This is a genomic window from Sporocytophaga sp. (assembly GCF_017745095.1).
GTDB lineage: Bacteria > Bacteroidota > Bacteroidia > Cytophagales > Cytophagaceae > Sporocytophaga.
The window spans coordinates 1-55,272 of record NZ_JAGHZZ010000012.1 but is presented as its reverse complement, the minus strand read 5'-3'; the positions used below and the strand labels follow the sequence as shown (position 1 = coordinate 55,272).

General features: G+C 37.3%; 29 protein-coding genes. 21 read left to right on the top strand and 8 right to left on the bottom strand.

The window, feature by feature from the left end:
* Positions 1-1,020 (top strand): fatty acid desaturase (locus tag J7604_RS17775; protein ID WP_293898469.1); only part of this gene is annotated, 1,020 nt, incomplete at its 5' end.
* A 17-nt stretch (positions 1,021-1,037) separates the two neighbouring features.
* Here J7604_RS17775 and J7604_RS17770 read toward each other — a convergent pair.
* From J7604_RS17770 to J7604_RS17760, 3 genes are all read right to left on the bottom strand, one after another.
* A complete protein-coding gene (locus J7604_RS17770; RefSeq protein ID WP_293898466.1) occupies positions 1,038-1,781 on the bottom strand; it encodes a hypothetical protein in 744 nt (247 codons plus the stop codon).
* A 182-nt stretch (positions 1,782-1,963) separates the two neighbouring features.
* Positions 1,964-3,562, bottom strand: coding sequence for a T9SS type A sorting domain-containing protein (locus tag J7604_RS17765; protein ID WP_293898463.1), 1,599 nt, complete (start codon positions 3,560-3,562; stop codon positions 1,964-1,966).
* A 137-nt stretch (positions 3,563-3,699) separates the two neighbouring features.
* Complete coding sequence (locus J7604_RS17760) at positions 3,700-3,888, bottom strand: hypothetical protein (protein ID WP_293898460.1); 189 nt, start codon at positions 3,886-3,888, stop codon at positions 3,700-3,702.
* A 151-nt stretch (positions 3,889-4,039) separates the two neighbouring features.
* Between J7604_RS17760 and J7604_RS17755 the strand changes: the two genes are divergently transcribed.
* Entirely contained in the window at positions 4,040-4,480 is a 441-nt protein-coding gene (locus J7604_RS17755; RefSeq protein WP_293898457.1) for a hypothetical protein, read from the top strand.
* 117 nt (positions 4,481-4,597) lie between these two features.
* On the opposite strand, the gene J7604_RS17750 is transcribed toward J7604_RS17755, so the two are convergent.
* Complete coding sequence (locus tag J7604_RS17750; RefSeq protein ID WP_293898454.1) at positions 4,598-5,731, bottom strand: ATP-binding protein; 1,134 nt, start codon at positions 5,729-5,731, stop codon at positions 4,598-4,600.
* A 480-nt stretch (positions 5,732-6,211) separates the two neighbouring features.
* Here J7604_RS17750 and J7604_RS17745 point away from each other — a divergent pair, with 480 nt between their 5' ends.
* From J7604_RS17745 to J7604_RS17720, 6 genes are all read left to right on the top strand, one after another.
* Positions 6,212-7,780 (top strand): hypothetical protein, encoded by a 1,569-nt coding sequence (locus J7604_RS17745; protein WP_293898451.1) that lies wholly within the window; start codon positions 6,212-6,214, stop codon positions 7,778-7,780.
* Positions 7,781-7,958: 178 nt separating this feature from the next.
* Positions 7,959-8,504 (top strand): hypothetical protein, encoded by a 546-nt coding sequence (locus tag J7604_RS17740; protein ID WP_293898448.1) that lies wholly within the window; start codon positions 7,959-7,961, stop codon positions 8,502-8,504.
* Positions 8,482-12,159 (top strand): ATP-binding protein, encoded by a 3,678-nt coding sequence (locus J7604_RS17735; RefSeq protein WP_293898445.1) that lies wholly within the window; start codon positions 8,482-8,484, stop codon positions 12,157-12,159. Before J7604_RS17740 ends, J7604_RS17735 begins: the two co-directional genes overlap by 23 nt.
* A gap of 37 nt (positions 12,160-12,196) precedes the next feature.
* Positions 12,197-12,955, top strand: coding sequence for a T9SS type A sorting domain-containing protein (locus J7604_RS17730; protein WP_293898443.1), 759 nt, complete (start codon positions 12,197-12,199; stop codon positions 12,953-12,955).
* Positions 12,956-13,024: 69 nt separating this feature from the next.
* Positions 13,025-14,002: a site-2 protease family protein gene (locus tag J7604_RS17725; RefSeq protein ID WP_293898440.1), complete on the top strand. Its 978-nt coding sequence runs from the start codon at positions 13,025-13,027 to the stop codon at positions 14,000-14,002.
* An 11-nt stretch (positions 14,003-14,013) separates the two neighbouring features.
* Positions 14,014-14,589 (top strand): hypothetical protein, encoded by a 576-nt coding sequence (locus tag J7604_RS17720; protein WP_293898437.1) that lies wholly within the window; start codon positions 14,014-14,016, stop codon positions 14,587-14,589.
* Between the two features lie 642 nt (positions 14,590-15,231).
* On the opposite strand, the gene J7604_RS17715 is transcribed toward J7604_RS17720, so the two are convergent.
* The 4 genes from J7604_RS17715 to J7604_RS17700 all read right to left on the bottom strand — a co-directional run bounded on the left by J7604_RS17715 (position 15,232) and on the right by J7604_RS17700 (position 18,716).
* Positions 15,232-16,212 (bottom strand): hypothetical protein, encoded by a 981-nt coding sequence (locus J7604_RS17715; protein ID WP_293898434.1) that lies wholly within the window; start codon positions 16,210-16,212, stop codon positions 15,232-15,234.
* 40 nt (positions 16,213-16,252) lie between these two features.
* Positions 16,253-17,560 (bottom strand): radical SAM protein, encoded by a 1,308-nt coding sequence (locus J7604_RS17710; protein ID WP_293898431.1) that lies wholly within the window; start codon positions 17,558-17,560, stop codon positions 16,253-16,255.
* 359 nt (positions 17,561-17,919) lie between these two features.
* Positions 17,920-18,378, bottom strand: a complete 459-nt coding sequence (locus tag J7604_RS17705; RefSeq protein ID WP_293898428.1) for a DUF2231 domain-containing protein — start codon at positions 18,376-18,378, stop codon at positions 17,920-17,922.
* A 5-nt stretch (positions 18,379-18,383) separates the two neighbouring features.
* Positions 18,384-18,716 carry a hypothetical protein gene (locus J7604_RS17700; protein ID WP_293898425.1) on the bottom strand — a complete coding sequence of 111 codons (333 nt, stop codon included), beginning with the start codon at positions 18,714-18,716 and terminating at the stop codon, positions 18,384-18,386.
* Between the two features lie 286 nt (positions 18,717-19,002).
* Between J7604_RS17700 and J7604_RS17695 the strand changes: the two genes are divergently transcribed.
* From J7604_RS17695 to J7604_RS17635, 13 genes are all read left to right on the top strand, one after another.
* A complete protein-coding gene (locus J7604_RS17695; RefSeq protein WP_293898422.1) occupies positions 19,003-19,824 on the top strand; it encodes a hypothetical protein in 822 nt (273 codons plus the stop codon).
* Positions 19,825-20,182: 358 nt separating this feature from the next.
* On the top strand, positions 20,183-20,371 hold the full coding sequence (locus J7604_RS17690; RefSeq protein ID WP_293898419.1) for a hypothetical protein: 189 nt from the start codon (positions 20,183-20,185) through the stop codon (positions 20,369-20,371).
* A gap of 705 nt (positions 20,372-21,076) precedes the next feature.
* On the top strand, positions 21,077-21,613 hold the full coding sequence (locus J7604_RS17685; RefSeq protein ID WP_293898416.1) for an MgtC/SapB family protein: 537 nt from the start codon (positions 21,077-21,079) through the stop codon (positions 21,611-21,613).
* A 508-nt stretch (positions 21,614-22,121) separates the two neighbouring features.
* Positions 22,122-23,861 carry a hypothetical protein gene (locus J7604_RS17680; RefSeq protein WP_293898413.1) on the top strand — a complete coding sequence of 580 codons (1,740 nt, stop codon included), beginning with the start codon at positions 22,122-22,124 and terminating at the stop codon, positions 23,859-23,861.
* Complete coding sequence (locus J7604_RS17675; protein ID WP_293898410.1) at positions 23,854-24,381, top strand: OmpH family outer membrane protein; 528 nt, start codon at positions 23,854-23,856, stop codon at positions 24,379-24,381. Before J7604_RS17680 ends, J7604_RS17675 begins: the two co-directional genes overlap by 8 nt.
* A complete protein-coding gene (locus J7604_RS17670; RefSeq protein WP_293898407.1) occupies positions 24,362-25,063 on the top strand; it encodes a hypothetical protein in 702 nt (233 codons plus the stop codon). The genes J7604_RS17675 and J7604_RS17670 overlap by 20 nt, the downstream gene beginning before the upstream one ends.
* 5 nt (positions 25,064-25,068) lie before the next feature.
* The gene (locus tag J7604_RS17665; RefSeq protein WP_293898402.1) at positions 25,069-30,624 is read left to right on the top strand and encodes a hypothetical protein; all 5,556 of its coding nucleotides are present in this window, start codon (positions 25,069-25,071) and stop codon (positions 30,622-30,624) included.
* A gap of 7 nt (positions 30,625-30,631) precedes the next feature.
* Positions 30,632-31,057 (top strand): hypothetical protein, encoded by a 426-nt coding sequence (locus J7604_RS17660; protein WP_293898399.1) that lies wholly within the window; start codon positions 30,632-30,634, stop codon positions 31,055-31,057.
* Between the two features lie 7 nt (positions 31,058-31,064).
* Positions 31,065-35,903 carry a hypothetical protein gene (locus J7604_RS17655; RefSeq protein WP_293898396.1) on the top strand — a complete coding sequence of 1,613 codons (4,839 nt, stop codon included), beginning with the start codon at positions 31,065-31,067 and terminating at the stop codon, positions 35,901-35,903.
* 12 nt (positions 35,904-35,915) lie between these two features.
* Positions 35,916-37,871 carry a T9SS type A sorting domain-containing protein gene (locus tag J7604_RS17650; protein ID WP_293898393.1) on the top strand — a complete coding sequence of 652 codons (1,956 nt, stop codon included), beginning with the start codon at positions 35,916-35,918 and terminating at the stop codon, positions 37,869-37,871.
* 2 nt (positions 37,872-37,873) lie between these two features.
* Positions 37,874-38,596: a hypothetical protein gene (locus J7604_RS17645; protein ID WP_293898390.1), complete on the top strand. Its 723-nt coding sequence runs from the start codon at positions 37,874-37,876 to the stop codon at positions 38,594-38,596.
* Between the two features lie 6 nt (positions 38,597-38,602).
* A complete protein-coding gene (locus J7604_RS17640) occupies positions 38,603-43,285 on the top strand; it encodes a hypothetical protein (RefSeq protein ID WP_293898387.1) in 4,683 nt (1,560 codons plus the stop codon).
* Positions 43,286-43,322: 37 nt separating this feature from the next.
* Positions 43,323-55,272 (top strand): choice-of-anchor L domain-containing protein (locus J7604_RS17635; protein WP_293898383.1); only part of this gene is annotated, 11,950 nt, incomplete at its 3' end.

Sequence of the window (55,272 nt, the reverse complement as noted above, 5' to 3'; positions counted from 1 at the left end):
GCTTTGCTCAAGGTTATTCATCGCAGGGTAGAAGAAGGGATACATTTTGATTCAAAAGAATTCCTCATCGCAAATACATTAAAATTTAGCATTTATAGTTTATTGTTGGTATTTACATATTCCTGTTTGTATCTGACAGATAATAGCATAGTATTCTGTTTCACCTTTATTCTTTATGGTCTGGTGGCATTATTGTTAGCATTTAATTTTGCTCACGATTTTTCGCACGGAACAATTTTTAAAAGTAAAACTTACAATGATATCGGTTTTATCCTTATTTATGCAATTAATGGAGCGCATGCGGAAGCCTGGAAGAAAAGACATGTAGAGTCACATCATTATGCTCCTAATGTAGAGAATTATGATACTGATCTGGAAATATCAGGTTTGATAAGGGTGATACCTGGGAGCAGGTATTTTTGGTTTCACCGGTTTCAGCATCTTTATGCACCTTTAGCATATACTACATATTCTCTGTTTTGGATTGGTATTAAAGATTTTAGTATCTTTTTCTCAGGCAAAAATCGAAAAAAAACTTATCCACTAAAGTATGGCGCTTCCTTTTGGATTCAGAAGTTGTTTTATATATTCTATTTAATAATACTACCTTTAATGTATTCGCCTCAGCCTTGGTTTATAGTATTGTCAGGGTTTTTACTGATGCATGTAGTCATATCTTTATTTCTGTTATTTACCTTTTTTATGACCCATCATGTAGAAGGCGTTGAATATCCTAAAGTCGATCAGGATGGATTTATAGAAACTTCTTGGTTGATGAATCAGGTGAAATGTTCTAATGATATGCATCCCTATAGTAAATTAGCCAATTTTATATTCGGAGGTTTTAATAATCATATAGCTCATCATCTTTTCCCTCATATACATCATTTTTATTATCCTAGACTTAATAGGATTTTGTACGATGTATTAATTGAAAATGGGGTCAAACCAAATCAAACTACCTATTGGGGAGGGGTATTAGCACATTTGAGGCATTTGAAAAATATGTCACATCTATAATGGGATTAATATCTAACTCATTGAGTGCTTCGGTTCCTCACCCATTTCCTCAGAAATATCTCATCAGAGCTGATCTTACCTACTACTCTGTAGTTGGATTTGATAAGGACATTAGATTTAACTAAAGGTTCTTTTACTACCTGAAATGGGTACATGCCACTGGAATGGATAAAGTAATTTCCATCACTTGATAAAAGTATAAATCCAGTATGTTTGTCCAATCCAATCACATATAAACCATTGCCAAACTGCTTCAACTTTGCTTCGAATTCATTGATATCAAGGCCTGACAAATGATGGACATTCTTTTTTGAGACGAGACTTCTGATCATTTCTTCCGAAGGACATTGCGCCATTCTGCTTCTTTTTATAGGTACTCCCATATCTCTTAGTACTGTTGTAACGAAGTATCCGCAGGCTATTCTTCCTTCATTGGGTGTTTCGGTGGTACCGTTAAAGTCCCATTTGGTACCGTACCAATAAGGGAAAACCTTTTTATTAATCAGGTGAAGAAAGTTCTTTTCCAGCTCAGCTTTTCCAGCTCTTTTTTTATACAATTTTTTCTTAACGATATTGATGGAGTCCAGTTCAAGTGGGTAATTCTTATTGTCCAGTACGGGCTGATTGTTCAGAAGAAATCTGAATTTATTCCAGATTAAAAATGCAACACTGAAAAGAATGATAAATAAAAGTACACGCGCAAAAAGGGTAAGCTTAATTTTTTTCTTCTTTTTTTCTTTTCCGTTACCTGATACTTTCATTCTACTGAAACCTTGAATCTGGATGCAATTTAGCCAGTTTTCAGGGAAATCGAAAGGTATCTTATGAAATGAACTAAAGAGAGGTAAAAAGGTAAATGATTCGATGTTTTTTAAATATAATCTTTCTTTAAAATAAACGGAAAGCCCCTGTAAACAAGGCTTTCCGTGGTAACTGTATTTAGTTAAAGCTTAATAACTGGTTTATAAACCCGTTCATCTTCATGAATGATCATCAGATAATAAACTCCTCTTTTAAATCCATTAAGATCGATATCTAAAGTAGGTTGATTAAGATTAATTTTTTGAAAATAGATTTTTTCACCTACTGAATTGTGCAAGCTAACTTCTACTTCTCCTTCCAGTGCTTTTAAAGAAGTAAGCGTAATTTTGTCATTTGAAGGGTTCGGAAACAGCGTAAAGTTTTCCGCTGCCAATTTTTTATAGTTTCCTAACACCCCAACTCCAATTGCAGAGGTAATATAAGTACATCCGTTAGTTCCGGTTACCTTGCAGGAGAAATAACCTGAACCATCACTCTCATAAGTTTTTCCAGTTGCTCCATCAACTAATTGATTGTCCCTGTACCACTGGTAACTTGTACCTTCTGGCGCTATAAGTGTATTTTGATCTTTGGTAATTGTAGAATTCCAATAATCGCCTAATTCAAGATGAGGAGATGCATCGGAGGCACTAATATTTTTTCCATTTGCAATTGCAATGACCCTGACTTTATAAAGGTTTCCGGCTTGCAGATTATCAGGGAATGTTACATTGATTGTTCCGCCTGTTGTTGAAGATAATGTTCCTATATCTACCGGATTATCAAAATTTCCCAATTTATCTGATACTTGAGCAGTGAAAACATTGCCTTCTGGAAATACTCCTCTTGTTGTAAAGCTATAATTTGTTGCTTGTCCATCACAAATTGCCCTTGACTCAGGATTGTTAAGAATGATACTAGGACCTAGCACAGCAAAGTGGATATTTTCATAGTAGTTAGGCATTATAGTATTGCCTTGCTCATCCAATAAAATGAGATCTATTTTCCATCCATCCATCCCTGCTGTATAATTTGGTTGTGTAAAACGAACAAGTGTATGGTCTGAATTAGCAGAGGCAGGAAAATCATACAACATGAATTTATCGTAATTCACAGCAGGTGAAAGTTTTGTTCCTGGCTGCCATGTTGCGCCATAGTCGGTAGAGTATTCGATATAAACATCTGAATTCGCAGTAGTGTTCGTTTGAAGCCATTTGAAATCAACCTGAATAAATCCTCCAGTAGAGAAATTCACAGGCTTAGAAACTGCTACTCTTTCACCTGTACCAGAAAATTGTAATTTGCCTGCTTCGTTTCCTGAAATTGACGTCCACTTATTAATGTCGTAGTTCAGAGAATCTCTGATTATAATAGTTTTAGATTTTCCAGGAAGGCTAGTCGCTGCGACTACCTTTACACCATAGTTTCCAGGGACAGCATCCAAAGGTATCTTAGCATGTATCGGACTTCCAGTTGTAGTTCCGCCTATGGTGATCTCTTCATCGCTTTTATGCATCAGAGCGATATATATAGTGCCAGGGGGAAAACCTGTCATGTCAAAGAAAATATCAAACTCTTCTCCCGGGTACAGATCTCTATCAGGATTCTTACTCAAATTCTCACTGAAGGTGGTATCTGTCGGCAGCTTTACTTGTTGTCCATATAGGTTATTCAAATTGAACATTAAAAATAAAATGAAAGAAAGGTTAATGCCTTTTCTTTGAAGTAATAGTCGTGTCATAATTTTATGGTAATAATTATTGGTTGTTTAGAAAAAAAGCATTTTATATTTAAAAATGTTTTGAGAGAAGAGTCTCTTCGGCAATTATAGATTTTACCGGTAACAGACTTAAATCAAGTGAATAAAAAAATCGTTACCTAATTATCATCTTTAAGTCCTTTAATTAAACCTATTCCTGAGGAAAAAAATAAGAGCCCTATTATTGAACATACAATGAGGGTCCTCCATTCAGGGTTTTTATTATTGATAAAGGTAAATGCTGCATACAGCAGGGTAGCAGCTCCCAATAGTGTTAAAATTGCTCCGAAAATTTTTTTAAGACTCATCCTTCTCCATATTTACAATATTAAGGTTGTTTTCTCCTGAAATGTTTTTTATAAAATCAAATGAGAGCAATTCAAACTGTTTTTTTTAATGAAATTTAGTTTTACAAATTCAGATTATTATTTGTGTTACTTTTACCCTATAAATCTTTCAATGGAAAAAATATTTATTTATAACAATCGTAAAGTAGCCTTTCAGTTTATTGTTATAGGTATATCTATATGGCTTATAATGATCTTTATCCCATTAAATGTAGCCAGAGTTTTCTTGTTTTTCATAGGAGGCAACTTTTTCTATATTGGGGCGAATTTTGTCTCCGGAAAACCTCAGATAATTATATCTGAAGAAGGATTATTTCTTGCATATAACTTTAATAAAACCATTTCCTGGAGAAGCATTGTGGAGGTAAAAGTTAAGGTATATGTTGATGATGAGGAGGATAAAGAGGAGTTTTTGTTTTTGAAACTAAGAGTAAAATCCAAAGGTCCTTCTAACATACTGGAAAAAGAGTTTAGTGTAGTAAATCTAACCATGTCAATACAGGAAATAGTTAAAATAATCTCTGATACGAAAAGTGTTTTGGAAAATAAATAATTGTTTGTCAGGTTGATTTAATTTGGTTTTATTTTACTTTTTAGATTTATCTTTCATTAGATCTAGTTATTCACACGAGAACAATAACCTATCTGTCTGGATGATAGGGTTATTACATTACTCTTTAAAGAAGATTTTAAATTTTGACCCTTTTCCTTCCTGACTTTCTAATTCAATTCTTCCACCATTATTTTCTACAATCCTTTTGACAATATTCAAGCCTACTCCAGTTCCATCAATATGTTTATGCAATCGTTCATACATTGAAAACACTTTCTCTTGGTCTTTAGGAGAAATGCCCAAACCGTTGTCTTCAACCTCTAAAAGAATTATATCCTCTCTGACTTTTGAAGTCCTGATTATTATCTCTGGTTTTCGTTCAGGAGATGCATATTTAATTGCATTAGAAAGAAGATTGAATAGAATACTCCTTAAATTTTTTCTAGAAAAGTTGATAAAGGATGCTTCAGTTAAATAGTCATAAATCATTGCATGTGCATTATCAATAGTATCCTGTAAATCAAATTTTACTTGTTCCAGTACCTCTTTAAAATCTACCCTGGATTTTATTTCTTCAGCTATACCATTTTGGCTTTTTCCTAAGGATGTTAAATCAAATAAGTTATCCTTAAACTTTTGAATAGAGGTATTGAGCATTTCCAATAAACCTGATTCTTCTAATTTTAGATTACAATCAGAACCTAACTCATCTTTAACAGATTCTAATAATCCGTCTATGTTATTTATAGGAGCTTTTAAATCATGAGAGGCAGTGTAAATAAAGTTTTCCAAATCATTATTTATATTAACTAATTTCTGATTGGAATGAGTTAATTGCTCTTCTAAAAGCTTCTTATCATTTATATCAAAAATTACCTTTATAATGAAAATATTTCCATCCTCATCTTGTGTGTAAATACTTTCTCCATGTATCCATATGTAAGCTCCTTTTTTGTGAAGGAGATAATTGTCATCGATGAAAGAGCCTTTTTGCTTTACCGTCTTTAATTCAATTTCTGGGAGGTTTCTTAAACGATCTTCAGGAATGAATAAAATGTCATAATAGTTTCCTATTATATCATCTTTCGCATACCCTAATACCTTTTGGACACTGATACTACTGTCCAGGATTATGCCATTTACATTCATTACAATCACTCCTGCAGCCTGAGAGTTTTCCATTATTTCTGTAAAGAATGTTGAGGTATCAATCTTTTTTAATTCTTTATCCTTAAAAGTATTGTGCGCCATCTCTCTGTCGATTTATACTTAAATAACCTATGGAACCATTGTAAAGGTTCTAATTTGAAACAAAGGGGGCAGATTTAATAGTCTGGTTTTTAGTAATCTGTAAAGCTTATTCAGTGGTAGAAATTAATAAGGAATATTGGAAATGAGGAAAGTGAAGAACTAATTAGAACTTATTGTTGAGTCTCTGATTGGGTTATATGTAAAGGTCAAAAATATTCGATGAATTTTTTCATCCAATTATAAATCTCAAAATCAGGAGGAATTATTAGTCATTATTTTTTCAAAGTAGAAAGGTTCAAATAAAATATTTTATCCTTTGATAATCAATGAGATGTTTGTTGTGGCTAAATTAAATAAATTAAATGTAAGAATTCCCTTAATTCTCCTTCAATGGTCCGGGATAAAAGTGTATTTTTATATTTGGGCAAAAATTAAAACTTCGATTTTTGTCCTCAAGTGAAACATAATCAGGTATTTTAAGTGAAGCAGCCTTTAAGCATTAAAGATCTCATCAACCTCCTTTATCAAAACAGGGAGGTTATAGAAATGCTTTTTGGAAATAAAGAATCCATAAACAAGTCTGAAATTCTCGCTCGGGATGATATGAGTGATGAAAAGCTGGAAAAGCTGGCCATTTACGAAATCATTCATGAAAACAATAATATCATCAGTCTGGATGACCGGATCATTACTTTTATTGAGGAAGTACTTGAAATTGGAGAAGTTACGACCAGCTTCATTAATGATAATATTCAATCTCTCAATGAAAATCTGAAATATTACCGGATAGATAGCAATCCACGGTTTCTCCGGAACATTAAGAGATCACTAAAGAAGATCAATTCCACAACTTCCAGAGAGGTTATAAAACTTCACAAGAATATCGATGAGGCTTATAAGAATCAGGGAAATTACCTGATAAAACTTCAGGAGCTTGATAAATACAAGAGAAAGCGGGATGATATCATCAACCTCATCAAAGAAACAGAGCAGATCATTGCTGATGCACAGGACTTTTTTAATACAATTGTTGATGCCGAGCTGAGCTCTATTATACTTGATTTAAGATATACATTAGTAAGAAATCGTGATTATCTGAATGAAATTCAGGCACAGATCATTGATTATATCAACAAGATCCAATATCAGGCTGAGATTTACAGGAAGATTCAGCGCCTAAAAGAATTAAAGGACTACGAAGAACTAAAGTATAAAACGAATTTTGTTGATGTCGTAGCTTCAACAAATGCCTTGATGTTCCGTAAACGCGTGCCTTTAAAGACAAGATTATCTATTGATTTTCTTTATTCGGATCAAGGTTCGGCACTAACACAAAAGGTAGCTTCCAAACTTCATTTATTAAGACACACCGACCGAAAGCCAGCTGGCAGAATGTCAGACGGCTTTTATGAGACGTATAAAGAAGAGTCTGCCAGTCTCAATATTGCAGGACTTGTAGAAAAGTTTCAAACAGGAAATGTTGACTTATTTCAATTTGTACAATCTTATAATTTCCCTGAAAAAATTGGTGAGTTAAGCCTTGAGAAAAGAATTTCTTTATATGTCGGTATCTCTATAGACTATGACCCGCAGCTTGACATCACTGATGAGTTTGGCTTTATTGAGTTGATAAATGATAAAGGGCAAAAGCAGAAAGTTGGCTATGCGCTTATTAAGCCGAAAGGGGAAAGCGGAAAGCTTAAAGCTGAAAGTGAAAATTCTAAAGCTGTTGAAAGCGAAAAGTTAAAAGTTGAAAGTAAAAAGTCGAAAGCTGAAAGCGCAAAACATAAAGTTGAAAGTGAAGAGTTGAAGATTGTATCTGTCGAGCCAAAGGTTGAAGAGGGTAAAGAGGAAAAAGTAGAGTTAAAAGCAGAACGCGTAAAGCCAAAAGTTGAAAGTAAAAAGCCAAAAGCAGAAAGTAAAAAAACGAAAACTGATGGCTTAAATCTTAAGATAGGAAACGAATTGCACAGTGTTCCTTTACTGAAAGATGGAAAGAAAAAAGCTACTAAAGTTAAAACCCAAGGAAAGAAAAAGGACAAAAATTAATAAGAAGGAATTTAGCTTTTCTCTTTAGTAGAATGAGCTGTTTTACTATTTGTCAAATTAATATTTAAAACTAATAAAGCTTTAAGTATTGTGCTTTCAGCTTTAAGTAACAAGAAATTAAATTATTCTAAAAATCTAAAGCTTTAAGATTTTTGCTTTCAGCTTTAAGCTCAAAGAAATGGTTCCCAAACAAACAGCAGAAATATTTCAGATCCTTAGCAAAGGTAACTTCATTAGTTCTAATGGAAGTCAGGCGAGGTTGTATGACTGTATCAGTCATGAAGAAAACTTCAAGGTACTGAAGGAATATTTTGCCCATATAGGCTATCACCTCGAAAGTGGACACAACTATTATTATTTCAGTCAACAGGATGAGACGAATACCAATATGGAGAAAAAACTGGAACAGTTTGCTCACTTTATCGATGTGATGGATTTTTTCTCCTGTCTTGATGTGAAGCCTGTTACTGGCACGCGTTACAGAGTAACTCAGATAGCAGAAGAGTGTTTTGCAAATGAAAGGCTCAGACAAAAAATATATGCGATATCAAGAAAAGACAAGCTGACAGATAAAGTGATAGATGTAGCGGGCGCTTTGGCCAACGGTGGATTCCTGGAACAGGAAGACGAAGATACATACAAGGTAATGGATGCCATACATTACCTTGAAACTATTATTTCTCTAATAACTATTGAAGACGATGGAGAGCAGAAGAATTCTTAACAGGATCATTTTTATCAACATTGCGAATACCGATTATTCCAGTGCAGAGATAGCAGGTAATACATGTTTCGTCGGAACCAACAATATGGGGAAGACCACCTTGCAAAGGGCGATATTGTTCTTCTACAGCGCCAATACCAGAGGTCTTGGAATTTCTGGTTCCCAGAAGTCGTTTGAGGATTATTATTTCCAATATCCGAATTCATATATCATATATGAAATTCTGACAGAAGAAGGCATGTTCCATGTGATGATATACAGGCATAATAAACTGTTGTTCCGTTTTGTGGAAAGTCCTTTTAATAAAGACCTGTATATCGTTAACAATGAAGCCGTACTTCCCAAAGAAGTCTTGACAAGGTTTAATGAAAATAAATTATATTATAGCGATCAGATAGAGACCTTTGAAAGGTATAGAAATATAATCTATGGAGCAGACCCGGATAAGCGTTATAAAAAGTTTGCATTACTTAAAGGGAATAGTAATTATCACAACATTCCACTTGCTATTACTTCAATCTTCCTGAGCTCCGAAGCTTCTATAAAGGCAGAGTTTGTGAAAGAATGTATTGCAAACTCAATCAGCACTAAACATACCAATATAGAACTGAAGACTGTAGAACGTCAGTTGCGCCAGTTTACCGAGAAATATCAAGATATCGAGACATTCTTCAGAAAAGAGAATGCTCAAAGAGGAGAGTTGATTAAAGATAATTTCTCACAGATAAAAAATCTTAAAACCAAACAGCGAGCTCTTGCAGCAGAACTTGGAGGAGCAATTAAATATGCAACAGAGCAGAAGGACTTATTAGGATTACAGGTTGCAAATTTCAGGCAAAAGGCAGAGGCGCTTACAAAGGATTTTAAATGGAAAGAAAATGCCTTTCAGGAAAAGAAGGGTGAAATCAATCAGGAAATCGGAGCTATTAAATCCAGACTTAAAGAAGCGGATAAAAAGCAAAAGGAGTATCAGGGAAAAGGGATTGAAGATCTGTTGAAGAAGGCTGATGAAAAAGCGCAGCTTTTAGCAAGTCTGCAAGCCAGGGAAACAGAATACTCAACGCTGACAGCCGGTTTCAAAGACGTAGAACAACAATTCAAAACTTTGTTCGATGGACTTGAAAATGAGAAGAAGGAATTCCTGAATATGATTGCAAGTCAAGGCTTGTCTCTTGAAAGGAAGTTTCAAGAAGTGAAGAGCAAGCTGGCTGAAGAGTTCAGAAAGAATGAAAATAGTCTAAGAGAAAAACATGCTTCCGCTACAGATCAATACAAAGGTCGTCTTCATAAAAAAGAACTGGATAAACAGAAAGCAGAGTTTTCCGAAAAGGAAATAAAAAAGAAGAAGTACTATGAAAGAGAGATTGCTCTTATAAAAGAGAACCTTGACGAAATAGGAAAGAGGCGGCTTGACAGAGAGGCTCAATCAAAAATTAAGAACAGAGAGATTGAGTCTTTGAGAAAAGAAGCTGAACATATAAAAGAAAAGAATAAGATAACAGCTGAGCAATTTACTTCGAAGAATAAAGAAGAAATAGCTTTGATAGATGAAAAGATCAAAGCCATTGAAGAAAAGCTTTCTGTTCATCAGAATGCATTTTTTGGCTTCTTGCAGGAGCATTATCCTGAATGGCATAAAACAATAGGGAAGGTTTGTAATGAAGAACTTCTCTTTAATAAAGATCTGAACCCTAAGTTGATTCAAAAGGAATTGGATACTTTGTATGGAATTCAACTTGATCTGGCTAATGTAAAAATTCATTCCAAGTCACTTGAAGAATATGAACAGGAGAAATCATCTTTGCTGGAAGAGAAATCTGTATTGAATCAGAACTTCCTTGATTTCAGGGAAACCCAGGCCAGAGAAGAGCAATCTAAGTTAGCATCCATAGGTAAGAAAAGCGCGCAATTTAAAAATGAACTTTCTCAGCTGGATTATGATGCTGAGCAGGATGAACAAAAAGAGAAGCAATTCACACTTGATCTTAATGACTGGGAGAGAAAAGCTGAATCTCAGAGAGAACAGGACCTGACAGATGTTTACACACTTCAGGAAGAGCTTAAAAAGGAATTGGCCGAGATTAATGCTTCAATGAAAGGTCTTGCAGAGTCGCTTAAAGATGAATTGAAGCAATTGAAAGATAAGGAAGCAGATCAGATAAGTGAAGCAAAGAAAGATTATGATGAAGAAGCTGCAATACTTGAAGAATCTAAAGACCAAAAGCTGGAAGAGCTCAATGAAAGAAGAGAGCAATTACAAAAAGATAAGTCCAAGAGCTTAAAGAATAAAGGTATTGATGATTCTAAGATTAAGAGTCTGGAGAATGAAATAAAAAGCATTAAACAAGGTCTTGATGAGATTGAAAAGAATGCTGAGCTTGTAAATGATTATAAGAAGGATAAACGTGAACTGTTTGATAAAGTTGAATCTTTTAATAAGGAAAAAGAAATTCTTGATGAGAAGATAAAACAATGCGAAAAGGATTTCAGTGCCGAAAAGCAATCATATGATAAAGATAAGATTCAGTTAGAAAAGGAAAGCTCAAAATTCCTTGAAGAGCTTAAGAAGTATACAGATGGACTGGAATATTTTGAAAAGCATTTTAAAGAAAAGGCTCTGTTTGAACGTCTGCGTCATTTGATAGAGCCTGCCACAGCCATGCCTTCTGACCTTGGCATTACAGCACTTTGTTCTCAGCTGTTTTCTAATGACGGGGAATATCATGGACAGTTTGAAAAATTCAGAAACAAGATTACTGAGTTTACTGGTCGTTTTCGTCCGGAAAACCATTTGAATTTTCGTATTAATCCAAATGCAAATGAATTCGAATACGAAAGATTTGCCGAGTACCTTCAGGAGTTTTACAATGAAAATAAGATTCAGACGTCCATTGCAGAAGTAGCAAAGAATCATGGTATGTTGATTGATGCCATTGCTACAAAAGTTAAAGCATTGACAGATCATAAAGGACGTATCAATCGAATGATCAGTAAAATGGAAGCGGATTTTGGAAGAGCATCATTTGAAAGTTCTAAACTGATCGAATACATAAAGCTGAAGTCTGAAGATAGTGAGAATAAGGTATTGAAGAAGCTTCAGAAAATTGCTGAATTCAGAGAGCAGAACCCTTTCCTTTACGGTGAATCGAATTTGTTTAATCAAGAGAATAAAGCTAAGTCAGAGATAGATAAAAAGTCAGTAGAGTTACTGAACGACCTTCAAAAGACCATCAGTGAAGAAAACTATGATGAGATAAAAGTTCAGGATTTGTTTGAACTGAGATTTAGAATTAAAGAAGGAAAAAATGACACTGGGTGGATAGAGAAGATTGACAGAGTTGGTTCTACAGGTACGGATATGCTTGTAAAAGCTGTAATATATATCACATTATTAAATGTTTTTATAAAAGAATCAACGGAAAAAACTGCTCAGAACTTTAAAGTTCATTGTATCATAGATGAGGTAGGGCAGATCTCTGCTCCTTATTTGAAAGAGTTGATAAGCTTTGCAGAAGAGAGGAACATCTATCTGATTAACGGTCTTCCAAACGAAAGCAAGTTAGAGACTCATTATAATTATACTTATAAATTCAGAAAAGATCAGCATGGAAATGTGAAGGTGGTGCCATTGTTGACAATGAGTATTGAGCCATAGGATGAAAAACAATTTTAAACTTATAAACAATTTTTAAATGAAAAAGAATATTATACTTTTTGGATTGTTAATTACAATGGTCCTATTTTCTGCAAAAGCTCAAGTGGCACTGGAAACCAGTTCGACTCAATTTATAGAAGTGATTAAGGTTGATGGAGTAACTAAGTATCAAATTGTAGATAGAGAAAATAAAATATTGAGAGTTTATAATTTTGATCATACAATTTTTGATGAGATTCAAATTCCTTTAGAAGCGGGTTCATTTATAATTCGTGTTTCTGATTATTCTTCAAAGTTATTTGATAAAGACGACGAGTATGAATATTTTATGGGATCTCAGAATCTCAGTACTTATAAGGTTACTGGAACAATTTTCAATAAGGATGGATCAGAAATTATCAAGATGGATTCCGTCGATGCGATTGAGACCTTTAATACGCCATACGGTCCTAAAATGCGTACATCGTTTTTTCAGACTAATCCAGGATGGATATGGACCAGAATTTATTCATTGGGAGGCACAATCCAATCTTCAGATAATAGAATTGAAAATGTATCAGAAAATCCATACCCTAATCCTGCCGTAACAGGTATAACTTTGCCTTACTATTTGACCGATAGTCAAGGTGAATTGTATATCTACAATTCTTCTGGTTCTTTAATAAAATCAGTAAAGGTTGGGCCAGATTTCCAGGAGATTGTATTAGATGTTTCAGAAATGAATCCAGGAATCTATACTTATAAGGTTGTAAGTTCTTCTGGCGAAAGTCAAGGTAAAAAGTTTTTAGTACGATAGTTGAATGGAATAGAATATATTAGCTGATTGTATGATTTTGTTGTCTATTATTATTGACAATTTAAAATTATGGAAACTACAAGTGGAGTAGAAACAACCTATTTAGAGTCCAATGTTATTGTTTATCCTGACAAACCAAAACCAACAAAGGAAAGTGCAACTAAATCATTACTATCTTCATTGGCAAGTGCAGTCTTGTTTGTTACAGTTTCCTATCTTGTATTTGATTGGGATCTGACGAGCATATTTGTATTAGCTGGTGTGATATTCTTTCATGAATTGGGACACTTCGCTGCAATGAAGTTTTACAATTATAAGGATGTATCAATGTTCTTTGTTCCATTTTTCGGAGCATTTGTTTCGGGTACAAAAGACCAGATCTCCCAAAAGCAATCCGCAGTCATTTTGCTTGCAGGACCCTTGCCAGGAGTATTGCTGGGTGCGGTATTATATTACTTTTCCTTGGCAAATAATAATGACTTTTTGCTGAATACTGCTAATTCTATGATTTTTATAAATCTTTTTAATTTGCTCCCAATAATACCTTTGGATGGAGGACGACTTATCAAATGTTTGTTTTTCGAAAGAAGTGAGCTTATTGGCAGTATATTCAGCTATTTATCCATTGGTGCTCTATTCTACTATTCCATAACTTCTCAATCTTATTTTTTGATGCTTGTTCCTGGTTTTTTAATGCTTCAGCTATTTGCTCAGTCCCAGTTGAAAAAGACTAAGAAAGCTGTGCTGGATAAAGGAATTAACATTAACAAAAGTTATGATGAACTTAGTAATGAAGAATACTGGCTTATCCGTGATGAGATAGGGAAAAATATACAGGCTTTTAGTAAGTATATGACTCCCGGGAAATATGAGATTTCAGAAAATGAACAGAAGTTAATAGGGCAGGTTAAAGCGGTCATTCAAAAAGAACCAATTCAGGATCTTAAAGTGGGAGGTAAAATACTTTTTACAGCAATTTGGATTTTATCTTTTATAATTCCTTTTGTAATTATTGGAGTAAGTATGGTTTTAACAGGAAGTTTTTAAACCATGTTCCTATGGGCCTGGATAGTGTATTACTTTTAATTGAAATAGAACAGTATTTTGGAATTGAAATTCTCAACAGTGACGCTGAAAAGATTAATACTGTTCAGGATATGGTCAATATGGTTGCTAGATATTTGAGTATTGAAGCTAACGACTTTCCTTTAAAGGATGATATGCTCCAGATGATAAATCAAGCCTTAAAGCTAGAAGGCCTGATAAATGATGACATCTATTACTCCGATTTTATTTTTAAAACTATTGATCCCCTGAATGAAGAATCATGGGATTCCATTGCTCAAAAGACAGGCTTAGTACTACCTAAGCCTTATGTGTCAGACCAAAGTCCTAGTAAATGGTTGTCTTTTCTCAAATGGATTCCAAAATATAAATGGGAAAAGATAACTGCTGGACATTTTATTGATGCTGTCTGTGCCTGTAATCATCAAAAATTAGTGGACCCAAAAAACATAACCGACATTTATGAAATTTTAGTTTCTGTAATAGCAATTACAGTAGACTGCATCGGTGTTGATTACTATGAAATAGAAATGGAGAAATCTTTTACTAATGACTTAGGTATTGACTAAGTAAGAGTAAAGATTAATTCTGATAAAAACATTTTTCAGCACATACCCAATTACGCCCCTAATAAATACCATCTCTGAAATTGCCTCTTTCTCAGAGCAGGACCATCTCGTCTCGTTTCAGGAGCTTCTGAATGTAAGTCCTGGACTTTCAAATATGCTTCCCGAATCTCTGGAAATACTTTCAGAAGCTCAAGAAGTTCCCCTGAAAGCTACGGGAGTTAGCCTGAAGCTTTCAGGCTAAAGCAAGTAACTATTAGGCTATGGCCTGGAAAGAATTTGCTTTAGCCTGCACCTTCAGGGACTGCTCCCGAAGCTTCTGGATGATTTTCCTGAACCTCCGGGAGCCTTCCGGAAGTTCCAGAAGTTCCCACAAAAGTTCCAGGAGTAAGCATGGAGCTTCCAGGCTAAAGCATATAACCTCCAGGCTATAGCCCGATATTTCCGCGTTTTAGCTTGAAAGAATTTTGCTTAATTCGGAAAGGCATGGGAGTCAGCAAAAATATCAAATGGACTGAATTTAGAGGAGAAATGGATTTTGGATGTTAGATTACTTTATTCAGAAGTAATAAAAAAAATCCTCGTTTCCGAGGAGTTTTTCTTGAACAAGTGCAACTGTGTTTTACTCAATATTGAATGAACAGACTAAGCCAGTTTTTTCTCCGCATCCTTGTAATACTCCTTAAGCATATATAATGTCTGAAGAGAGTTTTCTTCCTGCAAGCCAAGTGTAGCATAAATATGTTTGAGGATAGATGCCATTATGGGCCATTTCTCCTGGTCCTGAAGCCTTGTTTTTGTATTGGAGGTATATTTGAACCAATGGGGTAAAATAACTTTCTCTTCCTTGATAATATGCTTAATTTCAAAAAGGTCTTTTCTGAAATCATCGAGCCAATAAAAGTCGGTATCTTCCACATCGTCAGAAAAAGCCTCAAGCATAGAAGTTATGGTGTCTTTCTGTTCATAATAGCTTCTGCGCATAAGCTCAGCAAGTTCTTTAATTTGTTTCTGCTTAAGCTTTCTTAATTCTTTATCCTTTCTTGAAAAGTAGTCCGCAGTTGGCATGCTCTCTTTAAAGTGCCATTCGAAGAAGTCTGCTTTTTCAGGTCTGCTGTCGCTCAAAACAGTTGCCACTGAATCTGACAATACTAGTCCTGTTGCGAAAACCAGATCATCATTAAATGTGCCTCTGTTCTCCAACATGTTGGGAGTATACCTACTTAAAAAGTCAAGTAGTTTTTCATTAATAAAATCACTTTCTGTAAATGATTTATTCATGCTAATGTTTATTTCAAACTCTTGAAAGCTATTGTTAGGGTACTTTAGGAAAAAGTTTTCTGGAAAATAGAAGGTTGGGTCTAAAGGAGCACTTGGATTTTCCCGCAAGAAGAGACTGATCTTGGAAATATATTTTTCTCTTATGTAATCAGGACTTACAGATTTTTTGAATATTAAATAGATCTTAAAGTGATCACCTCGGTGGAAGCTGGTTTCATGAAAGAAATCAAATCCATCCTCTTCCGGCGCTTCTTCATGTAAAGGCAATAAGCATTCAAAGAGGAAACGGTTTATCTCCATTCTGTTGTAATAGACCTGAAGATAAAAACTAGTGGTTGATGACATATTTATATAAGTGAATTCAGTTTAATTGATGTCAGTATGTTTATACAATTTCTTTTTTGGAATAAAAGTCAAAATGACAATGACATAATTCTTTGTTGCACAAAACAGGATCATCTGGAAGAGTAAGGTTAGGATTACCAATGTTTCCGATTTTTCCACCTACCATACACCAGCCTCTGTATATATTTCCTTTTGCATCAATAGCTATTTGAGTTACTCCACTCAGGCAATTCCAACCCCACCAGGTATTTTCCTTTGAGGAAACCAGTAATGGAGGTGATATCTTTTGTCTTCTACCGTCGGGATATACTTTTGAAAGATCAGATCTCAGATTTATTACTCTAGTCTTATTTACAATTGTTCCTTCAGAAACGATAGAGTTGAATGCATCTATAGCTTCTAGTTCTCCAGGTTTATAATCAGGTAATAGTTCTCCTTCCAGATCTTCTATCAGCGGCATCAAATTTACAGTATATATGCCAAGTTTGTGGATGTCTTCACCTAATTCTAAACAAAAATCCAGCTTGCCCGGAGGAGTCATAATATTGCAATTCAGATCAACTTTGTCTTTTAGAAAATCTGCTAGTTCAAGGTATTTGGCACGATCTGCAAACTCAGTATGATAGCTGAATGCAATGATGTCAAAATGCTGAACATTCTTCCTCCACCAATCCATGGTTCTGGATCCATTGGTTATCATAGAGATAATACCTCCTTTGGATTTTATATATGCGCAAAGCGCACCATAATCTTTATAAAGGGTAACTTCACCTCCTGTAAATTCAATTACGATTGTTTGGCCTTTCTTTTTTTCAAATAAAGTATCAATGAAATTCTTCAGAATCTCAAGGTCTGTCCAGGGAATAGATCCATCGTTGAGATAGGAGGGACAATAGCTACATGAGTAACTACATGTATTACCTAGAAACCAGTTAGCTACAAAAATATTTTCTTTCTCAAGTCCTGTGTCAAGAATAGAGTAGCCATGCTGAACAGCTTCTATATTCTTCTGAATCTTGTTCTGATTTACAATTTGAAATGCTTCAGTTAAGTTATAGTTTGTCAGACGAATTATTTCCTGACCGTTGTCCTCATATATATCATCCGTTATTTTTTTCCACGAGATCCACTCTCCATTCTGAAGCTGTATGTCCATTCCTGAATCCCTATATCTATATTGCCCCTCTATAGTATCGTCTTTTATTGTCGCAAAATCCACATGGCCTCCATCTGTAGCTTCCATAGGCTCCAGCACTCCGCTGATACAAGTATTGTTGCTATATAAAAGATAAAAATTGCTTTCATTAAGATTGTTATACTTAATAAATAAGTCCTTAAAGATTTTCATATAAATCGAAACTTTGGTTAAGTTGAAATGCTTCTTAGTTTAATCTATTAGTTCAGGCTAAGACTTTAATTTTATTCACTTTTTAATTACTCCAAAGGAATTTGATCTTCAAGAAAGAGCTTTTATTTCAGAATATATGTAACAAAAGTTACATAACTCTCGCAGGTGAAAACATAAAAGCATATTTGTTACAATAGAATGCTTTTAAACTAATGAATGAGGTGGTTGACTTAATATAATGGGAATCTGTTTGAATTTTAATGAAAGCGAAAAGGTTAAAATAAACTAATGGTTGTGCCTAAAATAGAATAATCAAAAAATCTGTATTTATGTAATTTCAATTAAAAAATAATAATAATTTATTTTTTAATGCCTACCTTATATCTGAAGACCAACTCACCTCCAAAATAAGCTGCTGTAACTAACAGAACATTTAATAAGGCATTTGTTATGACCTGTATATCTGGAGAAGCACTTGCATAATCAGGTTGTTTGTACCGCAATGTTGCTATTATGGTATATGAAAATAGTATCAGTGAGTTTATTCCTCCATGAATGAATGCTGTTCTTAAAACATCCGGATCCTTACCAATATTTAATAAATCCCAAAGGCCGAAAACTGCAGCAGCAAAACCACCAGCCAGTCCTATGCATAAGCAGTAAAAGCTCATAGTGGAAAATAGTAATCCGCCTGACTGGAGATAAATGATGTCTAATACAAGACTTACAGGAAAGAGAGCAAGTGGAAAATGAACGAGCATGACATGGATTGGATGCCCTAATAATTTCCCCTTGCTTAATTCGTTAAAAAGGCCCATGATCTTTAACGTATGACAAACAATATTAAAAGTAGCAATCCTGCAACTGCAGCGGTAACATGTATCAATGCCACAGCTTTGGGAACTGGCTTTTTCTTAAGATCTACGGTAAGCATTGTAAAGCCTCCTAATGCTGCAGCAATAAAGAGGAAAAGACTTAGTTTATTCTGACCACTTTTGATTACATCAAAGGCCAAAACTCCCAAACCTGAAGCAGCGATTAATCCGTGAAAGAAAACAACAGGTTTTGGTGTAGGTTGATTTTTGAATACAGCGATAAGCAGTATTAACCCGAAGACAGCAGCAACTGCAAATAAGATAATTGAGTATAATATCATGAATTTTAAAGTTTAATTAAAACCTTTTTTAAAAGAGGGAAAGGACACAAATGTTCAAAAAGAAATGTGTTAGGGATATAATAAAAAAAAAATGTGCAATAGGCTATTGGGATAACTATCGATAACATTAGTTTAAAAAAATATCTGAATAAAAGCTTCTGTTTATAAAATATAGTGTGACAACATTTGATATTGATCGTATATATTGTTTTAAATCAGATTGAACTATTAGGAGGTAATTTAAAGTTCTCTGAAACCACAAATTAGTATTTTTTAATTCATATATATGACGTCATTTATTCAAAATGAAGAATCAATAGCGCTTCTGATAGAAGAGCATAAAGCACATGTTGAAGCATTAATTAAAAGAAATACTTATAAACAATGGAAACAGTATAAAGAAATCCATCAGACAGACAATAATTCAGCTTTTATCCGAAAGGAAGATTTTGAAAGTATTGAAGTAAAGCATAGCATCTCAATTCCGGAAGACATCAAATATTTTTATCAGGAGATAGGTGGTAATCAGGATGATTTTTATTTTCAGATTAATAGAATGCTCAGTGCAGATAATCAACTGATGTTAATGTTTCAGTACTCTGAAGCGTTTGCCACAGCTCTTATTCAATATTATCTGAAGCTATCAAGTGTTGAACTTACATTACTATCAAAGGAAATTGAAGCATTCGATGAAACAAAGCTTTATAAATCTTATTCATCACTTCTTGAATACCTTTTGCTCGAATCACAGGGCTTTTATGACTTAAGAAAACAGAAGTTTAATATTCCAATTCTGCAGAAGATATATGAAACATTTGACAATAAAGATAACCTTATAATTCATTTATTTGTCTCCTGGATTCATTGTGGTGGTGCCGGAGGTATTATTTTAAATACAAACAAATGCGGTTATTCAGGAGGCTTTATGCATGGGGAAGGATTGAAGATTACAATAGATGGAACGGAATATATGTATAACAGTAATTGTTTTATTGCTACAGAAAAGCACTATCTGATTTCATATAAAGAAACCATATTAAAAGACCTGGAGCAGATAAGGAAATTTGTAATGAAGAGAACCTGGGTAGGACCGTTTAAAAGATTGTAAATGCTCCTAAATGCTTCTTAATTCTTGAAGAAAGGTCTGCTATGCCATATAAAATGATGGTAATACTTATGTTTTAATCCTAGGGAAACTTACTGAAAAAATAAGCATTAGGCATCATTCAGACATTACGACTACTAGGTAAGCCTGAAGTATTTTCTTGTGCATATTCAAATATTGTTTTGTATATACCACCAGAAGAAGGAATTATCACTTATTCGGTGACTTTACATTCAATTGAGAAAAGAGATATTTATACTATAAAAAAAGTAAAACCAAAGTATGAACCTGCTTCATAAAAAACGAATATTTATAAGCGTGAAACAATGGCTATCAGGAAATATAGGCATTGAATAATCTAATGTTTGTATTTCTAAAGCCCTATATGTCGGAAGGAGGTTATAAGTCATTTACACACCAGAATCTATTACTGGTTAGCGCAGACGGAGGCTTATTGGTCTTGGTGGATGTTAGTGATAAAATCAAACCATTCATACTTTCTGCTATATTGAGGAGAGAACTTCAGCAAATATGCATGTGGAGTTTATAGGTGACTTTATGGCCAGGCAGTCTGTATTTGATATATCAGACTCTCTGCTCCGAAATGGATCAGCTATTTAGGGGAGGAGTTAGGTCCTTTATATTATTTTGCTCCAAGCCTGAGGTACCCAGAATCAGTATAGGTGAAATAATATTTTTTTAACAATTTTAAACTTCGAAAACGAACAACTTTCTTATACCAAGTGTTGGAAAGCCTGAACTCCAAAAAACATATTTAAGAATGTGCAACAGGTAATTTAGCTACAGTCTATTTTGGTGACGCCTTTGTAACCTGTTCAGGGTATGAAATTATTTTTTGGGAAAAATGATTAACTCTTCTTTAGAAAAATGGATATACATAAGAAGGTAGAAACATTAGTGAAACAATGTTTTCAGTATTTAATTGAAAACCACTATGGTTTCTGTATTGGTAAAATATATTTGCATTACAACTCTATTTATGAGTAATTGAAATTGCCGGAAACGTATAAGCATTTGTTTGATTATAAGAAAAGTCTAAAAAAAATAATCTACATAGTATCATTTTCTCATAGCTCAGTTTTATTCTAAATCAACAAATCATAGGTTCTCACTAAATGAACTTTTGTTATAAATATAAGTATTGGTAATACTATAAATTAAAAGAAGACTTATCGAATTGATTATCTATTTAAGCTAGTCTAAATTGAGTCAGTCATGATAAAATAAAATAGCTATGAAATTCATTGAAGGACCTATAGAATATATTGATTTCAGTATCAAAACTTTTGGTCACTCTACAATACTGATTGTAATTGCTATAGTTTTAGGAATACCGATTGGTTGGGAAAGAGGAAAAGGGATTAATAGCACCGGACTTCGCACATTTCCAATTGTATCAATGGCAAGTTGCGGATTTGTTATTTTAGCTAAAGGGGTGAGTTTAAGTAATGGAGATCCATCTATCCTTGGAAGTACCATGCAGGGTATGCTAAGCGGATTGGGATTTATTGGAGGAGGGATGATTATAAAAGAAAAGGGGGATGTTCAAGGGATAGTTACTGCTGCCAGTATCTGGAATGTTGCTGCCATTGGAATGTGTGTCGGATTCGGAAGGCCGGAGATATCACTTGTTCTGTGTATCGTAAATTTTCTTACTTTATTTTTACTTACACCTATTTCTAAGAAGGGTTTGTTAGATCCGGAAGGTGGATTGTTTAAAGAAGCTAAGCCGAAAGGTAAATTCAGTGATGCAGATGATGAAGCTATATAGATATGATAGAACTGTATCAATTATTCGTCTAAAATCTTGTTATTAAATAAAGAGGCCAGCTTATATTAGGCTGACCTTTTTTTATTTAATAGTATTCTTACTTTCCAAATTTGATTGCATTTATAGAATACCTTTTTAAGTTATTTACCTTCTCAGTAATAAATATAGTATCCCCAGGGTTATTAAATATCATAATAGTTTTTTAAAAAATATTTCTTTTGTTATAAAGTTTATTGTAAAGTAAAGTTTGCAAAGCTTCTATTAATGCTTTTATTTAAAAAATCATATTTTATTACACTTTGTGGTTTGTGGATAACATTTTAAACTTATCTGTATGTTGTGATAGAATGTAAATTATGAAGCTTTAATTGAGTAAAATATTGGATGAATGAAATTTTGCTTATTTTTTGTTTTGTTATATTACATTGTTATTACATTTGTGGTTTTATCTGCATGGAATTAATTATTAGTTTTGTAATAGATTTCAAGAGCCAGATATTTTTGTTTTATGTTAATATTTGTAAAATCATATTGTAAAAAAGGATACATTTTTTTTTGTCTTTTTGCTAGTTTACTACTTGCCATACCTTGCCTCGCACAAGATATAACTGTAACAACATCAAATTATACCGTTCCTGCATCTACGACTCAAACAATCAATAGTGTGTATATGCAAGGAGGTATTCTTACTGTTCCTTCAACCAGTAAGCTTATTGTAAATCTTGATATTACTTATGGACCAAGTGGTGGAACAGTCCTTGTTCAGGACGGGGGCCAATTGACGGTAAATAATATCAATATGAATCAATATTCGGGAACTTTGGATATTAAAAATAATTGCGTTGTGGTCCTGAATAATACCCTCAATGCTGCAGCTAATAGTATTATCAATATTGGGAATAACTCTTCTGTTACTGCAACAGGCGACCTTAATTTTAATTTAGTAACTTTTAACGCCAATACAGGAGCCTATTTAACATTTACTAATGTAACAATAGATGGATCTTCTATTGTTAATATGCAGCAGGCAACACTTGAGGCTAGAAGTAATTTTACATTTAATAGCGGGACAACCAATCTTCTCGGTGGTTCTTCTTTAAAGGTGAATGGAAACCTCAACATCAAACCTGCAGGCAAGTTTTACTCAAAGAATGCAAGCAAGATATATTTAAAAGGTAACTGGCAGAGCGATCATCCTGCGGGTTCAGACTTTAATGTTACAGGCAGTGAGACCATCCTTAATCTTAATGGGACTACCCAGCAAGTGAATGGACAGACTGTACAAAATTTTTATAACATAGAATGTGTAGGAAATTACATTAAAACATTTCTGAATAATGTAACAATTACTAATCTTCTCGATCTTGGGGCTTCTACACTTTATATGGATGGGGGCATTATTACTATAAGTAATTCCTCACCATCTGCTATTACAAGAACCACGGGGTTTGTTGCTAATTTTGAATGGAATGGAACCTTTGTAAGAAATTCCAATTCTACTTCAGATTATCTTTTTCCGGTTGGTGCAAAAAATAGTTCTGGAACATGGATTTACAGGCCAATTATTATTCAGCCCAAACAAGCAACAGCAGGAGTATACAGTGTGAAAGCTGTTTATAATACAGTAACTGCTCATTCGGTTTATGATCTTGGGACTTCCTTAATTCCTCGTCCTTCAACTCCTCCACCATATCCTTTAAATGAAAAGTTTTATCATAAAATAGAAAGGACAAGCGGTCCGGCAGCTGATGTTACAATCTTTTATGATCAGAGTCTGGATGGTTCTTTTAATACAATAGGCCAGTATAAGACTACTACAAATAAGTGGGAGGCTGTTACAAGCGTGCTAGCTGGTCCTGTTGCAAGCCCATTAATCAGTTTAAAGGCTGCAAGCGTCAATGACTTTACTTCGCCAGAATTTTTAATTGCCAATGGATATGTTCAGGTTCCTTTATATTCTTATGCTGTCTTAAAATCGAAGCCTGACGGAGGATATTATCTTACAGAGAATAAACAATTGAAATTTAGGTTTGAAGAAGAATACTCTGTTCCTACTGGTGCCTCTTTGACTTATAGAGTTTTTGACAAAAGCAGAAGCCTTAAAACCCTACAAAATCAAACTGTAAGTTATGGAGATAACAGATACAATGTGGATGTTACATCACTTATAGCAGGTGATTTTTACTGGCTTGAAGTTGAGAATTCCAAAAATGAAAAATGGTATTTAAGATTTAAAATAAATGAATAATAATTTTAAAGTTTTCTCTGCACTCTTTATAGTTCTCTTTCTTATTGGAGGGGTTTGTGTCTATTTTTTGATACCTAAAATAGGCTATATCAATAGCAGTAAAGTTTTTACTGAGTTTAAACTGAAAAAGGAATTAGAGACAGATTTAAAGAAATTAGAGCTTGCAAAACAGAGAGACCTTGATAGTTTAAAAGCTGAGTTAGAGATATCTTATAATGAATTGAATAGCTCCTCAAAAAAGTCAGAGAAAGATATTAGTGAATTCAAGGTTGCCCATCAGCAATATTACATAAGAGAAAAGCAGTATAATGAAAATTATCAGAGAGCTGCAGACCAATATACTCAACAAGTTTGGAAACAGCTCAATAGTTTCATAAAGGAGTTTGGTAAACAGGAGGGTTACGATTTTGTTCTTGGAGCTAATGGAGCAGGAGAAATTATGTATGCTGATGAGAATGATGATTTAACAGAAAAAGTATTGGAGTATTGTAATAAACGCTATGAAGGCGACATTAAATAAGTTTTATTTTTCTGCATTTTTTGCGGTTCTAATTTTTGGTTGCAGCGGTTCAAATCAAGAGAAAACGCTTAAGCCCGAATCAATGAATGCTGGGTTGTTTCCATCTTTAATTTCTTCCCTAACAGGTTCAAATAAGACCTTAAAGGCTGGAGAATATATACAATGGATAGAAGATAAAAACAATGGTCTTATCGATTCTAGGGATTTTGATGACTTGAATTATTATGTTCAGTATAAACCGATAGACTATGTAACTTTAAAGACTTTGGGACCAGATGGTCTTAACAAAAAGATTTTTTCTGAAACAAAAAAGGAATATGAAGGAATGCAGTACTTCACTTTAACCTTGTCAAATAGATCGAGTCAGGAGGATCTTTTAAGGTATGACGTTACTGGTTCAGAGGAATATCAGCATAGAGTAAGTTATTTTGCTTTTGATGCCCAGAATGATATAAAACTTATTCAGGGAACAGATACCCTTTATTGTAAGCTTTATCATTTTGAAAGGACTTATAATATAGGACCATTTGTAAGTTTACTTATGGGCTTTGATATGCCTTCAAAGAAAAATCAATCTTCTGATAAAATATTGACATTCCATGACCGGGCATTTGGCAATGGAATTATTAAACTTAAAATAAAATCAGAGAATGTGGAGAAGATTCCAGATCTAATTTTTTAAGCTTTATGATTAAGATAAATAATAGGAAAAGAAAATTATTGAAAGTGACAGCCTGTTTCCTGGCTATCAATATTCTTTCACAAACTTTGTTGCCGACTGCAGTTTTTGCCTTAACTGGCGGACCAAGCCAGCCTGAGGTGCAAAGCTTTTCTCCAGTAGGAACATCGGAAATGGTAAATCTTTCTTCAGGTGACTTTACTTATAATATACCCTTGCTTGATGTCGGTGGATATCCCATTAATATCACCTATAATGGAGGAGTATCCATGGATCAAGAGGCAAGTTGGGTTGGGTTGGGATGGAACATTAATCCAGGTGTTATTAACAGGAATATGAGAGGGTTGCCTGATGATTTTAAGGGCGATGATGTTGAAAAAGAGTTCAATATACTTGATCAAAGGAATTTTGGAACGAGCGCTGTCGGCTCTGCTCAGCTTCTCGGGCTTGATTTTATTAGACTTGGTTTTGGTTTGGGGGTTTCCTATAGTAACTATACGGGAATCGGATTTGAGATCACAGCTAGGCCTTCTCTCACTTCTGGTGACAAAACCAAAGGTAGCATGAGTCTTGGGCTTGGAATTACAGCAAGTTCTCAAAGTGGAGTGGATCTTTCTCCATCGTTAAGTTTTCAGAAACAGGTTAAGGAAAAGGAAAGTTCTGTAATTGGTGTTGGAGCCTCATTGGGACTAAATTTTAATTCCAGAGAAGGCTTGAAGAGTCTATCATTTGGCCTATCCCGTACAGAAACTAATACCATGAATATTCTTGGAAGAGATGGGAAATCATACAGAATAGAGTTAGGAGTGGCTGAAAGCCAAAACGGAGGCGGTTCCATCAGTTTCTCTACACCAACTTATGTACCCCGCTATGACATGCACATGTTCAATATCTCTACTACTTTTTCTGCTACACTGGGGGGGGAATTGTGGAGTCTTCATCCAAGCATAAACATGGTGGGTTATTATAGTGGTCAGCATTTACTTGATCATCAAAGAAAGGTGAATGCATATGGATATCTTTATTCTCAATATGCTGGTGAGGAGAGCTTACATGATTTTAACAGAGAAAAGGATGCAGCTTACAGACCTGGTGTTACTCCTAATCTTCCTTTAACTAATTATACCTATGATGTATATGGAGTTTCCGGACAAGGTATAGGTGGAAACTATCGCTTGTACAGAAATGATGTTGGAATTGTCACAGATCCGTTTTCATTTAATATTGGAACCGGCGGCAGTGTCGGAGTTGAGATTGGGTTGGGAAATGCAGCTCATGCCGGTGTTGATTTTTCAGGTTCCTTATCAGGATCATGGTCTGGTGCCTGGACTAAACAAAACAGTGCAAGAGGACTATTGAAATTCAAGGGTTCAGACATGTCAGATCCTTCTTATGAAACTGCATTTTTTAAGCAAGCTGGAGAAAAGACATCTGAATCTGATCCTGATTTTTTTAATAATATGGGCGGTTTTGATGCAGTAATGATAGGCCTAAGAGATGTTGGAGCAGATCATTATGCAACTTCAAAATTTGTGAAAAAGGACTATGCTGAATCAGAGATTAATTCCTCAAACCTAAAACGAAAGAAAAGGCAGACAAGAAATCAGAATATATCTTATCTCACGGCATCTGAAGCAGTAGATTATGCTCTAATAAAAGAAATTGAGAATTACCCTTTTAACGTGCATACTATTAATAGCTCTTATGGGTATGATATTCCAACCGGAAATAAGACATCAAGATTGATCGGAACTAATGGGCATCATATTAGCGAGATGCAGGCAGTAAGGCCAGATGGTGCAAGATATGTTTATGGTATTCCAGCATATAACTTCACTCAAAAGGAAGTAAGCTTTTCTGTGGAAAATAAAAATGTTGATTGTCAGAATGGTCTTGTATTCTATACGCATGGTACTGATAATTCAAAGACAAATTCAAGCGGTCTTGATCATTTTTATGAAAAAACTACAACACCGCCTTATGCTCATTCATATCTTTTGACAGCTATATTGTCTCCTGATTACAGCGATCTTACAGGAAACGGACCGAGTAATGATGACCTTGGATCATATACAAAAATTAACTATTCCAAAGTAGTTCCTGATTATAAGTGGAGAGTTCCATTTGAGGAAAATTATGCCAGCTATAATGAAGGCATGAAGAGTATTCCTATTACTTCCACTAAAACGGATGATAAAGCCAGTTATATCTATGGTGAAAAAGAGTTATGGTATGTTCATTCAATTGAAACCAGAACTCATGTTGCCGATTTTATACTTGAGGACAGGCTTGATGGGAATGGTGTTCAAGGGGAGCAAGGTGGTTTGATTCCTGATGACAATCTTAGAAAATCCAAGTCAATGAAAAGGCTGAAGGAGATAAGATTATATTCAAAACCAGACAAGAAAAAAAATGGAGCCAATGCAACTCCGATAAAGGTTGTTCATTTTGAATATGATTATTCATTGTGTACTGATATTGGGAATAATGAATCTGTTACCAAAGGAAAAACTACAGCCAACCGTGGTGGCAAACTAACACTAACGAAGATTTATTTTACTTATGGCAACTCCAATAAGGGTAAAATGAGTCCTTATCAGTTTACTTATAGCTCTTCTAATCCTAATTATAATCTGAAAGGTTATGATAGATGGGGAAATTATAAATTCAATCCTGCAAATGAAAATTGTACAGATCCTAGATCGGTTTTTAGTACCGCAGAATTCCCTTATGTGGAACAGGATTCTGTATTAGCTGCCGAAAATGTTTCTGCATGGTCATTAAGCCAAATAAAATTGCCTTCCGGAGGTGTTATAAAAGTAGAACTAGAGTCTGATGATTATGCATATGTGCAGGATAAAGCTGCTATGCAGATGTTCAAAATTACGGGAACTGATAGTGGTATAAAACCAGGAACAGGAGCTAATCCAATAAATGATAATCCATTGATGACCAATCATCCATCGGATGTGAGTAATTCAATAGTTTATTTTAAACTACATAAGGACATTGTTACAGGATCTCAGGCTGAAGCTGATAACATAGTCAAAGAGGATTATATAAGAGGAATGGATCAGATTTATTTTAAATTTCTTATTAATCTTAATAAAAAAGATGCAGCAGAAGCTTTTGAATATGTTCCTGGGTATGCAAAAATAGATAACAATCAATATGGTGCAATAAAGTCTTCCTCAGATGGGAATTATACACATGGATGGGTTAGGTTGAAGGAATCCGGAGTGAGAACTCATGGAGGCGGAGATGATGTGAATCCTATTAGTAAGGCTGCATGGCAGTTTACCAGGCTATATACTCCAAGAATTGCATACGGACAGAAAGAGCAGGCGGAGTTGCCGAATCTTACAGATATGCTAAATGCCATGATGGGTGCTATAGATGCCATGGCCGAACTGTTTAAAGGCTTTAACCGCAAAATGAGGAATGATGATCATGGGAAAAAATTCATAAAAGATAAATCTTTCATCAGACTTTATAATCCTAATGGTAAAAAATACGGTGGAGGAGCGAGAGTAAAAAGTATTCGATTGAGTGATGAATGGAAAGTGATGGCTGGAACAGCTGGACAGACAAGTGAATATGGACAGGAATACAAGTATACCATGACCGAAGACAGGAATGGTAAGAAGAGGACTATAAGTAGCGGCGTAGCTGGATATGAGCCAGTACTCGGTGGAGATGAAAACCCGTTCAGGCAGCCGATATTTACTCAGCAGGAAAAATTCCTGATCCCAAGTACAGACTATTATACTGAAAAACCGATGGGGGAAAGCTTCTTCCCTTCCCCTAATGTTATATACAGGCGTGTGGAGGTGAAAAATATCAAGGATAAGTCAACAAGAATTGGCAGTGGCTCAGTGGTACATGAGTTTTATACCGCTTTTGATTATCCGACTATCACAAAAGAAACACCGATGGTGCCGAAGCGATCCAAACCCAATGCAGTCTTCAGGCTCCTCAAAATACAGAACAACGATAAGATGACCACTTCTCAGGGGTATGTGGTCGAGCTTAATGATATGCATGGTCAGCAGAAAGCTCAATGGGTATACCAGGAAGGCAATTCAATCCCTATATCTGGAGTAGAATATTTCTACAAAGAGAAGGTTACGACAGAGATTGTTGTACTAGGTAATAAAACAACCACAATTACAAAAAGAGTGCTGGACAATGAAGTGGATGTTATAAGCAAAGGAGCTGGAAATCTAGTACAGAAAAAGCAGCTTGGAGTTGAGTTTGATATCATAGCAGATATGAGAGAATCCAATAGCACCACTGCCAGTGGAGGAGTAAGTGGAAACCTGGATGCATTCCTAGCTGCAATATTACCTTTTGCTCTTCCTATGGCACTACCAGCATTGAGTAAGGAGCAGACAAGATATAGATCCGCAGTTGTTACAAAAATTATTAACAGAAGTGGGTTAATTGATAGGGTTGTAGCACATGACCTTGGAGCTTCGGTAACTACAGAAAATCGTCTTTATGATAATGAAACTGGAGAAGTGTTGCTTACCAAAACAACCAATCAGTTCAATGATCCCGTTTACAATTTTACATATCCAGCTCATTGGGCCTATGACAGAATGGGACCGGCCTATAAGAACTCAGGTATAGTGCTGAGCGGTACAATTGATCTCAATGCGCTTCCTTCAGGTACAGCATCATATTTTGTCCCTGGTGATGTACTTGCTCTTAGAAGTGCTTCAGGAAATAAGACAGGTTGGGTAAGTAGTGTGGGCTCAAGCTCCATACAGGTTTGGGATAAGAACGGGGCTTTCCTGTCAAGCGGTCCATACAATTCTGTTAAAGTACTAAAGTCGGGAAGAAAGAATCAGCAGGCTACGCCAATTGGTAATGTGACAACTCTAAATGATCCTGTTACAGATATGAATGGAGATGGAAAGTTTGAGCTGAACTTCAGCCAGGTGGTAAGTGCAAGTGCCATAGAGTTCTGGGAAAGCTGGAAAGTATTCTGTAATTGCGGTAATAACACACCTGAGCTGGATAATCCGTTGAATACCTACAACCCTTATGTAGCAGGGAAACAAGGGAACTGGAGAGCCAAAAGATCTTATCTCTACCTGACAGAGAGAACACAAAATACATTGAATAATAATACAAGCATCAGATCTGACGGTCTTTTCAAGAGCTTCAACCCATTCTGGGTGCCACCATCCATAGCGGGGAACTGGACTATGGATACTACGAACTGGACATTTACCTCAGAGGTTACCCTCTTCAGTCCATATGGGTTTGAACTTGAGAACAAGGACGCACTGGGCCGATATTCATCAGCTTTATATGGCTACAATAATCAGCTACCTATCGGAGTTGCAAATAATTCAAGGTTCCGGGAGACAGGATATGATGGCTTTGAAGATTTTGATTTCAATGATTGTGTCAATGATCACTGGAGTTTTAAAGTATATAGAGACCAGAATTCCAATGGAACTCAGACAGAACTTGAGTCACATTCAGGTAGAAGAAGTATTATGGTAAATGAAAACAAGCAGGTAAAGGTTAAGAAATCTGTGGTTCAACATTAAGAAGTCAATGAAAATTAAAACTTTATTTCTTTTTTTTACGGTTCTCGTTTTGGGGATGCAAACCAGGGCGATTGGGCAGAATGCTGTTCTTTCTGGTATTGAGAAATTTTATGTCTTGAGCGAGGATACAACATTGTCAGGTCAATTGGCTATTAAGGTAACAATAAGCAAAACAGACAATGTAGAAAGCATTTTATTTGGAATCGGAAGCGCAATGGAGAAGCTGGATATTGTGAACTATTCAGGAAAGTTTATTGAGCGTGACGGCAAATTATTTTTGGCCCAGGCAGCATTTACTAAAGAACTTTCAGGATCGGATTTGTTCTTATTCATTCCTGTTAAATCTCTTGACCTTACAGACAGATTCCTAACAGTTTATCTGGTAAATAAAGATAGTTCATTTTCAAACAAACTCAGCATTTCGGCTAAATAATACTTTTATGAAATCTAAGATCCTTCTTATTATATTTTTTCAGCTGATAATTGCTTCTATAGCATATTCTCAATCAAATAAACTCTTAATTGCGACAACAGTAGCAGGGAATAGCATTAATATTTGTGGTGATAAAAAAACAGTTTCTATAAAAATAAAGAACACAACAGCACAAGCTGTTTCAAATCTTGCTATAAAACTGGTTATGCCAACAGGCATTAATTATAGAGGTTCTTTAACAGCCGCTACATTTGTTTCAGCGTCACCATTAAATGAACCACAATTCAGTCTTGCATCATTAGCTGCGAAAGATTCTATAATAATAACTTTTCAGGCGAATGCGGACTGTCAGATAATGAATTTGGTAAGAACAATTAACCCCAAAAAAAAGGGTCAAATTGCGGTTACCAATAAAACCAGGATAGATTATGGAATTAACGATTATGATGCTGAGACATCAAATTCTTATAATGTTATTTATCCCGCACTGGAATTGTTGGTCGATCCATTGAGTTATAGTATGATTGGCGACCTGGGAGATGTAGTTACAAGAAAAATCTCAATTAGAAATGGAGGAAATGGAGATGTGGATACTGTGAACTTTAAAGCTACTTATCCTTTAGGATTAGCATTTGAGGAGCTTAGAATAAATGGTTCAGTAATTTCATATGATCCTAATTCGCCACAGAATATTCGTAATTTTTTAATTACAAATTTTTCAGGAGCTAATTCAGCTTTGGGTAATGGGAGTGTTGGAGATGGAGATGCGATTCTTGAGTATGGTGAAGTAGTGGTCCTTTCTGAAAAGGTCAGATTTACTACTTGTTCAGGATCTACAGATACGGAGTATGAAGTGAGGTGGGGGTGTTACAATGTTGTAGGAAATGTTGATGACAATGATGGAGAAAATCATGCTTCTACAAGTATACCATATGGTCAGCCAAATATCTCAGTGGCTTTACTGAATTCTCCCAAAACTGACTTTTGTAATTCTTCCCCGGTGGATGCATTTTTTTCATATACTAACAACGGAATAGGCAGTGATATTCCGGCTGCTGACAGGGCTAATGATTTAAGAGTTTATCTTGGATATCAGAAAAATGTTTCTCAAATATCCAATTTCAGGATTATGAAAAACGGATCTTATGTAGCAATTCCTGCAGGTTTGATTTCTGCTGATCAGGATGGTTATTTCTATGTTACATTTAAGAACAATGCAGCTGTATATAATACAGATATTGATGGTCCCGGTGGACTTGATGATTTGGATAATGACCACTATTATGATGATCTGGCCAGGGGGGAGACAATTAAAATCGGGGTAGGAATTAAATTATTATGTCCCGCAAATTTTGCTACATGTCCCTTAAACTATGATTATTATTATTTCACAACAAATCTACAATATAGCGATAGGTGTCTTTCTTATGAGAATAAGGCTTCTAATGTTGTGTCTTTCAGGAATTATAATCTGTCAGGGACTCAGAGCATTACCGGCCCTACAGATATGGTAGCAGGATATACTGGCACATATACTTTTAGTATTGATAGGAACTATTATGATAACGGACTTCTCAATTGTACCTCCAATGCCACAGATTTTGTAAGTGAGATTGATCTGCCTGCTGCTTATACGGTGAGTTCGGTAAAATGGAATAATACAGATTTACAATCGGGAACTCATTATTCTGTTACCGGAAGAAAATTAACAATAAATTATGGAGGATGGAAAGGATCTTATTCCATCACCTTTTCTCTGAATTGTGTATCAGGGACTACCTATGCCCTCAATGATTCCTTTAACTGGAACATGTATTATAAATGCCAGGCATGCACTTGTCGACAGGCAATTGCTTGCGGAATATATAATGTATTTAACCACTGTTCCGAATCCGGATGTGCAGGTTTCTCCACTTTAAATTTATCTTTAAAAAGAACTAGTCTTGGCTATGTTGAAAGCCCCTCTAATACTTATAAGACTGTTGGTAATTGGAAATCTTTAGGAAAAGTAAATCCAAATGTAGAAGGATTAAGGTTGGATAGAGCTTTGGAATATGATACAATTCTGGCCGTAGCAAAGGGAAGTCTTGTTTCTAAAACTTATGATAAATGTTTTGTAGAATTTTCCTATACTGTTCCTTTGGGAGGAGCATCTGATTTGTTTGAAATACTAAGCAGTTATGTGAAAATTAATAATGTCACCTGTACGAGCCCAATTCCTCCTCCAACGATCTCCCAGGTAGGAGGTAAATTTACTTATCTTTTCCAGATCCCGTCAGCCTGTAAATCCTCTTTTGTAAATCTGGATTTAGTGGATTTGTATGTTTATTTGAGAGTAAAGCCAAATCTTTTGTCTTCAAATGTGGATAATGCGATCACGGATTTCAGAGTAAAACATTATGGAAAAACAGGAACGAATGCAATGGAAAATTGCAACAGTTTTGGGGCTGCTTTAAGCCTTTGGAGGATTTCACCTTCAAATGTAACATGGGTAGGTGAAACTATTACTTGTGAACAGGTGCCGATTAATGCTGCATTGCTGGTTAATACGTCGTTTCCTTCCACAAATGGAATTCCGGATTTATTCCCAAATGAATTCAGACCTTTATTTTTGATAGACTCTGTATGGATTAATATGCCTGGTGGATATCAGATTTATTCAAATGACGATGCTGCTTATAGCAGGGTAAGAACTTACGAGATGGCTGTTAAAAACATTCCTGGCTTTACTCCTGGTGCTCCTGACGGGATGGTTGGGAATACAGTTTATTGGAAAGCTAAGCCATTTTGGCCTATGGGGGAATACATTGTACCTGGTACTTCTCATTATTGGTTAAGATTCAGATTAAAGCCTCTCTGCACTTTTAAGGATGAAAACTTTTATAGTAATTTCAGATATCAGTCTTATGTCTATACTGGAAATCCAAGTATTATTACACGGAGTACAAAATCAGTTTCTCAAAGCTATGCAGGAATAACAAAAGCAAAACTTTCGATATCAGATCCGACTACGCAGGAAGGTTATAGCAGAACTGTAAAATGGAATGTTACTTTATGTGATAAGTCCACGGATGGTGCGACCGGTGATGCAAACTATTCATGGATTGCCGCGGAACCTAAAGTGCCAGGGATCAATTTTACTTATGCAAAGGATCTGTCGAGTGGATTGATTTATACTGCCAATGGGTATGGTGGGGCAAATAGTAATAAAGTTTTATTTAAAGTAGGTACAGTCAGCAAGGACCAATGCAGAAATTTTGAACTTGGTGCTACATATTCCGGGTGTATTGATGATGTGGTAGATACCATAGATCTGAAGGCAAGCTCGGGATGTTTTGCTTTTCCGGATGATCCTGCCCAAAGGGATTGCGGAAATCCGTTGATAACATCTCAGTTATTTTTAAGATATAAAACAGCGGAATTGCAAGTAGAACACACTCAATTGGGAGCTGCTGTAAATCCCATTTGTTCCAATATAACCTATGAATTTGAGTTTACCAGCACCAAATATGCAGATATGTCATATCTGAAATTATGGATGGAACTTCCTAAAGGGGTAAGTCTGGCAGATAATAATGGGAAAATAGAATATCCCATTGGTACTTCACCTAAGACGATAAGTTCCAAACTAGAGAATGGTCTGAAGGAATACGATATTACAGCATTTATAAGTTCGAATATACCTGACGTTGGTTGTAACCCAGCTGGAGCGCTTCCCGGAAACAGGCCTCCCTATTGTACTGATAACAAGTTAAAGTTAAAGCTGGATATAGTCACTGATTGTCGTGTTGATGCCGGATTCCCTGAACCTATCAGATTTTATGCTCAGGGAACAACGAACTGCGGTGATGTTATTGAACCTGCTCCGTTTGAGTATCGCTTGAAGATTCAAGGATTTGACCCTCTTGACCGAATGTTTGTGGATATTAATGCCACGTCTTTTAATGCAAATAATTTTTCAGATGTAAGTGTACTTTATAAAAATACAGGAACTGTTGCATTGGGAACAGATTTACCAGCTGTATTTAGATATCTTAAAGTCGTATTACCCCCGGGAATCGCACTAGATCATATGATCACAGGAAATACACGGGATTTCCAATGGCCTTTGGAGGATGGCAGTACTGCATATTATTGGTTAATTTCTGCTCTTGCTCCGAATGCATCAAATACGATCAGTTTTACAATTAAAAATGTAGGCTTTGCTTCTTCTTGCGAAGTAACGAGAGTTCCAATTAATGCATCAACAGTGATGCTTACTAATTTAAGTTGTCAGGGACAAAGCCAGTGCAGCAACATTGAGGCAACAACAGCCTCTGATGTGTACATCCTGCCAATACCTGTGAATATTCTGAACTGTGACTGTATCACTTCTTTTGCGCCATTCGAAAATGACAAGTACACATTGAGCGCCTGGGTAAAGCAGGAGAAAGGTGAATCGCTAACAAAATATGAAGATGGAGGTATAATTATACTTTTTGAAGGCTCAAACGTCACTTTAGGGCCAATTTACCCATCCGGAGATATAATAGACGGTTGGCAGAAAATTGAATATGATTTTACTATTCCAGCTAACTCTACGAATATAGAAATACAGTTAGCCAATAAAAGCCGCACAACAAAAGCATATTTTGATGATATAAGAATTCATCCTTTCAATTCCAATATGAAGTCTTATGTCTATGATCCGGTAAGTCTCAGGTTATGGGCAGAACTGGATGAAAATAATTATGCAACCTTTTATGAATATGATGAGGAAGGTGCATTGATCAGGGTGAAAAAGGAAACGGAGCGTGGTATAAAAACCATCCAGGAATCGAGAAACAACACAGTTAAAAGACCTTAATATACTTAGCTTATGAAGAGATGTATATCTGTTATAATGTTAATGATCTGGATTTGTTCAGCACAGGCGCAAACCTGGGACTGGAACAGGCATATTATAAGTCCCTATGCATTTGTGGCCCGTAACATGAAGGTAAGCAAGGATAAACATATTTATCTGCATGGAGCTATGGTGTGGAATGCTGAAATAGGATTTTATCCCAATTATGTCAAAGATCAATGCTATCAGAAGCATGATGCGGATGGTTATGTGGTAAAAATGGACACATTGGGTAATGTGGTCTGGAAGAATAAATACGGAGGGGTGTATACTAATCCAGTAGATATGGATATTGATTCGGATAATAATGTTCTGGTTGCCGGATATATAACCAAACCTACTACTTATCCGGAGTCGGATACAATAAGGTATACTGCTGACAAATATGAGGTAAAAGAAAAAGTATCGGCATCTATACTTGTTAAATATGACAAAGCCGGAAACTATGCCTGGTCAAAATTATTTGAAGCAGATAATTATTTCTTTGCAACTATCCGGGCATTAAGATTTGATAAGAATGATAATTTTTATGTTGCGGGAACATATGGACAAAAAATGTATATGGACGATACAACTGTTGTTGACTCTTATAACGATTATTCAGGTGAAATTATGAATTATAGTAATGGTTTCATAGTGAAGTATGATAAGCAAGGGAAAAGAAAATTTTTTAAAAACATTCAGGGGGGAGCCTTTAGTTCGGTCATTGCGAGAGAAATTCGCACAGATTCGTTTGGGAATCTTTATTGGACCGGGATTGTGTCAGGGCCTGTAAAATTTGATGATAATCATAGATATGATTATGGAAGGAATGCTTCTACGACTTTCATAGTAAAATTTAATCCAGAGGGGAATGTAATCTGGGTTTATGAAATACCAAGAGATCAGAATTCAAATTTTATAGAGGCTGTGACAATTGACGAACAAAATAACATTTATATAGGCGGTTCATTTCATGGAAGTTGGACTATTGGTGGAGTTACAAATGAAAGTAAACCGGGATCAGGAGGGGAAGATTGTTTTATAATTAAACTCAATCAAAACGGGAAGTTCATCTGGTTTAAGCAATTTGGATCAGCAGTCGTACCTGCACCTGGGAAGGCAGCTGATCCGGAGACGGTATCTGATTTTTACATCAATTCTGATGGATTTTTATATGTAACAGGAAGATTGGGACAGGGAGCTAAAATTGATGGTCTTGAGGCACCTCCAATAAATAGCTATCTTTCAGATATTTTTTTAGCTAAAATGGATAGTTCCGGTTCTACCCAGTGGGTAAAAAAGTATGGAACTTATTATTCGGATTTGAATGGACTTGTAGATGGATGGGGAGAAAAGGTAATCTCAGGTGCCCTTATAAATTCAGACGGAGGTTTTGTTACATATGAGGACGGTATTATTATTCCTGATGATTGCAGTTATTACGCCGGTTATTACAGACTTCTGAATGATTGCAATGCAACATTAAAATTCAGCAATGGAACCCTTACTGCTAGCACAGGAGAATCCTACAAATGGTTTTTTAATGGAACAGAAATCAGTAGTGCAACTGAACAGACATTTGTTCCTGATGTGGTAGGTGATTATAAGGTAGAAGTAACTTTTTCCGAAACCTGCAAAAGCTTATCTGTTCCGGTTACTGTATCTGTCACTTCAGTAAAGGGACAAAGTAAATATTCTTCTGTAAGCCTTTATCCTAATCCGGCCAATAATGAAGTTTATGTCGAGGGATATAGCGGATTCTCTTCAGATGTTTCTGAATGCAGGATTTACAATAGTTCCGGAATACTTATGAAAGAATCAAAGCTGGAAATGGCAGGAGGGAATTATAAAGGAAGGATAAATGTATCGGATCTTCAGACAGGTCTTTACATGCTTGAAATTCTTACAGAAGCAGGAAGCATTAACAAGAAGTTTGTAAAGAACTAGAAATGAAAAGATATTATTTATTCTTTTTGATAGTAATCACCATTGCTTTGAATGTCAGGGCTCAGTCTGCGAAAGAAGATCTGGACAGAGTAAATAAAACTTACCAGGCACTGTCTTCTTATACTGCTATCCTTGAATATGCAGCCTATCAGAGCTACACAAGTAAAGAGTCTGTTCAGATTGAGAAGGGGGAAGTGAAAATGAAAGGCAGCAGCTTTTATCATAAAATTGGAAGCATAGAAGTGATCAGAAATAAGGAATATGTACTGACTGTTGATCATGATGAAAAATCTATAACCAAGCTGGATGCAGTAAAGGAAAGTAATGGCATGCCTTTTATGAATGTTGATCTGGAAAAAGTATTAAAACTTTGTACCTCTTCAAAATATTATGAGCCAGCAAAAGGTAGTGCAGGTTATTCACTTGTATTTCCTTCAACTGAATATAGTAGCGTAAAAATAGAGTTTAACAAGAAGACAAATATGATAGAGAAAATGATCTTGTTCTATCTCAGCCCCTCAGACCTTTCAGGAAAAGGAGAAGAGATGGCTGAAAAGCCAAGAATGGAGATCAGCTTTAAAAATATTGTTTTAAATAAAGATATTCCTTCATCAGTCTTTACATATGAAAAGTTTATAATCTCATTGGGGAGTAACAAATACATGTGTACACAGGGCTATAAAAATTATTCTTTTAACAATCAAACAAGTACCAACCCATATTGATAGTGTATGAAATCAATTCAGGTAATTTTTAAGTTTCTTATTTTTTTACAATGCTTGCTGTTTGCTACCTATGAATTACAAGCGGCAGACGAGGTTGTAAATGTCCGGGCATCAGGTAGTCAGGTAAAACAGGGTTTATATCTGGATGTAAGAGACAATAAGTACAATTTTATGAAGAGTAATCCTTCCGGAAGTAATTCATGGAAGAATTCGTTTGATAACTATAGCTTTCTTAACAGGGTAATTCTCAGCATAGACCAGACAAGCAAGGTTTATCAGAGTACTAATTATTCTGTTGATGTTGAACTTTCCGTTGTTTACTATATATGGGACAATACACTTAACGATTTTAAGGCCATAACGGTAAGTCCTAATCCTGTTCTAACACTGGATTACAAATACGATGCGCCCTATCAGGATAAAAATATTTACCAGATAGCTGGAGGAAACAGAATGGAAGTTACAGTTGTCAGGGTAACTCCGTCTGTATCAAATGTCACGATGAATCTTGCCATTGATGCAGAAGTGCAGGTCACAAGATTCTATTCTTTTAACAGAACTCAGATCCCATCAGCAGACCACAATTCAATGGTGAGTAGCAGGGGAGAGTTAGAGGTTTACTGGGATTTTGTTCAGGGCGCAGAGGAGTATGAGCTTGAATGGGCTCATGTAAATGATTATGATGCAAATACCAATCTTGCAATTGACCCCTCTGGTATTAAGATCGATGCTTCTACTTTCAAATTCAACAGTACAAGAGTTAATACCTTTAATAACTTTTACAGAATACCACTGATATATGAAAGAGGTTATCTGATATATAGGGTAAGGGGTGTGAGCAGGAACAAGGCAGATAATTATAAGAAAAACATATATGGCAATTGGTCAGACCAGGCCGGAGCCTATACTACACTTGCACAGTTTCCTGATAAATTTCCTGTTACTGGACATGAACAAAACCTGAACTGGCAGAATAGTGTGAGTTTTGCTGAAGAAGGCAAGAATAAAGTTGCTGTGACTTATTTTGACGGAAGTCTAAGAAGCCGTCAAGTCGTTAGTAAAATTAACTCGGAAGACAAAACTATAGTCGGAGAGACTATTTATGATCATGAAGGTAAAGGAGCGATTCAGGTACTGCCTGTGCCAACTGCTGATTCCAAGATCGGCTATAAACCTGCATTTAATCAGAATAACCAGGGAACGGCTTATAATAAGGACAATTTTGACAATTCCACCGGAAACTGCAAACCAACTGCAGAAAGTATGAATACTGGTAGTGGAGCTTCAAACTATTATAGTCCTCAGAATCCTGATAAATCTCTTGATGTCAATCAATATATTCCTGATGCAGAAGGTTACCCTTTTACCCATACTGAATACACTCCTGATAACACGGGAAGGATAAAGAGTCAGAGTGGAGTTGGGACAAATCATAAGCTGGGAAGCAATCATGAAACGAAATACTTTTACGGGAAACCCACACTTCAGGAGGAGCTAGACAGACTGTTCGGCACAGAAGTAGGTCCAATGGAAAGGTATAAAAAGAACATGGTAGTGGATGCTAATGGACAGGTAAGTGTTTCTTATCTTGATCCTCAGGGACGGGTGATTGCTACTGCATTGGCCGGACAAGCGCCATTGAATCTTGACTCACTTAAGAATGATAACGTTCAGAGTACTGACGAAACAATTAATGTAATACAAGGGGATCTTCTTAATAAGACATTGCCAACGGAAAAAGACGGTAATCTCCAAAGAATTTCAGGGAGGTCGAAAATATATGAAAGTCAGTTACTTGTTTCAACAAAAGGAACAAGAGAATTCAACTATACACTTACAGGAGAGAAATATCTTGAGCAGTGTGTGAATGGATCGGTAACAACGGATATGTGCTACAATTGTGTTCTTGATCTGGAGATCATGCTTACCAATGAATGCGGAGAACAATTTCTTGTAGGATTAAGCACTGTTCCTAATTCAACATCCACTGTAATTGGCCAGAGTATCATCGATGCTATCCGCGCCGGCAATTATACTCCATTGTGCAGTGCAACCCCTCCATCATTTACTGCTCCCGCAGGATGGGCAAAAACCAAAGTACCGCTGGAAGTTGGTAATTATACGATTTCAAAGGTACTTACAGTAAACAGAGAGGCGCTTGATTTTTATACGGACAATTATCTGAAATCGAATGCATGTCTTTTAACCGTGGACGATTTTATAGCATCTGAAATCAGTAAGGTTGATACAGCTTCATGTCATATGACTTGTGACCAGTGCTTAACAAAACTTGGAGCCTATTCCCAGTATGATATCAATGTCAACGCTGCCTGCGATCCTTGTTTAACTGAAGAGGAATATAATCAACTGTATGCTGAATGTCAGGAATTCTGTGATAACGATCCCATCAATTGTGAAGAAGCATACCAGAATATGCTTATGGACATGGGGCCTATGGGCCAATATGGTGAGCTTATAACCGCTGAAGGTGTTTTTGATCCGGAAAAATTTCCTTTATCCATATTTAATAAGAATAATGAGCTCCCTATGAAATCTTTTAACATGGGTGGACATAATTGGAGGCAGCCATATTACAAAGATCAGGCGGGTGTCACAAGAGAGGGATATATAGATGAAACAGGTTTACCGTCATTCGTTCAGGTTACGCTCAATGAAGTGGGAGAATATGAACCGAAAATTCTTGAAGGATCAACTGTTGTAACAATTGATGGATTTGAATATGTGAAACCGGAAGCTCTTTTAGATGTTCATGACTTTTTCCTTAACTGGAAAGATTCCTGGGCAAAGTCACTGGTGCTTTATCATCCGGAGTATGAAAATTATAATTTTTGTATTTCCAATAATGCGAGTCATACTTTTGATATGAGCTGGCTTAATGCAGACCAACTTACTCAGGCTCCTTCAGGTTATCTTACGCCTCTGGGCTCAAATGCTGCTCTGTCTGTAGATCCTTATTTCTCTAGTAATCTTGCGATCAATCCACTGTTTGATCAGGCTGAATACGACGCCATGAAAAGAAGTATGTCTGCTTATATGGGATCATATTCTCTTGATAAAGTTGCTTACGGAATCGTCAAATGCCCCAACTATAATAACTCTGGATCAGGAGGTTGTGCAACCAATTGTCTTACAGGAACTATTACTTTTGATGATAAGGTATGGCAGCAGTATAGGGGAATGTATTTATCCCTGAAACAGAAATTCATGGAGCAGAAGGCGACGAAGTATGCGATCAACAATCAGTCCTATAACGGATGCGTTGGTGATAAGAAGTTTAGCTATTTTAAAAACGATTTTTTCAGATATGATAATCCGACAAATACGGCAAACGGCAATTACAGGTGGTGGCCTACTCAATTCTGGAACTATCGCCAGCCATGCAGTATATTCTCTTTCAGATTGTATAAAGACAAGGTAAAGAGATTTCCGACGGCTAATGATATGGTTGAAAGTGAATCTCTGGATGCTTATACCTGCTATGATGAAGAAAGTAACGGTCAATTTCAGAAAGTAAATTGTCCTGAGCAGAATACATTGGTAATTAATGAAATGAAAGCAAAAGCTCAATTCTCTTATTTTGAGACCTGCGGACAATGCCCGGTGGTTAAAGATTTTGAAAGTTTGCTGAATGCACTGGCAACGCAACCTGTTAAACGTCTTAACAGTGATTTTCAGTTGAGCTGTTATCCGACAGGAGAAATCCAGGAATATACGCCTGATTTTGAGGCGGCCCTTGGTTTTACAGGAGCATTAGGAGAAACCTTTTGGCAGATTGATGCGGCAAATACAACAAATACTGTGCTTGCTGTAAAATTAAACAGGAGAAATGGGCCAACAACTTCAATATTGAAAAGCTGTAATCTTCAGCTTACCATGCAAAGTTCTTATCAGGTAAAGGATATTTCTACAGGACAAATGGTGGCGAAAACATTTGCATGGTCTGATATTAAAGGTATTTGTTGTCTGAACTATGATCCATTGGATAATCTTCATCCTGGCAAGGCGTTCGAAGCTTATGCTAAAGTGCAGGTAACATATAACGACCAGACAAAGGCTGATATTAAGATTCCTATCAAAGGCTTTACCGGTTGTATTGACATGAATCCGATGACCTGTCCGAAACCAGTAGTGTGTACAACCACAAATGGTGCTATTGATATTATGAACCTTTTCAATATGCTGATCTTCTCCTATACAGGAGGAATGGGACCTGATGGAATTTCCCATCAACCCAAACTAAACCAGTTTGTAGCGCAGGTCACATTGGATCCTACGATTCAGCCTTATGATGACTCATTTATCAGCTCATTAAAAGCAAATACAGGATTGACAGGGGCTCAGCTTCGCTGGAGAGGTTCTGTGGCTTTGGGTACTTTTGCGGGAATACTTGAGGCTATTAATGGCAGTACAGTTGCCGGAACCAGACTGTTTGAAATTTATACACCGTCGAACATGCCAGCAGGAGCAGGATTCGGTGACATAGTGAGCTTTCATTCGATCAGGGTAGACAAAACAAGCAATGATCCTCAACATAATTTCAAGTTGATAGGGCTTGTGAACTACACTGTAGCTGGCGTTCAGAAGAAGACATATGTTGAATTTTTGGGGTATTCACCGCATATGAATATTGCGGATTGTAAATCACCGGTATTTAACGGAAGTAACTAAAGGGAATTAAATTATCGTATTTAATAAATCAAATTCAATGCAGATTTTTAAGGCATTTTTTAAGATTGTTTTTTTGGGTATTTTACTATTACCCAATCTGTCATCAGGGCAATCATTGACTGTAGTTCCAGCCAGCAATGCGGCATCTGTTCAGAGCATGATCTCCAATAATTTCCAGGGGAAGGGTGTTACAATAAGTAATATTACCTTTAGTGGTTCTCCATCTTCAGTGGGAACATTCACTTCCTCGGGCTGGAGTCAGGGGCTTGGTAGTGGTCTTGTAATGACGACAGGAAATGCTGCAAATGCATCAGGGCCTAATGACATCCTCAACTCACAGGGAACTTCTTTCACAGGCTCTGCAGGTGATGCAGATCTGAACCTCTTGATTGGAAATGATACTAAAGAAGCAACAACAATTGAGTTTGATTTTGTGCCTTCCGGAAATAAAATAACTTTTCGTTATCTGTTTGCATCAGAAGAATATCCTGAATATAACTGTTCCGCTGCCAATGATGGATTTGGATTCTTTATTTCAGGCCCTGGTATTGTTGGGAAACAAAATATTGCGACTGTTAATGGTAAAAAAGTAAGTATCAATACTGTAAATGACGGGACTGTTACCGACGGAATAGGGCTTTCAACAAACTGCGATCTAATACCTGGCAGTGGCAATTATTTTAATAATTCAGGAGCTTCGGCGGCAACTAGTGCTATTGCCTATGACGGCTACACAAAGGTCTTTGATGTAGACTATTCAGTCACTCCTTGTGCAACTTATCATATAAAATTAGTCATTGGAGATGCTTTTGATAAGTTGTATGATTCTGGTATTTTTCTGGAAGCGAGTAGCTTTTCTAGCCAGCCGTTCTCGGTTACAGTAACTGGTAATAACACAACGATCTGTGAAGGTAGCAATGCAATATTGAATGCCCCTTCAGGGTTTTACAGCTATCAGTGGAAAAAGAACGGATCAGCGATAGAAGGTGCTACTAATAATACCTATAGCGCGAATCAATCGGGAGATTATACGGTTGAGATCAAGAGAAACCAGTGTAATACCACGGCAGAAATAAGCAATACTGTGACGATCAATGTTCAGGCAGCGCCAAACAAATCGGTTACAGCTTCGACTACGAGTCTTTGCGTAAGCAGTAATATTGCGCTTACTTCCAATGCCACCAGCGGAACATATTCTTGGAATACATCGCCTGTAAAAACGACCAAAAGTGTATCCGTTACAACAGCAGGAACCTACGTTGCAACCATTACCGATGGAGTCTGTACTGTAAATTCAGATCCGGTAGTGATAACGGGGAACGATCATGTTATCAATTATACGAAAACGGATATATCATGTAACGGACAGGCAAACGGAGCTATAGACCTGGATGTAACAGGAGGGAAATTGCCTTATACTTATTCCTGGACAGGACCTTCGTCTTTTACTTCAACGGCAGAAGATCTGAGCCTGCTTGCTCAGGGTTCATATATAGCTACAGTAAAAGATGCCAATAATTGCAGTAAACAATCAGCTTCAATAGTAATAAATCAGCCGGCCGTGCTTACAGCAAGTGCAGTGGCAGGAGCAAAAGGAGCCATCAACCTGACGGCTTCCGGAGGAACAACACCTTATACCTACAGCTGGTCAAACGGTACTACAATTGTCAGTTCTGTTGCCAGTCCAACAGGTCTTGCAGCTGGTCCATATACGGTAAATGTCACCGATGCTAGAGGCTGTACTGCAACAGCAGGAGCAACGGTTTCTTCCGGTTGCAGCCTTGATGCAGGTGCGCTTGTTACCAATATTAAATGTCCGGGAGGAACGGATGGGGCAATCGTTCCAAGTATTTCAGGAGGAAGTACAAACCTGACTTATAGCTGGAAAAAGAATTCTGCAGCATTTGCGAGTGTAAAGGATATAAGTAATCTGTCACCAGGCTTTTATGAATTTCAGGTAACAGATAATGCGGATGGATGTATTAAAAATACCAGTTATGTTATTGCTGATCCGGTTTTCACTCTGGATGTTGTTTCTGCCGGATCGTCTTGTTTTGGAGCGGGAAATGGTTCAGCAACAGCGGTTATATCCGGAGGGACAAGTCCTTTTTCTTATACCTGGAAAGACCAAAGCCAGAACATAGTTTCAATATTGCCTGCTGTTAGTAATCTTAATCCAGGAAGTTATTCTCTAACAGTTAAAGACGATAAAAATTGTAGCCAGACTAAGAATTTTACAATCGGTAGCCCGGGAGAATTTACAGTATTGTTATCCAAGACCAATGTCAGCTGTAAAGGCCTTAATAATGGCTCAATCAATATGACAGTGGCAGGAGGTACAGCGCCTTATACAATACTTTGGTCAGGACCAGCCGGATTTTCATCCACAAACGAAGATCTTTCAGATCTGGCAGCCGGGGTCTACACAGTTTCGGTTACAGATGCAAATAATTGTAATGCCAGTTATACTACTGGAGCAAGTATAACGGTTTCTGAACCTTTGGCCTCTTTATCAGCAGTAGTGTCGGAAGGCTCAATAAGAGGAACAGCCAATATCACAGCTATCATGGGGGGAACCCCTCCATATAGCGTATTATGGTCAGACGGCCAGACCGGACAAAACGTAAATAGTCTGAGAGCTAATACAGATTATACTTTTACCGTTACTGATAGTAAAGGATGTACCTATACAGGTAATTTCAGTCCAAACCTTGGCTGTTCAATAGGAGTGGTTGTCAACCAGCAGACGGATGTGCTCTGTAATGGTGGTAGCACGGGAACAGCTTCTGTAACACCATCAGGCGGTTATGGTGGAACTTATACTTATCAATGGAAAAATCCTTCCGGAGGTAATTTTGCAACAACAAAGGATGTAACCGCTATGCCAGCAGGAACATATTCATTAAAAGTCACTGACCCTTCTGATAATTGCAGTGTTTCAATTAATGTAAGTATTCTGCAGCCGCAGGTATTGACAGTCAATCTGACGAAAACTGAAATCAAATGTAATAATGAGACCAATGGAGGATTCATATCTGAGGTCAGCGGAGGAACGCCGGTATATACATATGTTTGGAAAAAGGGTGGAACTGTGATTTCCGGAGTTCAGCCTCCGTTCAAAGTTCTTTCAGGTCAGGGTGCTGGTTCATATACTCTTACCATCACAGATAAAAATAACTGTACTGCCACTTCATCTGCAGCAACCCTTGCTAATCCCTCAGTTCTGAACGCAACTTCAACTGCTACAAATGTGGCCTGTAACGGAGGCTCAACAGGAGCAGTTACGCTTGCCATATCAGGTGGCTGGTCTCCATACACAGTTGCCTGGACTGAGGCAACTTCGGGATACAATGCTACTACCAAAGATATATCGGGTATCAAGGCAGGAACATACACAGCTGTAATCACAGACCTTTATGGCTGTACTAAAAATGTTCCCTCGGTGTCAGTTACACAGCCAAATATACTGAATGCGACAACAACACCGACACATCTGACCTGCTATGGAGGAACAAACGGTGCAATTGCTGTTACCCCTTCAGGAGGTACAACTCCGTATACATATGCCTGGTCTCAATTCGGAGCCACTCTTGCAACGAATCCGACTAGTCAGAATCAGACTGGCCTTAAAGCAGGACCTTACACAGTGACAATATCCGATGCAAAAGGATGTCAGTATCCTACTACAATTACCTTAACTGAGCCTGATGGGCCATCTATTATAGCTGCCACTTCTGCTACATTCTGTCAGGGTGATTCAGTAAAGCTCAGCTCTTCTGTAACAAGTTCCAATGGTACATATCAATGGACACGTAAAGTGGGCACAACTGTTACGACTCTTCCTGGAACAGGATCATTCATCTATGCAAAAATCAGCGGAATGTATCAGGTAAAAGTAACAAGAGCCAATGGCTGTGTTGAAACTTCCGCTCCATTCCAGGTAACAGTAAATCCTGTTCCGGTAGCAACAATTGTTCCTTCTGCGGTTGGTTTTTGTGAAGGAGGGGAAGTAACGCTTACATCCTCTATTACAGGCCAATCTTATGAGTGGAGGCTTAATAACATAATTATTCCTAATACAAATAACAGCCGTACCATTACTGCAAATGTCGGAGGTACTTATTCTTTATTGGTGACAACCCGTCTTTGTAATGCAGCTATAGTAAATTCTTCAATTACAAGATATCCTAAATTCACTCTTACAGCAACAGGTGTTAATACTACTTGTCCGGGAGCGACCAATGGCTCAATTACATTAGCAACTTCAGGAACTAATAATATTCCCTATGTTTATGACTGGCAGCATGTGGCGGGAACAAGCAATCCTGCAAATCAAACCGGACTTTCTGCAGGAGCTTACACTGTAACGGTTACAGATAATGTAGGATGCGTGGTGAACAATACAACAGAAATTAAGGAGCCAACCTTGTCTGTAACCCCGACAGTGACTAATAGCAGCTGTAATGGAGCCAACAATGGAAGTATTAACCTGAATGTGAATTTTACACAGGCTCCGGGCAATCCTGCGCCTCCATCCACTCCTCAGAATGACTGTTACAGCGGTTCGAAGGCAACGACTTATAGCTGTAGTCAAAGCTGTGCAAGAAATGCAGTTGCCAATGATAATATATCTGCAGCAAATAATGGTGTGAACGGTGAAACAATAATAGTTTGTATTCCTCAAAACACAAGCTTTAACGGAAACATCACGGTCAATAAAGGCGGAACATTAATCTTGCCTGCCAATTCTACCTATGCATCAGGCACGGTAACCCTTAATAGCGGAAGTACCTTTATTGTCTGTGGAACATTTAATCCGAGCGGTCTGAACATGAACGGTGGTACCTTAGTGATTAATGGCTTGTCAACACTACCTTATATCATCACCACAGCGGGAAGCACGATCAAAAACTACGGAACGCTGAATATGAACGGCTTTGAGTTGAGAGGTGGTACACTTGAAAATTATGCTACTCTTACCTGCACGGCAGGTGATGCCGTTTTACCAACCGGATATTCAGGTATATTGAACAATTATCATAACTTAACTATACGTGGTATTTACCTTAACTCTGCAACGGCTGTGTTTACCAATGGTGGTACTGTAACTGCCAGCAATACCGTATCCAATGCTGGTACAATCAATAACAACTGTACATTAAACATCAATAACGGAGCCACTGGCATTTTATATAACAATAATATTTTAAATAATGCGGGAGCACTGAATGTAACTCAACTTTTCTCGAGTACAGCAGGCGTAAGTGTTATCAATCATAACAAAGGTAAAATCACTGTTACCGATAAGATAGAATTCAAGAATCAGTTCAAACTTGCAGCTGGTACAGAGATTCAGACCAAAGACCTTTACATATGGGGAAATCTTAATGGTATCGGATCTTCCTGTGCTTCGGTGAAGGTAAGTGGCATCACTTCCAATCCAAGCTCAGGAACAAATATAGGTGAGGTCAACGGAAGGGTGGACATCTGTGATGCCAATGGTATAGAGACGAGAGGAACAGTAAACAGTCCTGCTACAACAGACTGCTCATGCACACCTGGCCAGGGTGTTACTTGCTCTGTTACCTGGAATACAGGTGCAACCACGAATACCATATCAAGCCTTGCACCCGGAACATATACTGCAAATCTTGTTTGTGCAGGTTGTTCTACTTCATATAATTATACAATTACCCAACCGGACGCGCTTAATGCTACAACCAATATTACCAATGTGACCTGTAAAGGCAAGAACAATGGTATTATTGTCGCAACGGTATCCGGCGGAACAGCTCCTTATACATTTGCCTGGACAAACGTAAGCGCACCTTCTGTAATCACCAGTACCGGAGCAACAAGTACTGCATCCTTACTTCCTCCCGGTACATATAGTCTTACAGTAACAGATTCTAAAAATTGCACCAAAACTGTAGGCAGCCTGGTCATTACAGAGCCCGCCCAGCTTGCAGCAACGGTAACAAAAACAGATGCAAGCTGCAAGGGAGGCAAAGACGGGACATTGACTGCTGTACCAGCCGGCGGATCTGCTCCTTATACATATTTGTGGAGCGGAACAAGCCAATCCGGTGTAACAGCTACAGCCCTGACAGCAGGAATCTATACTGTAACTGTAACGGATACCAAAGGATGTATAGCTACGGCAAACGGAACAGTCGGAGAATCGGAGACTCCTTGCGGAGGTGGTATTTGTTCTGATTTCAAATTGGACCTTATGGGAGTTTCACCTATATGTGCAGGAGCAACAAACGGAGCACTGGTAGCCAATGTATCGGGAGGTCAGGGAACAATAACCTATGACTGGAGCCATATCTCAGGTACAAATGACGGACCCAATGCAGGTCAGGTAGGAGCAGGCTCATATAGTGTTACAGTATCAGACAGCCGTGGTTGTACCCAATCCAAAACAGAGACTCTGAAAAATAATGATGTACCTTGTCCGAAACCATGTACATTGATTACAAGTATTAGTGGAACTGACAATACATGTCCAGGAGGAAACGTTGGTGCTGCCAACCTCATAATTCAGGGAGGAGAAGCTCCGTTTAAAATCGACTGGAAGCATATACCGGGAAATGATAATATAGAAGATCTTGTTAATTTAACCAGTGGTCCTTATACTGTGACCGTTACGGATGCTTCAGGAGTGTGCGCACATACTTCTACAGTGAGTATAAAGGAACCTGATTATCTGAGAATCTTTACAGGAGATATGGAATTGTGTCCGGGTACCACCACTGTACTTACCTCATCTTCTCTGGTAAACAATAGTTGGTCAACAGGCGCGACCACCAGAAGTATTACAGTAACAGCTCCCGGAACATATACTCTTAATATTGGACAAGGCTGTCCGGGTCTTTCTGCAAGCGTAACAATTACAGCAAAAACAGACTGTACGCCTCAAAAATTTCTATGTAATCCTACCGCATCGCCTATAGTAACCATTTCTGACTCCTGCGGAAAGGAACTGATCAATACTGCTATCTACAACGCACGTCAGAAATACACGACCTATATAGCAGATGTAAAAACATCCTTCCAGACGAAATACATAGATAAGTGTCTTTCTTCTTATGAAGACTTTGGGGTGAAATACGGAGATAAAGAACATCATTACACGCTTTATTATTATGATCAGGCAGGTAATCTTGTAAGAACTGTTCCACCTGCAGGTGTGAAGAAGATTACAAGCCAAACTTCTCTTGCTCAGATCAAAGTTGACAGGAAAAATAATCAGCGTACTGTGTTTACAGACCATACGCTCGCAACCACTTATACCTATAACTCATTAAATCAGTTGGTGGCGCAGAATGTACCCGATCACCAGACGATGGATATTCTTAGTACTGTATCTTCAAATAATGGCCTTGAAGCAGGCCTTCAGGTAACAGGCACGCAGTTTACAGGCAATGGTAACGGCTTCCTAACCGGTAATCTGGGAGGAAAAGGTTATATTTATTCTACAACGGATAATGGAAAGACCTGGTCCCTTCTGAGTGCAGTAGGAACCATGACCTTAAATGATGTGAATATCAGAAGTACCGGAGTAGGTTTTGCGGTAGGAGACAGAGGTACAGTATTGAAGACTACCAATGGTGGAGCAAACTGGACAATCCTTCCGATAGGAACAGCAGCAAACCTTATAAGTGTATACCTTTATGACGATAATACAGGTGTGATCTATGAGAAGTCTGGTATGATATGGGAAATTTCATCGGGAGGTACAACGATCACCCAGAATACCACGCTGAATACTCTGCTTGCGGGAAAAGAAGCGACAGATGTAAATTTTACATCCAATAACCTTGCTTACCTGACAGCAAATATTAACAACCAGGGATATCTGTACTCCAGCAGCGGTTCACCGGCAGGAAAGACATGGACAGCGATGACAGCAATATGGGCTAACACGCTTACCAGAGTGCAAATGCTGAACGCGAATTCCGGTATTGCAGCGGGTGATGATGGTACTATATTAAAATCAACCGACGGAGGAGCGAACTGGTCAGCTGTTGCCACTGGTATAAATGGCAGTGTAACAGATATGTTCTTCAGAGATATGAACCAGGGAGTGCTTCTAAGCGGAGGTAATATTATCAAAACCTCAGATGGAGGTAAAACATGGGCCAATGCTTCTTCAGCTGCCACAACTTATACGGATCTTGATATTCTTCCGAGTTATGTTGGATTTGCAGTAAAGAGCAACGGAGCTGTAGAAAATACGAGCAACGGTGGTTTGTCCTGGAAGGCAAAAACAAATCTGAATAGTTCCAAAACATATAGCGCTATCAGTACAAGAAGTGCTTCTGATGTATATGCCGGAGCAACTGATGGTTCTTTATATGTGTCATCAGATGGTGCTGGAACCTGGACTTCAATTGCCACTAATACAGCTGGCGGAGCTTTGCCAGTTTCAGCAATTGCTGCTATTCACTTTAAGGATGCGAGCAACGGATGTGTCCTTGCAAACGGTACCATATACAAAACAACTAACGCTGGCCCTTCGGGAACTACCTGGACCTCTATTGTGGGCCCGGGTGTTAAAGACATGTATTTCAATGATGCATCCAGAGGGGAAGCGATTTACACCAATGGAACAGTAAAAATCACTGCCGACGGAGGACAAACCTGGGCAGTTGCAGTAACAAATTTAACGGGTACAACTGATGCGAGGTCGATCCATTTCTTTGATGCTAATAATGGTGCTGTGGTTTCAGGTGACGGAAGGATCTATGTAACTGCAAATGCAGGATCTGTATGGACGGACAGAGGAGGCAAAGTGATACCAACTGCACTTAATGGTGTTCAGGTAACGACATCATCGACAACAGGTTATGCTGTTGGAACGGATGGTACTGTATTAAAAACGACCAATAACGGAGCATTATGGAAGCTGGCTCCGACAGGTGTGAGTTATAACCTGACGGATGTGTGCTTCAAGAGCAATACGGCAGGAGTGATTACCTCGTCTACAGGCCAGGTACTATACACGAGCACAGGAGGAGGCACAAGTGCTTCCGGCTGGTCAACAGCTCTTCCTGCGACACCTGCAAAAGCATTGTATAAGACAGCCCTTGCAGGAACGGATTTTTATGTAGCTGGCGATAATGGCAGCATCTTCAGATCTGCAGACGGAAGCTCATGGTCTCCGGTTGTATCAGGAATGATTGAGTCGATCAGAAGTCTGGCAATATCCGGTTCCACAGGTCTTGGTGTAGGAGTTGCAGGAAAGATTATCCGTTCAACTACCGCAGGTACTGCTGGTGTAACTTTTGCATCAGTGAGTAATGTTGATGCTCAGATCCTGTATGCAACGGATATGGTGAGCCCTGTGATAGGATATGCAGTGGGTAAGGACGGCGCAGCTGCAAAAACCAACAACGGAGGCTTAACCTGGACCGATCTGAATTCATCAACGAGAAGAACATTGAGATCAGTTGATTTTATAGATGCAAATAAAGGTATTGCAGTAGGAGATGCAGGTACGGCAGGTTCAACAGGAACGATTATTCGCACTGTTAATGGCGGTACAGATAACTTTACCGCTTCAGTTTCAGTGAGCCCTGCAGCGACCAATATCAATTTCAAAGATGTACAGTATGTGAATGAGAACCTTGCCTTTGCTGTAGGGGCAAATACGAGTAATCAGGGAGTGATATACAAATCTGTCAATGGAGGAGCAAGCTGGACACAGGAAAGCGTTACAGGTGCATCATCTTTGAACGCAGTTTACTTTGTAGACGCTTCGTTTGGATTTGCTGCGGGAGATGGAGGATCGCTGTTCAAGGCAAGTCTGAGCGGAACAACCTATTCCTGGACAAAGATTACGGATGGTGTAATAGGCTCAAATAATTTCAGAGATGTCCATTTTGTAGATTATAAAACAGGTTATCTGGTAGGAGATGGAGGGGTCATCCTGAAAACGATAGAAGGAGGTATAGCGACTACGTGGGTAAACAGAAGCATTAGTGGGAATACGAATACCCTGCTGTCTATGACATTCAGCGACAGGAATAATCTTGTAATCTCCGGAAATTCCAGCACCGTTCTTAAAATGGACGATGAGCGGGATACGTACAGCAGCAAAATGTGGTACGACGAGCTTGGAAGGATTATCGTGTCACAGAACACAAAGCAGTTTAACTTCAGTCCGAAACAAGGTTATAGCTATACTGTTTATGATAATCTGGGAAGGATTACTGAGGTAGGAGAAATCCTTCAAACACCTGCAAACAGCATTTCAACGAAAACCAAATCCAATAACGGCACTCAGGTTCCTACAGCAGCATTCCTTACATGGCTTGCTCAGGGAGACAAGAGGCAGATCACAAAATCATACTATGATGTAGCAACATTCACCATTCCTGGCTTAACTCAGGAAAATCTGAAGAAACGTGTGGCTTCTGTGACTTATCAGGAAGCATCAGGTACTGCTTATGACCATGCAACGCATTATTCCTATGATATTCATGGCAATGTAAAGAGCCTTGTACAAGATAATACTGCATTGACGACAGTCCTTTCAGGGACAGGAGAGAGCCAGCGTTTTAAGAAAATAGATTATACTTATGACCTGATCAGTGGTAATGTGAACGAAGTGGCATACCAGCAAGGTAAACCTGATCAGTTCTTCCACAGGTATGCGTATGATGCGGATAACAGGATCACGCATGCATATACCAGCGAGAATGGTATTGTATGGAACAGGGATGCGAAGTATTTCTACTATAAACATGGTCCTCTTGCGAGAACAGAATTGGGCCATGATAAGGCACAGGCAATGGATTATGCTTATACAATTCAGGGATGGGTTAAATCTGTGAACTCTGGAACTCTTGATGTAACAAGGGATGTAGGTAAAGATGCTAACCAGAATGCACTCACAGGAAAAGATGGTTTGAATAAGAATGTAGGTAAAGATGCTTATGGTTATAATCTTCATTACTTTGACGGAGATTATAAGCCGATAGGAACGATTTCTGCCTTGAATGACATGATACCTTCAGCAGCTGGAATTACTTCATTGAATACCGATGCACCGGGATTGTACAATGGTAATATCAGCCGGATGACTACTGTAATTACAGACGGCAATCCAACTTCGGCTACCTTTGGTCAAGCATTACCTCAAACAACTACATACAGATATGATCAGTTGAACCGTATCACACAGATGAAGGCATATAGCAGTATCAATCTTGCAACCAATGCATGGAATGCTGCAAATGACGGTTCATATCAGGAAACCTTTAAATATGACCCTAATGGTAATATTCTAAAGCTGAAGCGTAATGGAAAACTGGTAACGACAGGTACAACTTCACCATTAGCAATGGATGATCTGACATACAAGTATGAGACAATAGCAAATGGATATACCAGGAATACGAACAGATTAAGATCAGTAGGTGATATTGTAAGCAATACAAACTACGCTGATGATATTGATAATCAAATTGACAATAACTATGATTATGATGAAATAGGCAATCTGAAATTCGATGATCAGGAAAAAATAGCGAATATAGAATGGACAGTAAGCGGAAAGATTTCGAAGGTGACCCGTTCTTCAAGTAGCACAAAACCTGATATGGAGTTCAAGTACGATGCACAGGGGAACAGAGTTGCCAAGATAGAGAAGCCTGCAGCAACCAAAGGGGATGCTTCTACCTGGATAACGACGTATTATGTGAGAGATGCTTCTGGAAATGTAATGAGCACTTACGAGCTAAGCAAAAGTGCATCGGTGCAGGAGTTTTTCTGGAAAGAGCAGTCTGTTTATGGCAGCAGCAGACTTGGAATGGTAAATTTGAATAGAAATTTTACTACCTTAGGGGCGGTATCCAATACAATGTTTGCAACAAAAACAGGTATAAAACTGTTTGAGGGGAGCAATCATCTTGGCAATGTGCTTGCAACTTTCAGCGATCGCAAAATCCCTGTCGTTTCGGGTACGAATGTTCTTTCTT

Coding starts and splice junctions, on each gene's coding strand:
- J7604_RS17770 (WP_293898466.1), bottom strand. CDS start 1,781: ATGAAAGTATCAGGTAACGGAAAAGAAAAAAAGAAGAAAAAAATTAAG.
- J7604_RS17765 (WP_293898463.1), bottom strand. CDS start 3,562: ATGACACGACTATTACTTCAAAGAAAAGGCATTAACCTTTCTTTCATT.
- J7604_RS17760 (WP_293898460.1), bottom strand. CDS start 3,888: ATGAGTCTTAAAAAAATTTTCGGAGCAATTTTAACACTATTGGGAGCT.
- J7604_RS17755 (WP_293898457.1), top strand. CDS start 4,040: ATGGAAAAAATATTTATTTATAACAATCGTAAAGTAGCCTTTCAGTTT.
- J7604_RS17750 (WP_293898454.1), bottom strand. CDS start 5,731: ATGGCGCACAATACTTTTAAGGATAAAGAATTAAAAAAGATTGATACC.
- J7604_RS17740 (WP_293898448.1), top strand. CDS start 7,959: ATGGTTCCCAAACAAACAGCAGAAATATTTCAGATCCTTAGCAAAGGT.
- J7604_RS17735 (WP_293898445.1), top strand. CDS start 8,482: ATGGAGAGCAGAAGAATTCTTAACAGGATCATTTTTATCAACATTGCG.
- J7604_RS17730 (WP_293898443.1), top strand. CDS start 12,197: ATGAAAAAGAATATTATACTTTTTGGATTGTTAATTACAATGGTCCTA.
- J7604_RS17725 (WP_293898440.1), top strand. CDS start 13,025: ATGGAAACTACAAGTGGAGTAGAAACAACCTATTTAGAGTCCAATGTT.
- J7604_RS17720 (WP_293898437.1), top strand. CDS start 14,014: ATGGGCCTGGATAGTGTATTACTTTTAATTGAAATAGAACAGTATTTT.
- J7604_RS17715 (WP_293898434.1), bottom strand. CDS start 16,212: ATGTCATCAACCACTAGTTTTTATCTTCAGGTCTATTACAACAGAATG.
- J7604_RS17710 (WP_293898431.1), bottom strand. CDS start 17,560: ATGAAAATCTTTAAGGACTTATTTATTAAGTATAACAATCTTAATGAA.
- J7604_RS17705 (WP_293898428.1), bottom strand. CDS start 18,378: ATGGGCCTTTTTAACGAATTAAGCAAGGGGAAATTATTAGGGCATCCA.
- J7604_RS17700 (WP_293898425.1), bottom strand. CDS start 18,716: ATGATATTATACTCAATTATCTTATTTGCAGTTGCTGCTGTCTTCGGG.
- J7604_RS17695 (WP_293898422.1), top strand. CDS start 19,003: ATGACGTCATTTATTCAAAATGAAGAATCAATAGCGCTTCTGATAGAA.
- J7604_RS17690 (WP_293898419.1), top strand. CDS start 20,183: ATGTTTGTATTTCTAAAGCCCTATATGTCGGAAGGAGGTTATAAGTCA.
- J7604_RS17685 (WP_293898416.1), top strand. CDS start 21,077: ATGAAATTCATTGAAGGACCTATAGAATATATTGATTTCAGTATCAAA.
- J7604_RS17680 (WP_293898413.1), top strand. CDS start 22,122: ATGTTAATATTTGTAAAATCATATTGTAAAAAAGGATACATTTTTTTT.
- J7604_RS17675 (WP_293898410.1), top strand. CDS start 23,854: ATGAATAATAATTTTAAAGTTTTCTCTGCACTCTTTATAGTTCTCTTT.
- J7604_RS17670 (WP_293898407.1), top strand. CDS start 24,362: ATGAAGGCGACATTAAATAAGTTTTATTTTTCTGCATTTTTTGCGGTT.
- J7604_RS17665 (WP_293898402.1), top strand. CDS start 25,069: ATGATTAAGATAAATAATAGGAAAAGAAAATTATTGAAAGTGACAGCC.
- J7604_RS17660 (WP_293898399.1), top strand. CDS start 30,632: ATGAAAATTAAAACTTTATTTCTTTTTTTTACGGTTCTCGTTTTGGGG.
- J7604_RS17655 (WP_293898396.1), top strand. CDS start 31,065: ATGAAATCTAAGATCCTTCTTATTATATTTTTTCAGCTGATAATTGCT.
- J7604_RS17650 (WP_293898393.1), top strand. CDS start 35,916: ATGAAGAGATGTATATCTGTTATAATGTTAATGATCTGGATTTGTTCA.
- J7604_RS17645 (WP_293898390.1), top strand. CDS start 37,874: ATGAAAAGATATTATTTATTCTTTTTGATAGTAATCACCATTGCTTTG.
- J7604_RS17640 (WP_293898387.1), top strand. CDS start 38,603: ATGAAATCAATTCAGGTAATTTTTAAGTTTCTTATTTTTTTACAATGC.